Source organism: Streptococcus infantis, assembly GCF_047460825.1.
Classification (GTDB): Bacteria; Bacillota; Bacilli; order Lactobacillales; family Streptococcaceae; genus Streptococcus; species Streptococcus infantis_V.
In genome coordinates this window covers 1-45,018 of record NZ_JASHFO010000015.1, presented here as the reverse complement: position 1 = coordinate 45,018, position 45,018 = coordinate 1, and the positions used below count along the sequence as shown (strand labels likewise).

Annotated in this window: 37 protein-coding genes, 1 tRNA gene and 3 pseudogenes; 34 read left to right on the top strand and 7 right to left on the bottom strand. The window is 38.5% G+C overall.

Annotated elements, in window-relative coordinates:
• Positions 1–196, top strand: a 196-nt coding sequence (locus tag QM911_RS05965) for a transposase (protein WP_414313403.1), incomplete at its 5' end; no start/stop codon positions are given.
• 145 nt (positions 197–341) lie between these two features.
• Here QM911_RS05965 and QM911_RS05960 read toward each other — a convergent pair.
• The 4 genes from QM911_RS05960 to nrdH all read right to left on the bottom strand — a co-directional run bounded on the left by QM911_RS05960 (position 342) and on the right by nrdH (position 4,836).
• Positions 342–1,109: a DeoR/GlpR family DNA-binding transcription regulator gene (locus tag QM911_RS05960; protein ID WP_414313402.1), complete on the bottom strand. Its 768-nt coding sequence runs from the start codon at positions 1,107–1,109 to the stop codon at positions 342–344.
• 127 nt (positions 1,110–1,236) lie between these two features.
• Positions 1,237–2,199: a class 1b ribonucleoside-diphosphate reductase subunit beta gene (gene nrdF, locus QM911_RS05955; protein ID WP_045763388.1), complete on the bottom strand. Its 963-nt coding sequence runs from the start codon at positions 2,197–2,199 to the stop codon at positions 1,237–1,239.
• Positions 2,200–2,382: 183 nt separating this feature from the next.
• On the bottom strand, positions 2,383–4,542 hold the full coding sequence (nrdE, locus tag QM911_RS05950; RefSeq protein ID WP_414313401.1) for a class 1b ribonucleoside-diphosphate reductase subunit alpha: 2,160 nt from the start codon (positions 4,540–4,542) through the stop codon (positions 2,383–2,385).
• A gap of 75 nt (positions 4,543–4,617) precedes the next feature.
• The gene (nrdH, locus tag QM911_RS05945; RefSeq protein ID WP_000259242.1) at positions 4,618–4,836 is read right to left on the bottom strand and encodes a glutaredoxin-like protein NrdH; all 219 of its coding nucleotides are present in this window, start codon (positions 4,834–4,836) and stop codon (positions 4,618–4,620) included.
• Positions 4,837–5,199: 363 nt separating this feature from the next.
• Here nrdH and QM911_RS05940 point away from each other — a divergent pair, with 363 nt between their 5' ends.
• The 4 genes and pseudogenes from QM911_RS05940 to QM911_RS05925 form a co-directional block, all read left to right on the top strand.
• On the top strand, positions 5,200–5,463 hold the full coding sequence (locus QM911_RS05940) for a phosphocarrier protein HPr (protein ID WP_000146952.1): 264 nt from the start codon (positions 5,200–5,202) through the stop codon (positions 5,461–5,463).
• Positions 5,464–5,467: 4 nt separating this feature from the next.
• The gene (ptsP, locus tag QM911_RS05935) at positions 5,468–7,201 is read left to right on the top strand and encodes a phosphoenolpyruvate--protein phosphotransferase (RefSeq protein ID WP_414313405.1); all 1,734 of its coding nucleotides are present in this window, start codon (positions 5,468–5,470) and stop codon (positions 7,199–7,201) included.
• Between the two features lie 124 nt (positions 7,202–7,325).
• On the top strand, positions 7,326–7,964 hold the full coding sequence (gene udk / locus QM911_RS05930) for a uridine kinase (protein ID WP_007555045.1): 639 nt from the start codon (positions 7,326–7,328) through the stop codon (positions 7,962–7,964).
• Between the two features lie 234 nt (positions 7,965–8,198).
• Positions 8,199–9,039: pseudogene (locus QM911_RS05925) on the top strand (IS30 family transposase); the annotation flags it as partial.
• Between the two features lie 403 nt (positions 9,040–9,442).
• Here the strand turns inward: QM911_RS05925 and QM911_RS05920 are convergent.
• Positions 9,443–11,779, bottom strand: coding sequence for a cation-translocating P-type ATPase (locus tag QM911_RS05920; protein ID WP_414313400.1), 2,337 nt, complete (start codon positions 11,777–11,779; stop codon positions 9,443–9,445).
• Positions 11,780–11,910: 131 nt separating this feature from the next.
• Here QM911_RS05920 and QM911_RS05915 point away from each other — a divergent pair, with 131 nt between their 5' ends.
• On the top strand, positions 11,911–12,660 hold the full coding sequence (locus tag QM911_RS05915) for a lysophospholipid acyltransferase family protein (protein ID WP_414313399.1): 750 nt from the start codon (positions 11,911–11,913) through the stop codon (positions 12,658–12,660).
• 117 nt (positions 12,661–12,777) lie between these two features.
• A tRNA-Thr gene (locus QM911_RS05910) sits at positions 12,778–12,850 on the top strand.
• A 250-nt stretch (positions 12,851–13,100) separates the two neighbouring features.
• Here QM911_RS05910 and QM911_RS05905 read toward each other — a convergent pair.
• Positions 13,101–13,466, bottom strand: a pseudogene (locus tag QM911_RS05905) (transposase); the annotation flags it as partial.
• Between QM911_RS05905 and QM911_RS05900 the strand changes: the two are divergent.
• The 26 genes and pseudogenes from QM911_RS05900 to QM911_RS05775 form a co-directional block, all read left to right on the top strand.
• Positions 13,459–13,746 (top strand): annotated as a pseudogene (locus QM911_RS05900) (transposase); the annotation flags it as partial. The pseudogenes QM911_RS05905 and QM911_RS05900 overlap by 8 nt on opposite strands.
• 98 nt (positions 13,747–13,844) lie before the next feature.
• Positions 13,845–15,185, top strand: a complete 1,341-nt coding sequence (gene xseA / locus QM911_RS05895) for an exodeoxyribonuclease VII large subunit (protein ID WP_414313398.1) — start codon at positions 13,845–13,847, stop codon at positions 15,183–15,185.
• The gene (locus QM911_RS05890; protein ID WP_414264037.1) at positions 15,163–15,375 is read left to right on the top strand and encodes an exodeoxyribonuclease VII small subunit; all 213 of its coding nucleotides are present in this window, start codon (positions 15,163–15,165) and stop codon (positions 15,373–15,375) included. The genes xseA and QM911_RS05890 overlap by 23 nt, the downstream gene beginning before the upstream one ends.
• Positions 15,372–16,247 (top strand): polyprenyl synthetase family protein, encoded by an 876-nt coding sequence (locus tag QM911_RS05885; protein ID WP_414313397.1) that lies wholly within the window; start codon positions 15,372–15,374, stop codon positions 16,245–16,247. Before QM911_RS05890 ends, QM911_RS05885 begins: the two co-directional genes overlap by 4 nt.
• Positions 16,240–17,055, top strand: coding sequence for a TlyA family RNA methyltransferase (locus tag QM911_RS05880; protein WP_414313396.1), 816 nt, complete (start codon positions 16,240–16,242; stop codon positions 17,053–17,055). The genes QM911_RS05885 and QM911_RS05880 overlap by 8 nt, the downstream gene beginning before the upstream one ends.
• Positions 17,048–17,479 (top strand): arginine repressor, encoded by a 432-nt coding sequence (locus QM911_RS05875; RefSeq protein ID WP_414313395.1) that lies wholly within the window; start codon positions 17,048–17,050, stop codon positions 17,477–17,479. Before QM911_RS05880 ends, QM911_RS05875 begins: the two co-directional genes overlap by 8 nt.
• 6 nt (positions 17,480–17,485) lie before the next feature.
• Positions 17,486–19,153 (top strand): DNA repair protein RecN, encoded by a 1,668-nt coding sequence (recN, locus tag QM911_RS05870; protein ID WP_414313394.1) that lies wholly within the window; start codon positions 17,486–17,488, stop codon positions 19,151–19,153.
• A complete protein-coding gene (locus QM911_RS05865; protein ID WP_049526276.1) occupies positions 19,154–19,882 on the top strand; it encodes a metallophosphoesterase family protein in 729 nt (242 codons plus the stop codon).
• A 78-nt stretch (positions 19,883–19,960) separates the two neighbouring features.
• Complete coding sequence (lepA, locus tag QM911_RS05860; RefSeq protein ID WP_414313404.1) at positions 19,961–21,784, top strand: translation elongation factor 4; 1,824 nt, start codon at positions 19,961–19,963, stop codon at positions 21,782–21,784.
• Positions 21,785–21,981: 197 nt separating this feature from the next.
• A complete protein-coding gene (locus QM911_RS05855) occupies positions 21,982–22,590 on the top strand; it encodes a hypothetical protein (protein WP_414313393.1) in 609 nt (202 codons plus the stop codon).
• A 199-nt stretch (positions 22,591–22,789) separates the two neighbouring features.
• Positions 22,790–23,266, top strand: coding sequence for a PTS sugar transporter subunit IIA (locus QM911_RS05850; RefSeq protein WP_000521965.1), 477 nt, complete (start codon positions 22,790–22,792; stop codon positions 23,264–23,266).
• A gap of 39 nt (positions 23,267–23,305) precedes the next feature.
• The gene (locus QM911_RS05845) at positions 23,306–23,611 is read left to right on the top strand and encodes a PTS sugar transporter subunit IIB (RefSeq protein ID WP_000590576.1); all 306 of its coding nucleotides are present in this window, start codon (positions 23,306–23,308) and stop codon (positions 23,609–23,611) included.
• A gap of 44 nt (positions 23,612–23,655) precedes the next feature.
• Positions 23,656–25,131: a PTS galactitol transporter subunit IIC gene (locus QM911_RS05840; protein ID WP_247921474.1), complete on the top strand. Its 1,476-nt coding sequence runs from the start codon at positions 23,656–23,658 to the stop codon at positions 25,129–25,131.
• Positions 25,132–25,233: 102 nt separating this feature from the next.
• Entirely contained in the window at positions 25,234–26,127 is an 894-nt protein-coding gene (locus tag QM911_RS05835; RefSeq protein ID WP_414313392.1) for an aldose 1-epimerase family protein, read from the top strand.
• A 257-nt stretch (positions 26,128–26,384) separates the two neighbouring features.
• Complete coding sequence (gene lacA, locus QM911_RS05830) at positions 26,385–26,810, top strand: galactose-6-phosphate isomerase subunit LacA (RefSeq protein ID WP_000029280.1); 426 nt, start codon at positions 26,385–26,387, stop codon at positions 26,808–26,810.
• A gap of 148 nt (positions 26,811–26,958) precedes the next feature.
• On the top strand, positions 26,959–27,474 hold the full coding sequence (lacB, locus tag QM911_RS05825; protein ID WP_049526277.1) for a galactose-6-phosphate isomerase subunit LacB: 516 nt from the start codon (positions 26,959–26,961) through the stop codon (positions 27,472–27,474).
• Positions 27,475–27,484: 10 nt separating this feature from the next.
• Positions 27,485–28,414 (top strand): tagatose-6-phosphate kinase, encoded by a 930-nt coding sequence (locus QM911_RS05820; protein WP_414313391.1) that lies wholly within the window; start codon positions 27,485–27,487, stop codon positions 28,412–28,414.
• 1 nt (position 28,415) lies between these two features.
• On the top strand, positions 28,416–29,396 hold the full coding sequence (gene lacD, locus QM911_RS05815) for a tagatose-bisphosphate aldolase (RefSeq protein WP_414313390.1): 981 nt from the start codon (positions 28,416–28,418) through the stop codon (positions 29,394–29,396).
• A gap of 234 nt (positions 29,397–29,630) precedes the next feature.
• A complete protein-coding gene (locus tag QM911_RS05810) occupies positions 29,631–30,467 on the top strand; it encodes a PRD domain-containing protein (protein WP_049527212.1) in 837 nt (278 codons plus the stop codon).
• A 35-nt stretch (positions 30,468–30,502) separates the two neighbouring features.
• On the top strand, positions 30,503–30,820 hold the full coding sequence (locus tag QM911_RS05805; protein ID WP_049527213.1) for a PTS lactose/cellobiose transporter subunit IIA: 318 nt from the start codon (positions 30,503–30,505) through the stop codon (positions 30,818–30,820).
• Positions 30,820–32,511 carry a lactose-specific PTS transporter subunit EIIC gene (locus tag QM911_RS05800; RefSeq protein ID WP_414313389.1) on the top strand — a complete coding sequence of 564 codons (1,692 nt, stop codon included), beginning with the start codon at positions 30,820–30,822 and terminating at the stop codon, positions 32,509–32,511. Before QM911_RS05805 ends, QM911_RS05800 begins: the two co-directional genes overlap by 1 nt.
• Before the next feature lie 98 nt (positions 32,512–32,609).
• The gene (gene lacG / locus QM911_RS05795; protein ID WP_414313388.1) at positions 32,610–34,016 is read left to right on the top strand and encodes a 6-phospho-beta-galactosidase; all 1,407 of its coding nucleotides are present in this window, start codon (positions 32,610–32,612) and stop codon (positions 34,014–34,016) included.
• A 42-nt stretch (positions 34,017–34,058) separates the two neighbouring features.
• On the top strand, positions 34,059–34,313 hold the full coding sequence (locus tag QM911_RS05790; RefSeq protein WP_414313387.1) for a DUF3884 family protein: 255 nt from the start codon (positions 34,059–34,061) through the stop codon (positions 34,311–34,313).
• Between the two features lie 310 nt (positions 34,314–34,623).
• Positions 34,624–37,716 (top strand): pneumococcal-type histidine triad protein, encoded by a 3,093-nt coding sequence (locus tag QM911_RS05785; protein ID WP_414313386.1) that lies wholly within the window; start codon positions 34,624–34,626, stop codon positions 37,714–37,716.
• Positions 37,717–38,002: 286 nt separating this feature from the next.
• A complete protein-coding gene (locus QM911_RS05780; RefSeq protein WP_414313385.1) occupies positions 38,003–38,932 on the top strand; it encodes a metal ABC transporter solute-binding protein, Zn/Mn family in 930 nt (309 codons plus the stop codon).
• 7 nt (positions 38,933–38,939) lie between these two features.
• Positions 38,940–42,152 (top strand): pneumococcal-type histidine triad protein, encoded by a 3,213-nt coding sequence (locus QM911_RS05775; protein ID WP_414313384.1) that lies wholly within the window; start codon positions 38,940–38,942, stop codon positions 42,150–42,152.
• A 78-nt stretch (positions 42,153–42,230) separates the two neighbouring features.
• Here QM911_RS05775 and pepT read toward each other — a convergent pair whose 3' ends face one another.
• Complete coding sequence (gene pepT, locus QM911_RS05770) at positions 42,231–43,454, bottom strand: peptidase T (RefSeq protein ID WP_414313383.1); 1,224 nt, start codon at positions 43,452–43,454, stop codon at positions 42,231–42,233.
• Between the two features lie 153 nt (positions 43,455–43,607).
• Here pepT and hemH point away from each other — a divergent pair, with 153 nt between their 5' ends.
• Positions 43,608–44,702, top strand: coding sequence for a ferrochelatase (gene hemH, locus QM911_RS05765; protein WP_414313382.1), 1,095 nt, complete (start codon positions 43,608–43,610; stop codon positions 44,700–44,702).
• Positions 44,703–45,018 lie beyond the last annotated feature (316 nt).

Sequence of the window (45,018 nt, the reverse complement as noted above, 5' to 3'; positions counted from 1 at the left end):
TCATCCCAAGAAGATTTTGGATGAACTTTGCGTCAAAGATAAACACTTTTTCTTACCTCTACCACCTTATTCACCAGATTTGAATCCCATTGAGCAAGCTTGGGCTGTCTTGAAAAAGAAAGTGACAAATTTATTAAGGGAAGTTCCAAATATCTTTGAATGTTTAGAGTGCTTTTTTAAAACTAAATCACTATAACATGTATTTTATAAACTAAGTAACTATAAAACTTGTATGTAATCGATATCTTTATTTCTTTCACTAAGGAAATTATTGATTGAAGAATAAAAAACTAGCCATGGAATTAGTAGTAGCTACTAAATTCTATGACTAGTTGTAGAGTTTAAGATTTTGACTTGATAATTTTAGTTTGTTTAGACAGTGATTGGAGTGTTTGGTCACTTAATTTTGAATCAGTGATAATGGTGTCGATATCTGAGATATTGTAAAATGTGAAGAAATCAAATTTATCAAATTTGCTATGGTCAGCTAGGAGATATTTTTTATTGGCGTTTTCTAGTGCTAATTTCTGGGCTTCACCTTCGTCTTCACTAAAAGTAGCGATAGCATGATCCTTTATACCATTACAACTAACGAAGGCTTTTGAAAATTGCAAACTAGCGATATCTTGAAGAGTGAGAGTACCGACAAAAGCTCCTGTAATTGAACGATAATTACCACCGATTAGAATGAGATCAGTTAGCTTACGCTCGTTTAGAATGAGAAATACAGGCAAACTATTGGTAACAACACGAATGTTATCGATAGGAAGCTCACGCGCAAAGAATTCTAATGTGGTACCTGGACCGATAAAAATAGTTTCTCTTTCTTCAACTAAGTTACCTGCAAAGCGAGCAATTTCTTGTTTTTCTGCTGTTTGTAGTCCTTGTTTTTCAACGTTAGAACGCTCATTATTTAATAAGGAACCTGTTCGAAGTTTTTCAGCACCGCCATGAACTCGAACCAGCAAATCCTTTTCCGCTAACTCTTGTAAATATCGTCTAGCTGTCATATCGGAAATATCAAGGCGATTCATAATCTCTTTAACAGTGATAGTTCCTTTTGTATTAACAATTTCTAAAATAGTATCTAATTTTTCTTGCTTCAGCATTGAACCACCCCCAAATCTAATATTATTTTATCATATTTTAAACAGCTAAGCAACTTAAAGAAAACAAAAATAAACAAAAAAAACATCTAGTTTGTAATTAAACTTAGATGTTTTTTTAGGTTAGATATTAATTTAGTCCATAGTTATAGTCATCATCCTGCATAGCTTCAACTTCACCAAGTAGATAGCCATTACCAACTTGAGAGAAGAAGTCGTGGTTTGATGTACCAGTTGAAATCCCGTTCATAACGATCGGGTTGACATCGTCTGCTGAGTCAGGGAAGAGAGGATCTTGCCCCAAGTTCATAAGGGCTTTATTTGCATTGTAGCGAAGGAAGGTTTTAACCTCTTCAGTCCATCCAACTTCGTCATAGAGGCTCTCTGTGTAGCCTTCTTCATTCTCATAAAGAGTATAGAGAAGGTCGTACATCCATTCTTTGAGTTTTTCTTGTTCGTCTTCAGGTAATTCGTTGAAACCAAGCTGGAACTTGTAGCCGATGTAGGTTCCGTGTACAGACTCGTCGCGAATGATCAACTTGATGATCTCAGCCACGTTGGCCAACTTGTTGTTTCCAAGATAGTAGAGTGGTGTGAAGAAACCAGAGTAGAAGAGGAAGGTTTCAAGGAAAACACTAGCTACTTTTTTTTCAAGTGGAGTTCCGTTTAGGTAGATTTCATTGATAATTTCAGCTTTTTTCTGAAGATATGGATTGGTGTTGGTCCATTCGAAAATCTCTTCGATTTCTGACTTGGTATTTAAGGTTGAGAAGATAGAAGAGTAAGACTTAGCATGAACAGATTCCATAAATTGGATATTGTTAAAAACAGCTTCCTCGTGAGGCGTACGAATATCAGCACGAAGGGCTTGAACACCAGTTTCTGATTGCATGGTATCAAGAAGGGTCAAACCTCCAAAAACTTTACCAACAAGGTCTTTTTCCTTGTTAGAAAGCTTCCTCCAGTCGTCTAGGTCATTTGACAAAGGGATACGCGTATCAAGCCAGAACTGCTCAGTCAGCTTTTCCCAGGTTGATTTGTCAATGACATCTTCGATGGCATTCCAGTTAATGGCTTTGTAGTAAGTTTCCATAAGGTGTATTTCTCCAATGTAATAGTAATTATTATGCAGCCTTGCTTAGTTTTATAGGACCTATTTCAATGGTATCATATTTTTTTATTGCGGAGTAAGCAATAAATGTCATGGGGCCAAGAAAAAGTATAACGTAAATTGGCCCCCATTTACTATTTAAACAAGTAGTAAAAATTTTTTCCATTAAATCACACAGCTCTCGCATTGGTTAGCACCGACTTCTCCACCATCATCTGTAAAGGTACGGACGTAGTAGATAGACTTGATACCTTTGTTGAAGGCATAGTTACGAAGGATAGACAAGTCACGTGTCGTTTGTTTGTTTTCTTTCTTCCATTCGTAAAGGCCTGTTGGAATATCACTACGCATAAAGAGTGTGAGTGAAAGTCCTTGGTCCACGTGCTCAGTCGCAGCAGCATAAACATCAATGACCTTACGCATATCCATGTCATAAGCAGAAGTGTAGTAGGGAATTGTTTCTGTTGACAAACCAGCAGCAGGATAGTAGATCTTACCAATTTTCTTCTCTTGACGTTCTTCGATACGTTGCGTGATCGGGTGGATAGAAGCAGATACATCGTTGATATAGCTGATAGACCCATTCGGCGCTACAGCAAGGCGGTTTTGGTGGTAAAGTCCATCTGCTTTAACTTTATCACGAAGTTCAGCCCAGTCAGCAGCAGTAGGGATAAAGATATCTTTGAAGAGTTCTTTAACACGGTCTGATTTCGGAAGAAATTCGTCAGTCAAATACTTATCAAAGTAGCTTCCGTTAGCATAGTCTGATTTGTCAAAGTTGTGGAAGGTAACACCACGTTCACGTGCGATATTGTTTGACTCAACCAAGGTCCAGTAGTTCATAAGCATGAAGTAGATGCTTGTAAATTCAACAGACTCAGGCGATCCGTATTCGATCAATTGTTGAGCAAGATAGCTGTGAAGTCCCATGGCACCAAGACCAAAGGTATGAGCTTGGCTGTTTCCGTGGTCGATAGTAGGAACAGCGACGATGTGTGAACTATCTGTAACGAAAGTAAGGGCACGAACCATAGCACGGATGGAGCGACCAAAGTCAGGTGAAGTCATCATGTTGACCACGTTTGTTGAACCAAGGTTACATGAAACGTCAGTACCCATTTGAAGGAATTCTTGCGCATCATTGATAAGACTTGGTTCTTGGACTTGAAGAATTTCTGAACACAAGTTACTCATGATAATCTTACCATCGACAGGATTTGCACGGTTAGCAGTATCGATGTTTACTACATAAGGATAGCCAGATTCTTGTTGCAATTTAGAAATTTCAGTTTCCAAATCACGCGCTTTGATTTTTGTCTTACGGATGTTTGGATTTGCAACTAGCTCATCGTATTTTTCTGTGATATCGATGTAGTTGAAAGGTACACCATACTCTTTTTCTACAGAATATGGGCTAAATAGGTACATTTCTTCATTCTTACGTGCTAATTCGTAAAATTTATCTGGTACCACAACACCAAGTGAGAGAGTTTTTACACGAACTTTTTCATCAGCATTTTCTTTCTTAGTAGAAAGGAAAGCGATGATATCTGGGTGAAAGACATTGAGGTAAACAACCCCAGCACCTTGACGTTGCCCCAATTGGTTTGAGTAAGAGAAGCTGTCTTCGAAAAGCTTCATAACTGGTACGACACCAGAAGCAGCACCCTCATAGCCTTTAATAGGAGCTCCAGCTTCACGAAGGTTGCTGAGGGAAATTCCCACACCACCACCGATACGTGAAAGTTGAAGAGCAGAGTTGATAGAACGTCCGATAGAGTTCATATCATCTGTTACCTGGATCAAGAAGCAAGATACCAACTCACCACGACGAGCACGACCTGCATTCAAGAAAGAAGGAGTAGCAGGTTGATAACGTTGGTGAATGATTTCATTAGCAATATCAATAGCAATCGCTTCATCACCATCCGCGAAGTAAAGGGCATTAAAGAAGACACGGTCTTCCATGCTTTCAAGGTAGTATTCCCTATCATTAGTCTTCAAAGCATACTGATTATAGAATTTATAGGCAGCCATGAAAGACTTAAATTGGAAGTTCTGATCCTTGATAAATTGATGCAGTTCTTCCAAAAATTCTGGACGGTATTTCTTGATAAATGCTGTCTCAATGTAGTTATGCTCAATGAGGAAGTTGATTTTATCCGCAATTGAATTAAAAACCATTGTATTTGGTACAACATTTTCTTTAAAGAAGGCTTCTAAAGCTTCCTTGTCTTTGTGAAGCATGATTTGTCCATTCACAGGACGGTTAATTTCGTTATTAAGACGGAAGTAAGTCACATCTTCAAGTTGTTTTAATCCCATAAAAAATCCTTTATCTAATTACAAAAGAAAGGCTTCTAAGATAGACATAGAAGCTTTTGTCCTGATTCCTGATTCTTAAGCAAGTTGTTTGAGTTTACCTGGCTGGAAACCAGAGAAAACTTCTGTTGGTGTCTGAATAATAGGAGCTGCACTAAAGCCAAGCTCTTTTACTTGATCAATGTATTCAGGTTGTTCATCAAGATTGATTTCTTTATATTCAACATTATTACTGTCTAAAAAACGCTTGGTCATTTTACATTGAACACAGTTGTTTTTAGAATATACGGTTACCATTTCTGTAACTCCTCTTCAAAAATATAGTACTTTCTTAGTATATCAGAAAAAAAAACTTTGTCAACTTTCTAAAACTAAATCTTGTGTACTTGTTTTACTGATTTTACTAACAAACACAATATATAGTGTAGCATTGAGAAACAACTACAGAAAAAGCAATGATTTCATTATAGGTGTCTCGACAAAAACTACATACTGTGTTTTGCTAAATTTAATAGAAGATTTTCAGCAAGTTATCTGAAAGGAAATTGAAGAAAGTCCATAAAATACTTGAAAAATATCAATGAAGGTGATATAATACTAAATTGTAAGGGTTATCAGATATGTAACTCAACAAGAAAACTATTAAAGGAGAGTCAAACTATGGCTTCTAAAGATTTCCACGTAGTGGCAGAAACAGGTATTCACGCACGTCCAGCAACATTGTTGGTACAAACTGCTAGCAAATTTGCTTCAGATATCACTCTTGAGTACAAAGGTAAATCAGTTAACCTTAAATCTATCATGGGTGTAATGAGCCTTGGTGTTGGTCAAGGTGCTGACGTTACAATCACTGCTGAAGGTGCAGACGCTGATGACGCTATCGCTGCAATCTCAGAAACAATGGAAAAAGAAGGATTGGCATAAGGAAATGACAGAAATGCTTAAAGGAATCGCAGCATCTGACGGTGTTGCAGTTGCAAAAGCATATCTACTCGTTCAACCGGATTTATCATTCGAGACTGTTACAGTCGAAGATACAAATGCAGAAGAGGCTCGTTTGGATGTTGCTCTTGAAGCTTCTCAAAACGAGCTTTCTCTTATCCGCGAGAAGGCTGTAGGTACGCTTGGTGAAGAAGCGGCACAAGTATTTGACGCCCACTTGATGGTTCTTGCTGACCCTGAATTGATCGGTCAAATCAAAGAAACTATCCGTGCTAAGAAAGTGAATGCAGAAGCAGGTCTGAAAGAAGTTACAGACATGTTTATCACAATCTTTGAAGGCATGGAAGACAACCCATACATGCAAGAACGTGCAGCGGATATCCGTGACGTAACAAAACGTGTATTGGCAAATCTTCTTGGTAAAAAATTGCCAAACCCAGCTTCTATCAATGAAGAAGTAATCGTGATTGCTCACGACTTGACTCCATCTGATACAGCTCAATTGGACAAAAACTTTGTAAAAGCTTTTGTAACAAACATTGGTGGTCGTACAAGTCACTCAGCTATCATGGCTCGTACACTTGAAATCGCTGCAGTTTTGGGTACAAATAATATCACTGAAATCGTTAAAGATGGTGACCTACTTGCCGTTAATGGTATTACAGGTGAAGTGATTATCAACCCGACTGAAGAACAAGCGGCTGAATTTAAAGCAGCTGGTGAAGCTTACGCTCAACAAAAAGCTGAATGGGCACTCTTGAAGGATGCTCAAACAGTTACTGCTGATGGTAAACACTTTGAATTGGCTGCCAATATTGGTACTCCAAAAGACGTTGAAGGTGTTAATGACAATGGTGCAGAAGCTGTCGGTCTTTACCGTACAGAGTTCTTGTACATGGATTCTCAAGACTTCCCAACTGAAGACGAGCAGTACGAAGCATACAAGGCTGTTCTTGAAGGAATGAACGGTAAACCAGTTGTTGTCCGTACAATGGATATCGGTGGTGACAAGGAACTTCCTTACTTCGATATGCCACATGAAATGAACCCATTCCTTGGATTCCGTGCTCTTCGTATCTCTATCTCTGAAACAGGAGATGCAATGTTCCGCACTCAAATCCGTGCTCTTCTTCGTGCTTCTGTACACGGTCAATTGCGTATCATGTTCCCGATGGTTGCGCTTTTGAAAGAATTCCGTGCAGCTAAAGCAGTCTTCGATGAAGAAAAAGCTAACCTTCTTGCTGAAGGTGTTGCAGTTGCGGATGACATCCAAGTTGGTATCATGATCGAAATTCCTGCAGCAGCTATGCTTGCAGACCAATTTGCAAAAGAAGTTGACTTCTTCTCAATTGGTACAAATGATTTGATCCAATACACAATGGCGGCAGACCGTATGAACGAACAAGTTTCATACCTTTACCAACCATACAACCCATCAATCCTTCGTTTGATCAATAACGTTATCAAAGCAGCTCACGCTGAAGGTAAATGGGCTGGTATGTGTGGTGAAATGGCTGGTGATCAAACAGCTGTTCCACTTCTTGTCGGAATGGGCTTGGATGAGTTCTCTATGTCAGCAACATCTGTACTTCGTACACGTAGCTTGATGAAGAAACTCGACACTGCTAAAATGCAAGAATACGCTAACCGTGCTCTTACTAAATGTTCAACAATGGAAGAAGTTCTTGAACTTTCTAAAGAATACGTTAACTTCGATTAATCAATTACAAATCCTTGTAGCTTCTAGCTATGAGGATTTTTTCTTCTATTTTGTAGAAAACTCCATCTGTAAAATTTATCAAAAATATGGTAAAATAGACAAGGAAAAAAACAAGGAGGCTACAATGCAAAATAGACCAATCATTATCGGAGTAACAGGTGGATCTGGAGGAGGAAAGACAAGCGTATCTAAAGCAATCTTGTCGCATTTTCCAAATGAAAAAATCTCTATGATTGAGCATGATTCCTACTATAAAGATCAATCTCATCTAACCTTTGAAGAGCGTATTAAGACCAACTATGATCATCCTTTTGCTTTTGATACTGATTTGATGATTGAGCAAATCAAAGAATTGTTGGCAGGTCGTCCAGTTGATATTCCTACCTATGATTATGCTGCCCATACTAGAAGTTCTAAAACTTATCGTCAAGAACCTCAGGATGTCTTTATCGTAGAAGGAATCTTGGTTTTGGAGGACAAACGACTTCGTGATTTGATGGATATCAAGATTTTCGTAGATACAGATGATGATGTTCGTATCATTCGCCGTATTAAACGTGATATGGAAGAACGTGGTCGTAGCCTGGATAGCGTCATTGACCAGTATCTTGGTGTGGTAAAACCCATGTATCATCAATTTATTGAGCCAACAAAGCGTTATGCAGATATCGTTATTCCAGAAGGAGTAACCAACACAGTAGCTATCGATTTGCTGACAACAAAGATTGAAAAGATTTTAGAAGAAGCACGTCTAGCCCAATAATAATTAGATAAAAGGCTGTGGGAAAGTAAATATTTTTCTAAGATTGAACCTTTTTCTCATATCCGTGAATCTTTACAATCATGCTTTTAAATAGAGAAAAAGAAGTTTTTTGTGGTCTAAAAAATTAATCAAAAATAGCATCTAAAGACAATTACTAATAAAAATCGACTCTATAATATGTGTAGTGGATAAATCCCCTATGGATATTATGGAGCCTATTTTATTGTAGAAAAAAAATCTCCCCAAACTATCCATACCGAAATTAAGCGTGGGACAGTCCTACAGTGTATTGGAAAAGGGCGCTTCAAAAAGGTTGATTCTGCCGACTACGCTTAACAAGTCTTATGAAAGCAATCGCAAGTGCTAGGTCAAGAAATTAATCTTGACTAAGGAGCTAAAGGAAAAGATTCTCCACTATCATAATCAAAAATTTTCTCCTGAAATGATGGTCAAGGCTAAGGGAGTTAACGTGGGAATTTCTACCATCTACTACTGAATTTATCATGGGAAATTGGGATTGACCAAACAGAACCTCCTGTATCCTAGAAAAGGAAAATCTGTCAAGAAACAAGCTAGTTCCAACTTTAAACCTGCTGGTCAATCCATCGAACAGCGGCCTGAAGCTATCAATCTTTGCTTGGAGAATGGGCATTATGAGATTGATACGGTTCTACTTACAAGAGCGAAAAACTACTGTTTGCTTGTCTTGACGGATCGAAAGAGTAGACATCAAATCATCCGATTGATTCCAAATAAAAGCGCTGAGTCGGTCAATCAGGCTCTAAAACTCATCTTAAAACAGCATCAAATTCCTTCCATCACGGCAGATAATGGAACGGAATTCAAACGCTTGTCTGATGTGTTTTCTAAGGAACATATCTACTATGCACCCCCTTATGCATCTTGGGAGAGGGGAACTAATGAGAATCACAATAGGCTCATTCGTAGATGCTTACCGAAAGGAACTAAGAAAACGACTCCTAAAGAAGCCGCCTTCATCGAAAATTGGATTAACAACTATCCTAAAAATTGCTTGAACTACAAGTCACCCAGAGAATTTCTTCTTGCTGGTTAACTTGAACTTGAAATTTAGTAAAATCTAATGAATATGCCATAAGAAGATTATACCACATTATGTACTGGATGTATTGATTGTATTTCATTTTAATATACTACGGTTTTTTGATTTTCGCTATGTATAAACTTCCTCTCTCTAAAACGATTTTTACTCCTTATTATAGCATTTCTGTTCGGAGAAATATGATTTCTCTCCTCCTTCATCATCTGACGATATCTATTTTTGCGTCAAACTTCAAATAGTCTATCTTCAAACCATTTGAATCTACTACTTCAATATAGGCAGATTTAAGAATCTCTTGGTTTCACTAGTAGATGATAGCCACATAGATCTTGTACATCAATGTCCGACAGACTCATCGTACAAAGAGAAAACCGCAATCTAGGATTGCAGCCTTTCTTTATTTTCTACTTTGATAACGACTTGTCAGGATGAAAATGATAGCAAAGATGACCATCATAATGCCATAGACAGGTAATGTTTGTTCTGTCAGTGTTGAAATTTCAAGCAATTTTTGAATTCTTGGAAATAGAGCTGTTCCAAGGAAGCCACCAACTGACCAAATAATCAAGAGAACACGCCACAGACTAAATGGCAAACAAGCTCTAACTACAGACATGAAACCAATCGACGCTAGTAGATAATACAGAAGAGTCGAAATTTCAATCGCCGACCAGCCTTGACTGGTTCCAAAAATTTTAATAAAGAGAACGCTAAAGACTACCATCAAGGCACTTGGTAAAGCACGAAGCATGGATTTTCTGAGGAAGTTTTGTTCGACTGGCTTAATATTTCGCTCAAAGGTCAATACGAACGGTGGGAATCCTTCCACAAACTGGTCAATCATGGTAATCTGAATCGGAATGAATGGGAAAATTAAAATCCATTCAGTACGTCCCAACAAAGCACTCGCAATACAGATGACTGCAAGCAGGAAGGAATAGATGGTCTTAATCAAGAAAATAGGAGCAATGTGGGCAATGTTATTGACTACACGACGACCTTCAAAGAGAATCTCAGGAACATCATTAAAGTCTGAGTTCAAGAGAACCAGATTTGCAATCTGACGAGTCGCTGGATCTCCTTCAGCCATAACGATGGAACAGTCTGCCTCACGGAGGGCTAGGATATCGTTGACACCATCTCCTGTCATAGCTGTAGTATGACCTGCTTTTTTCAACGTTTTGATGATCAGTTTCTTTTGATGAGGAGAGACACGTCCAAAAATCGCTGTTTCCTCAGCCATAGCAATCAATTCCTCGTCCGTGATTTTTGAACAATCTACATAGCTGTGGTAGTCTGCAAAACCTGCTTTTTGAGCAATACTTGAAACGGTAACTGGATTATCACCAGAAATAATTTTCAACCCTACTTCCTGAGAACGTAGATAGTCTAAAGTTTCAGCAGCCCCTTCTCGGATAGGATCTAGAATCTCAAGCAGAGCCAAGGCTTGCATATCCGATGGTTTCTGCGGTTTGTGGTGGTCAAGTTTTTCTTGACTTAGAGCCAGAACTAAGACACGAGACCCTCGTTCAAGAGCTTCCCTAGCTTCAGGAACTTCAGCATCCAACAACATCTCAGGTGCACCTAGGAAAACAGTTCCCAGACCTTCCAACTCCATTGCTCCCCATTTACGATCGCTTGAAAATGGAAGACTAGAAATCATCGGATAAGCTACTTGACCTTGAAAACGTTGACGGATAGCTTGAGCTGTAGGATTTTTATCCTCGCTGTTTGCCATATAGCTGGTTAGTATGTCGGCAATAGCATCCTTGTCATAAGCCTGGGTCAGAGGAAGAACAGTCTCAACCTGCATCTTCCCTTGGGTGATGGTACCTGTCTTATCCAAGCAGAGCATATCCACGCGCGCTAAGGTTTCAACAGAGTACATTTCCTGCACCAAGACCTTTTTCAAACCAAGCTTGATAACAGCGGTTAAAAGAGAGGTAATGGTCAAGAGGGCGATTCCCTTAGGTAACATTCCTAAAAGAGCTGTAGAAGAATTCACTACAGAAGACTTCAGTGGTAAACCTTTCAAGACCAAAGCTTCAAGTAAGAGGGCAATTCCAAAAGGAATGATAATTTTCCCGGTAAATCCTGCAAGTTGATCTAGTGATTTCATGATACGAGAATTGATTGGTTTAACTGTCTTAGCTTCAAGCATGAGTTTGGCTGCATAGTTATCTGCTCCTACATGATGAACTTGAGCAAAGACAGAACCACTGGCAAGAAAACTACCTGACAACATTAAGTCTTCTACTTCTTTTTGCACCAAGTCGCTCTCGCCCGTTAACATGGCTTCATTGACTTCTGCAAAACCTTCTAATACAATCGCATCACTTGGAATTTGATCCCCTGCAGACAAGCGAATCACATCATCCAAAACAAGCTCTTCAGGGTCTAAAGCAATCTCTTGTCCATCACGGATAGTGGTAATCTTTTCTTTATTCAAGAGATTGAGTTTATCTACCATATGTTTGGCACGTAGCTCGGTTACAATTCCTGAAAAAGCGTTAAAACAGATAACCGCAAAGAAAACCAGGTTGCTCCAGGCTTGAACAAAAGCGAGCGCTAATGCAATAGCAAAGTTTAAAGCATTGAAGAGAGTAAAGACATTTCGTTTTACAATCTGCCAAGTACTGGTACTAGCTGATGCTTTGAAATCATTGACCTGCCCCTGTTTCTGACGTTCATTAACTTCTGATTGGCTTAAGCCCATAATTTTATTTTTATCCATAATCTCTATCATATCATTTTTTTTAAAATAATTCTAATTTCATATGAAGAGCAATTCCGCCTAAACAAAAAACATTTGCTTGTCCTAGTATGATAAGGTATAATAAAAGAAAGAAAATTGAAGGAGATACCATGTTTTATACTTATCTTCGTGGGCTGGTTATGTTGATTCTCTGGTCTATCAACGGTAATGCTCATTATCATAATACCAATAAAATTCCGAGTCAGGATGAAAACTATATCCTAGTTGCTCCCCATCGTACTTGGTGGGATCCTGTCTACATGGCATTTGCGACCAAACCGAAACAGTTTGTTTTTATGGCTAAAAAGGAACTTTTCACTAATCGGATCTTTGGTTGGTGGATTCGTATGTGTGGTGCCTTTCCTATTGATCGGGAGAATCCTAGCGCTTCGGCTATCAAATACCCTATCAATATTCTTAAAAAGAGCGATCGATCTCTCATCATGTTTCCAAGCGGTAGTCGTCATTCTAACGATGTCAAAGGTGGCGTAGCTCTGATTGCTAAAATGGCCAAGGTTCGCATCATGCCAGTTACTTACACTGGTCCAATGACCTTAAAAGGACTCATCAGTCGTGAACGTGTCGATATGAACTTCGGAAATCCTATCGATATCTCAGACATTAAGAAAATGAATGATGAAGGAATTGAGATGGTTGCTGAACGTATCCAATCAGAATTCCAACGTCTGGATGAGGAAACAAAACAATGGCACAATAACAAAAAACCAAATCCTTTGTGGTGGTTTATTCGCATACCAGCACTGATTCTTGCTGTCTTAGTTGCGATTATTACCATCATCTTTAGCTTTATCGCAAGTTTTATCTGGAATCCAGAAAAAAAACAAAATCAATTAGGTTAGAATAAAATGGCTGAGGGATAATCTCTTAAGCCATTTTAGTTTGACTGACAGCTGATTACTTTTAAATAAAACATTTTATTGACAAAGATTTGATTCTATAGTATACTTTTTAAGTAAGCTGATTTAGCTCAGTAGGCAGAGCGCATCCATGGTAAGGATGAGGTCGCCGGTTCGATCCCGGCAATTAGCATTCTTTAACAGTTCCTTTTTATAGGAACTTTTTTATTGACTTTTTTTCGACCTTATAGTAAAATGAAAATTGCGATGAGTCGATATGTAGCGAGAGCTACTATTGAGCAAAGGAGGTCATAACGCAGGAGCGGACCTTGAGAAATTGTGTGAACCGATTTCTCACATGGAGATGCCTCTCAAAGCTTTCTGGTTTTCCAGAGAGCTTTTTTTATTTGGCTCTTTGTCAACTGTAGTGGGTTGAATAAAAGCTAAGATCTGGAGGGGATAATTGATGTCTTCTCCGTTTTTATATTCAGAGCGATAAAAAATTCGTTTCTTAAAGCTGTCAGAGTTCCTAAGAGCAAAGGCATTACGCTTGATAAGTTTGATGAGATTATTCGTTGCTTCCAATTTTGCGTTTGAGTAGGACAATTGAAGGGCGTTGACAATCTTTTCTTTATCCTTGAGGAAGGTTTTAAAGACAGTCTGAAAAAGAGAATGAACCTATTTTAGATCGTCCTCAATGAGTCCGAAAAATTTCTCTGGTTCCTTATTCTGAAAGTGAAAAGTAAGAGCTGATAGAGATTGCAGTGGTGTTTCATGGCTTCTGAATAGCTCAAGCGCTTTCCAATGATTTACGAAGAGGCGAAGACGAGCGACTTTTTGAGGCTTGGTTCCAGAAATTTCTGGAACCAACATTAAGCACACCATTAGTTATTATCATGGATAATGCAAGATTCCATAGAATGGGTAAGTTAGAGATCTTATGGGAAGAGTATGAGGATAAACTGTTACCTCTTCCTCTCTATTCCCATGAGTACAAAACATGGGCTCATATTAAAAAAACTCAAAAAGGTATTACCAAGTTGCAATACTTTTAACGATGCTCTGTTGTCTTGTTCTTGTTTCAATTGACTATAATTATTGAAAAGAATCCAAGTGAATAAAGATTTTTAAGCATATTTTTGGTATAATAATACCCAGGAAAAACTAGAGAAAAGAAGGAGGGAGAGATGGAAAAGTATTTATCGGTTACAACTTTGACCAAGTATTTAAAAATGAAATTCGATAAAGACCCCTACTTGGAACGGGTATATTTAACTGGTCAAGTCTCTAACTTCCGTAAGCGTCCAACCCATCAGTATTTTTCTCTTAAGGATGATCGTGCAGTTATTCAGGCAACCATTTGGTCAGGTATTTATCAGAAACTAGGTTTTGATTTGGAAGAAGGTATGAAGATCAATGTGGTTGGTCGTGTCCAAGTTTATGAACCGAGTGGGAGTTATTCGATTATCATTGAAAAAGCTGAACCAGATGGTGTCGGTGCCTTAGCTATCCAATTTGAACAACTTAAGAAGAAACTGGCAGAAGAAGGTTTGTTTCAAGAGCGATTTAAACAACCTTTACCACAATTTTCAAAAAAAATAGGTGTGGTGACCAGCCGTAGCGGAGCCGTCATTCAGGATATTATTACGACAGTTAGCAGACGCTTCCCTGGTGTAGAAATTGTCTTATATCCTACTAAAGTTCAAGGCGAGGGTGCTGCAGAGGAGATTGCTCGTAACATTGCGAGAGCCAATGAACGTGAGGATTTAGATGTTCTGATTATTGGCCGTGGGGGAGGTTCTATTGAAGACCTTTGGGCCTTTAACGAAGAAATTGTAGTTCGAGCAATTTTTGAATCTCGTTTACCGATTATTTCGAGTGTAGGTCATGAAACAGATGTTACCTTAGCTGATTTTGTAGCTGATAAGAGAGCGGCAACGCCGACAGCTGCTGCTGAACTCGCTACACCAGTAACTAAGTTAGATTTTTTGACCTATCTTCAGAATCAAGAAAAACGCATGACTACAGCGGTTAAGCATACCTTGTCAAAGAAACAAGAAGCTTTGAGAATCCTCAGTCAATCGGTCATCTTCAGACAACCAGAGCGTTTATATGACGGTTATCTACAACGCTTGGATCAATTACAGCTGCGACTGAAGCAAGGACTGAATGCTGAATTGGTTCGTAATCAACAAAAGGTGCAAGAACAAGTCCACCGTTTGGAACAATTATCACCAATCATCAAAATCCAGCGTTATCAGGATCATATCCAGCAATTAAAGAAACTGCTGCGAAGCCAGATGGCTGTGACCTATGATGCAAAAGTAGCAGAAGTAAAACGCCTATCAGAAGCTCTCCTTATGCTAGATACTAGTCGAATTGTAGCCAGAGGTTATGCAATTGTCAAAAAAGGAGAAGTCGTAGTCGCTTCTGCGAAAGATTTGAAAGAAAATGACCAAGTATCACTGTTGATGCGAGACGGTCAAGTAGAATTAGAGGTAAGAGATGTCAAAACAAAAGAAATTTGAGGAAAATCTAGCAGAACTTGAAACGATTGTTCAAAGCTTAGAAAATGGTGAAATTGCTTTGGAAGATGCTATTGCTGCATTTCAAAAAGGAATGCTCTTATCCAAAGAATTGCAGGCAACACTTGATAAGGCTGAAAAGACCTTGGTCAAGGTGATGCAAGAAGATGGAACAGAAAGTGAACTGGTATGAACAAGCAGGAAAAACTAGCTTTGGTCGAGTCAGCTCTTGAAGACTTTTATGGCAACCAACAATTTGCGTCCAGTTTAAGAGAAGCTGTTCTTTATTCCATACATGCTGGAGGTAAACGGATTCGTCCATATTTACTTTTAGAAGTTTTGGACTCCTTGCAAGTGCCTATCACTCAGGAACATGCTCAAGTTGCAGCGGCACTAGAAATGATTCATACAGGAAGTTTGATCCATGATGATCTTCCTGCTATGGATAATGATGATTTTCGTCGGGGGCGTTTGACCAACCATAAGGTGTATGGTGAAGCTCTAGCTATTTTAGCAGGGGATGCGCTTTTTTTGGATCCCTATGCTTTAATTGCTCAAGCTGATTTACCGAGTCAAACCAAGGTTGATTTAATAGCTAATTTATCACTTGCTTCTGGAAGTATGGGGATGGTAGCTGGTCAAGTGTTAGATATGGAAGGTGAAGGTCAACAGTTAAGTCTAGAAGAACTTCAGACCATTCATGCTAATAAAACGGGTAAGCTCTTAGCATTCCCTTTCCAAGCGGCTGGAATCATTGCTGGATTGGATGAAAATCTTCAGAAGCAGCTTAAAACAGTTGGCGAGTTGATTGGCCTGGCTTTCCAAGTGAGAGATGATGTGCTTGATGTTACAGCAAGTTTTGAGGAAATCGGCAAGACACCCCTGAAAGACTTGCAGGCCGAAAAGTCAACCTATCCTGCTTTGTTGGGATTAGATCAGGCGATAGCGTTTTGCAATCAAACCTTGGATCAAGCTAATGCGAAACTAGAAGAGATTAGTCAGGTTGTGAGCTTTGATAAGGAACCAATTGTGAAAATAGTAGAAAGTTTGAGAATCAATGGCTAAGGAAAGAGTAGATGTATTAGCTTACAAACAAGGTTTATTTGAAACGAGAGAACAAGCTAAACGAGGTGTTATGGCAGGTTTGGTAGTCGCTGTTTTAAATGGCGAACGATTTGATAAACCAGGAGAAAAAATTCCTGACGATACAGAGTTGAAACTCAAGGGCGAGAAACTTAAGTATGTTAGTCGTGGTGGCTTGAAACTTGAGAAGGCGCTGGATATTTTTGACCTATCAGTTGAAGGACAAACGACCATAGATATCGGAGCTTCTACAGGAGGATTTACTGATGTCATGTTGCAAAATGGTGCTAAACTAGTTTTTGCAGTTGATGTTGGTACTAACCAACTGGCATGGAAATTACGTCAAGACCCTCGTGTGGTTAGCATGGAACAGTTTAACTTCCGCTATGCGGAAAAAACTGATTTTGAACAGGAACCAAGTTTCGCAAGTATCGATGTCAGTTTTATTTCCTTAGGCCTTATTTTGCCAGCTTTGCACCGAGTTTTAGCTGATCAAGGGCAGGTTGTTGCTCTAGTTAAGCCTCAATTTGAGGCTGGTCGAGAGCAGATTGGTAAAAATGGAATTATCAGAGATGCCAAAGTTCACCAAAATGTTTTAGAATCAGTTACTAAAATGGCAGTTGAAGAAGGATTTTCAGTCTTAGGATTGGATTATTCTCCTATTCAAGGTGGTCATGGGAATATCGAGTTTTTAGCCTATTTGCGAAAAGAAGATCACGCAATCAATCAGGTTACTTCTGAAATAGAAAAAATAGTGGAGAAAGCACATAGAGAATTTAAAGATGAATAAAAAAGAGAGACTTGAGAAGATTAGAAGATTTGTTACAGATTATCAAATCGGCACACAGGAAGAAATCGTTGAACACTTGAGAGAAGCGGGTATCTCTGCTACTCAAGCAACAGTCTCCCGAGATATTAAAGAATTAGGTATTGTAAAAATTCCATTAAAAGACAATACTTACATTTATGAATTACCAAAATCAATCGTTAGAAGCTTGCAATTGGCAGAAAACAATATCGTTCATGCTGAACGCATGGGAAATATGATCAATTTGCAAGTCATTCCAGGAAATACTGTTTTCGTCAAGAGTCAGTTGATGACTGTTTTTTCTGACCAAATTTTTAGCTGTATTGCTGATGATAATTCCATCTTGATGGTATTGAGAAGTGAAGAAACAGCCAAGGATATTTTTGAGCAAGTTAAAAATTGGTAGGATTATATGTTACTGGAAATTTCGATTAAAAATTTTGCTATCATCGAATCAATTTCTTTGAACTTTGAACAAGGGATGACAGTTTTAACCGGTGAAACAGGTGCGGGTAAATCAATCATTATTGACGCTATGAATATGATGTTAGGAGCTCGAGCTACAACAGAAGTCATTCGTCATGGGGCTCCAAAAGCGGAAATTGAAGGTCTTTTTTCAATTGAAAATAATCGCGTGCTAGAAGAAATTTTTGATGAACAAGGATTAGAATTAAGTGATGAAATCATTATTCGTCGCGAAATTTTACAAAACGGTCGGAGCATCAGTCGTGTCAATGGACAGATGGTTAATCTTTCAGTATTAAGGACGATTGGTCAACAGCTAGTTGATATCCATGGTCAACATGACCAAGAGGAGTTAATGCGCCCACATCGACATATCCAGATGTTGGATGAGTTTGGGGATGCCTCTTTCTTTGAATTAAAAGAAGCCTATCAGTTGAGCTTTGATAACTATCGCCGTATGCGAAAGCAAGTGCTTGACATCAAAAAAAATCAGCAGGAACACAAGGCTCGAATTGGAATGTTGGAATTTCAGATGGCTGAGATTGAAGCAGCTAATTTGAAAGCTGGTGAAGATATTGCCCTTAATCAAGAAAGAGACAAACTTCTTAACCATAAGCATATCGCCGATACTTTAACAAATGCTTATAGTATGCTTGATAATGAAGAATTTTCAAGCCTTGCAAATGTTCGTTCGGCCATGAATGATATGGAAAGTCTTGAAGAGTTCGATCCAGAGTATCGTGAGATTTCAAGCTCCCTTTCTGAATCTTATTATGTTCTAGAGGATATCACCAAGCGCTTGGAATCCATTATTGATAATTTAGATTTTGATGGTAATCGTTTGATGCAGGTTGAAAGCAGACTAGATTTAATTCACACCATTACCCGTAAGTATGGTGGTAGTGTAGATGATGTCCTTGAATACTTTGCCAAGATTACAGACGAATACAATCTTCTAACAGGAAATAATCTATCTTCTGAAGATATGGAAATCGAACTCAAGAAACTTGAAAAAAATCTTGTGGATCTAGCAGGTCAAGTTGCTCAAGCTCGCCATAAAATAGCGAAGGACTTAGAAGCTGAAATCAAGCAAGAATTGCAAGACCTATACATGGAAAAAGCTGAATTTCAAGTTCGTTTTAGTCAAGGAAAATTCAGTCGTGAAGGTAATGAGAGTGTTGAATTTTACATTTCAACCAACCCTGGAGAAGATTTTAAACCATTAGTAAAAGTGGCATCTGGTGGAGAGTTGTCTCGTTTGATGTTAGCTATCAAGTCTGCTTTTTCTCGTAAGGAAGGCAAGACCAGTATCGTCTTTGATGAGGTGGATACGGGAGTCTCAGGGCGTGTAGCTCAAGCCATCGCACAAAAAATTCACAAAATTGGACAGCACGGTCAAGTATTAGCTATTTCTCACCTTCCGCAAGTTATTGCGATTGCAGATTATCAGTTCTTCATCGAAAAGATTAGCAATGAACATTCAACCGTTTCAACAGTTCGCTTGTTAACAGTTGAAGAAAGGATTGAAGAAGTCGCTAAGATGTTGGCTGGAGAGAATGTGACAGAAGCAGCATTGACTCAAGCGAGAGAATTATTACAAAGTAAGGAGAAATAAATGACAGACTATTATGTAATTGGTGATGTCCACGGAAAAGCTGGAATGTTAGAAGACTTACTTAAAACATGGGATGGCAAGACTCAATTACTCTTTCTTGGAGATTTGATTGATAGAGGAGAGGATAGCCGACGTGTTCTTGAAATGGTCAAGGACTTGGTTGATAATAAAGGAGCTATCTGTTTATCAGGAAATCATGAGTATATGTTTTTAACATGGTTGGATAATCCTGAAGAAAGCTATGACCACTATCGTCGTAATGGTGGGGATACAACCATTAATTCCATTTTAGGCCGTCCACTAGATGCACCAGTAGATGGAGTAGCAGATGCTAAGCGTGTTGAAACAGAAGCAGCCGACTTAGTGGAGTTTATCCGTCAGATGCCTTTTGTCATTGAAACAGATAAGTATATCTTTGTTCATGCTGGTATTGATTTGACTTTGGATGATTGGCATGATACTACCGATTATAAGAAGGTATGGCTCAGAAAACCATTTCACGAAGCTGCCAATCATACTGGAAAAACCATTGTCTTTGGACATACACCAGTCTATGGTTTGTTGGATCAAAAACCTGGTACATCTGAACTTTGGATTACAGAAGACGGTAAGATTGGAATGGATGGAGGAGCTGTTTACGGTGGTGTTCTTCACGGTATTGTTTTTACCGACCAAGGTATGACAGAACATTACTTCATTGAAAATGACGGCTTTGTTGCTGAAGATTAGTACTCCTAACAGGGTATGGTCTTGTCAAAATGTTAAAAACAATTTATAATTAATAGATACCCTGAAAGGAAGAGAATGATGAACTTAGAAGAATTAAAAAAACGACAGGAGAAGATTCGTAACTTCTCTATTATCGCCCATATTGACCATGGAAAGTCAACACTAGCAGACCGTATTTTGGAAAAGACAGAGACAGTTTCCAGTCGTGAAATGCAGGCCCAACTTCTTGATAGTATGGATTTAGAGCGTGAGCGTGGAATTACTATCAAGCTTAATGCTATCGAGCTTAATTATACGGCTAAGGATGGTGAGACTTATATCTTCCACTTGATTGACACACCTGGACACGTGGACTTTACCTATGAGGTTTCACGTTCCCTAGCTGCCTGTGAAGGTGCTATTTTGGTCGTTGATGCTGCCCAAGGGATTGAGGCTCAAACTCTAGCAAACGTTTACCTTGCCTTAGATAATGATTTGGAAATCCTTCCAGTTATCAATAAAATTGACCTACCAGCAGCAGATCCAGAGCGCGTGCGTACAGAAATCGAAGATGTCATTGGTCTAGATGCTAGCGAAGCAGTATTGGCTTCAGCCAAGGCGGGTATCGGTATCGAAGAAATTCTCGAACAAATTGTCGAAAAAGTACCAGCCCCAACTGGTGACGTGTCTGGACCATTGAAAGCTTTGATTTTTGACTCAGTATACGATGCCTATCGTGGAGTTATCCTCCAAGTTCGTGTCATGGATGGAGTAGTCAAACCTGGTGATAAGATTCAGCTCATGAGCAATGGTAAGACCTTCGATGTAACTGAAGTCGGAATTTTCACACCTAAAGCAGTTGGGCGTGATTTCCTAGCAACGGGTGACGTTGGTTATATCGCGGCTTCTATCAAGACTGTTCAGGACACACGTGTCGGTGATACAGTAACCTTGGCGACAAATCCAGCGACTGAACCACTTTCAGGATACAAGCAGATGAATCCGATGGTTTTCGCAGGTCTCTATCCAATCGAGTCAAATAAATACAACGACCTTCGTGAAGCTCTTGAAAAATTGCAACTGAATGATGCTAGTCTTCAGTTTGAACCAGAAACATCCCAGGCTCTTGGATTTGGTTTCCGTTGTGGTTTCCTTGGACTACTTCATATGGATGTTATTCAGGAACGTTTGGAACGTGAGTTTAACATCGACCTTATTATGACTGCACCGTCTGTTATCTACAAGGTTAATCAGACTGATGGTGAGTCTATAGATGTGTCTAACCCATCCGAGTTTCCTGATCCTACAAAGATTGCAACTATCGAAGAACCATATGTTAAGGCACAAATCATGGTACCTCAAGAATTCGTCGGAGCAGTAATGGAATTAGCTCAGCGCAAACGTGGTGACTTTGTGACCATGGATTATATCGATGACAATCGTGTCAATGTCATCTATCAAATTCCACTAGCTGAGATTGTCTTTGACTTCTTTGATAAGCTCAAATCTTCAACACGTGGTTATGCAAGTTTTGACTACGAGTTGTCAGAGTATCGTCCATCTAAGCTGGTGAAAATGGATATCCTTCTTAATGGTGATAAGGTGGATGCTCTTAGCTTTATCGTTCACAAGGACTTTGCTTATGAACGTGGGAAACTCATTGTTGATAAACTTAAGAAAATCATTCCTCGTCAACAGTTTGAAGTGCCGATTCAGGCAGCTATCGGGCACAAGATTGTCGCGCGTACAGATATTAAAGCCCTTCGTAAGAACGTTCTTGCCAAGTGTTATGGTGGTGACGTTTCTCGTAAACGTAAACTCCTAGAAAAACAAAAAGCTGGTAAGAAACGTATGAAAGCTATCGGTTCTGTAGAAGTACCACAAGAAGCCTTCCTCAGCGTCTTGAGCATGGATGAAGAATAGTCGCTAGGTGAGAATAGCATTGATTTTAAGAAATCGATCAGTTGATTTAGATTGAAGAAAAGTCCATTTTGGATATTTTTCTTCAATCTTTTTCTTTGATTTGAATCATACGGTTACTTTTGTAAAGTGTCAAAATACAGTATTTTTTTGACACTTTGCTCTTCATACTTTAAAATAGAAGTGAAAGGAGAGTTATCATGAAAAAACTAATAACTTTATCTACACTTTTACTTTGTTGTCTTAGTCTAATTGCTTGTAGCAAATCAGAGAAGACAAATGAGGTAAAGACAGAAGCATCTTCTAGTGTTCAGGAAGCTTCAAGTCAAGAGCCTAGTTCATCGCAAAAACAAACGGAAGAGACGCAAGTAGTAGGTTCAGATGATTATGGCTATGTGAAAATTCCTAAATCATGGGTTCATTTCAAAGAAATTGAAGGTGGAGATGACATTCAGTACTGTGATGGAACGGATGTCAATATTGTAACTCTCAATACCTTTAAACCTGAGCAGTTTGGTATTAGTGAAAGTGAATATGCAGCGCTTGAAACTGTTCAAATTTCAACTAGCATTTATGAATCTAAACAGAAAAGTCAAGACTTCTCCAAGGTATGGGGGTCAAAATCAACTATCGGAGGCTATGAGGCCTACGTAGTAAACTGTATTGCTAAGAACGGTAAATATCTAATTATCTGGGTATTTAAATCTGATGACGGTAAGTTTAGATATGTTTCTCTGGAAGGTGTTCCAGAGGTATTAAAAAATCTCCTTCCAATGGTGGAAGAAAGTTGGACCAATAAAAAGAGTTAACATCGTGAAAACAGGAGTCCTTCCTGTTTTTTTATTATACTTATTAAGAAAATTATAAAAATATGTTTGAAATCATTAAATGTTTAATTCGTAAACAAAAAAAATAAAAATCAAACAAAATACAACAAAAAAACATTGACAACGGTTTCATATAGTGTTATACTTGTACCATAAAAGTTAAATATGAAGGGAGAAGGTCATGGGATTAGATCATTTCTTTGACAAAGACTTAGTCTTTTGCTTAGAAGCAGATAATCAAGAGCAACTTTTCGATCAAGTTGCAACCCTATTGGAAGAAAAGAAAGTTGTTACAGAGACCTATCGATCGGCCTTGATTGAACGTGAAAAATCGTTCCCAACTGGTTTGGATATGGAGTTTTTAGGGAAGGATTTGCCTAACGTAGCTATCCCTCATACTGATACAATTCATAATCTAACTGAAAATGTTGTCGTGGTTCGTCTGGAAAAACCAGTAACGTTCCACAATATGATTGCACCTGATAAGGAAGTAGAAGTATCATTACTCTTCTTTATCATCAACAATTCAAGTTCAAGTCAAACAAATATTCTTGCACAGTTGATGGACTTCTTTACAGGCAATGGTCATCTTGAAGCGCTGTCTAAGATTACGGAACCTGAAGCTTTGTTCCAATATATCTCAGAAGCGACTGCTTAATTTGTTAATATTTTTTATATAAAAACGGAGGAAAACCAAATGATTAAAATTCTTGCTGCTTGTGGTGCAGGTGTTAACTCAAGCCACCAAATTAAAAGTGCTCTTGAAGAAGAACTTTCTAACCGTGGGTACGATGTTCAATGTGATGCTGTTATGGTAAAAGATGTCAATGAAGACTTGATTAAAGGTTATGATATCTTCACACCAATCGCTGCTACTGATTTAGGTTTTGAACCAGGTATCCCAGTTGTTGAAGCAGGACCAATCTTGTTCCGTATTCCAGCAATGAGCGCTCCAGTCTATGACAATATTGAAGCAGCTATCAAAGAACATGGTCTAAGCTAATTATTAATTTGTAAATATTCCATAAAAATAAAGGGAGGAAAATTATGGATTTCATTATTAATCTAGCCAACGATATCTTTAAACCTATCTTGGCTATGGGTGGCCCAATCATCATGCTGATCATTTTGACAGTATTGGCCTTGCTTTTCGGAGTGAAATTCTCCAAAGCACTTGAAGGTGGTATCAAACTTGCCATCGCGCTTACTGGTATCGGTGCTATCATCGGAATGCTTAACGGAGCTTTCTCAGCTTCTCTTGCAAAATTCGTTGAAAATACTGGTATTCAATTGAACATCACCGACGTTGGTTGGGCACCACTTGCTACAATCACTTGGGGTTCTGCCTGGACACTTTACTTCTTGCTCATCATGTTGATCGTCAACGTTGTGATGCTTGCAATGAAGAAAACTGATACACTTGACGTCGATATCTTTGATATCTGGCACTTGTCTATCACAGGTCTTTTGATTAAATGGTACGCTGACAACAATGGAGTTAGCCAAGGAGTTTCACTCTTCATCGCGACTGCAGCAGTTGTTCTTGTTGGGGTTCTTAAAATTATCAACTCTGACTTGATGAAACCAACATTTGATGACCTTCTTAATGCACCAAGTTCATCACCAATGACTTCAACTCACATGAACTACATGATGAACCCAGTTATCATGGTTTTGGATAAGATTTTTGATAAATTCTTCCCAGGTCTTGATAAATATGACTTTGACGCTGCTAAATTGAACAAACGAATCGGTTTCTGGGGATCTAAATTCTTTATCGGTTTCATCCTTGGTATCGTTATCGGTTTGATGGGTACTCCACATCCAGTTGCTGGAGTAGAAGATGCGTCTTCATGGGAACTTGTTATTAAAGGTTGGTTGTCACTTGGTTTGACTGCCGGTGTCTGCTTGGAGCTCTTCTCATTGATCGGTTCATGGTTCATCGCAGCCGTAGAACCACTTTCACAAGGTATTACAAACGTTGCTACTAAACGTCTTCAAGGACGTAAATTCAACATCGGTCTTGACTGGCCATTTATCGCTGGTCGTGCTGAAATCTGGGCTTGTGCCAACGTACTTGCACCAATCATGTTGGTTGAAGCAGTGCTTCTTTCAAATGTCGGAAATGGTATCTTGCCACTTGCTGGTATCATCGCAATGGGTGTAACTCCAGCTCTCTTGGTAGTTACTCGTGGTAAATTGCTCCGTATGATCATCTTCGGAACTCTCTTGTTGCCACTCTTCCTTCTTTCAGGTACACTTATCGCACCATTCGCAACTGAACTTGCTAAAGGTGTAGGTGCCTTCCCAGAAGGTGTGAACCAATCACAATTGATTACTCACTCAACTCTTGAAGGACCAATCGAAAAACTATTTGGTTGGGCAATTGGTAACGCTACAACTGGTGATATCAAAGCAATCCTTGGCGCATTAGTATTCCTAGTATTCTACGTTGGTATCTTTGCATGGTACAGAAAACAAATGATCAAACGTAATGAAGAATACGCAGCAAACGCAAAATAATTCGTCCTAAAAATGTAAATTGTAAAAACTAGGTTGTCAGTTTCCAAATCTGGAGTCGACAGCCTAGTTTTTTTAGGCCTTAAATAAATGGAGGTAATTCTAATGATTGAATTAAAAACAGAACAGCTAAGTGTACAGTTTCAAACTTTTGGTGGTGCTTTATCTTCAATTAAGGATAAAGATGGTGTAGAGTATCTGTGGCAGGGGGATCCAACTTACTGGAGTGGACAAGCACCTGTTTTATTTCCAATCTGTGGATCCGTTAGAAATGATACTGTCTTGTATGATCAAGAAGATGGTAGTCAAGTAAAAGGTAAAATTCCACGTCATGGATTGGTTCGAAAAAAAGAATTTGAATTAGTAGAACAAACAGAGAATGCTGTCACCTTTGCGATCGAAGATGACCAAGAAATGTATGAGAATTATCCCTATCATTTTCGTTTAGAAATAACTTATACTGTTACTGGAAAGACTATTCGAACACAGTATCAAGTTACCAATAAGGAAACAGATAAAAAAATGCCTTACTTTATTGGTGGACATCCAGGTTTTAACTGTCCTTTATTTGATGATGAAGCTTATGAAGACTACTATCTTGAATTTGAAAAGCCAGAAACTTGTACAGTTCCTAAACCATTCCCAGAAACAGGAATGTTAGATTTTCAAGATAGAAGTAGCTGGTTAAAAGACCAAAAAGAATTGGACCTAAACTATGATTTCTTTAGCTATGATGCTGTGACTTTAGATGAGTTAGCCTCTCGCTCTGTTTCCTTACGGTCACGTAAGCATGATAAGGGATTAAAACTGGACTTTGAAGAGTTTCCAAACCTCATCGTTTGGTCAACGCTTAATAAAGGTCCTTTCCTTGCTCTGGAACCTTGGTCAGGTTTGTCAACTTCACTCGAAGAGGGCGATCATCTAGAAGATAAGAAAAATGTTAGAATCTTAAATCCAGGTCAAAGTGATCAAATTGGTTTTGATATAGAAATTTTCTAAAAAATAAACAAAAACAAACATAAACTGTTGACTTTTTTAAACAATAGTAGTATATTATGTTTAGAAAGAACAATTTGTGTTTGTTTTGACAAGTTATTCTTCCAATTTCTCCAAGGAGAAGTTACTAAGAGTGAATAGATGATTCATTCTTAATCTAAAATAGTCAACAAAACTACTAGTAACTATTTGGTGATGGTCATTTTCTTTCCAGAACCAAAAAATTTTTACTGGTCTATTATAAAAAAGGAGTATACAATATGTCTATTGTTATTGGTGCAGATGCTGCAGGTTTGAGATTGAAAGAAGTCGTTAAAGATTTCTTGGAAAAAGAAAACTTCCACGTTGTGGATGTTACAGCTGAAGGTCAAGACTTCGTTGATGTAACTCTTGCAGTTGCTGAAGAAGTTAAAAAAGAAGAACAAAATCTTGGTATTGTCATTGATGCTTATGGTGCAGGTCCATTTATGGTTGCAACTAAAATCAAAGGAATGGTTGCTGCAGAAGTATCTGACGAACGTTCAGCTTATATGACTCGCGGTCATAACAACTCACGAATGATTACTATGGGTGCTCAACTTGTTGGTGACGAATTGGCTAAGAACATCGCTAAAGGCTTTGTAAATGGTAAGTATGATGGCGGTCGTCACCAAATCAGGGTCGACATGTTGAACAAAATGTGCTAATACTCTTCAAAAATCAAGATAATCTGTCGTCAGCTCACTTTAGCTAACCTCAGTTATGCTTGCAGCTCGCTTCCTAAGCTAATCTTGATTTTTTTTGAGTAAAGATAAATGATATTAGATTTATATAATTAATCGGAGGGAATAACTAATGAGAATTGCAATTGGATGTGACCACATCGTAACAAATGAAAAAATGGCGGTTTCAGAATTTTTGAAATCAAAAGGACATGAAGTCATCGACTTTGGTACTTATGATCACGCTCGTACGCACTACCCAATCTTTGGTAAAAAAGTTGGTGAAGCAGTAGTTAGTGGCCAAGCTGATCTTGGTGTATGTATCTGTGGTACTGGTGTAGGTATCAATAACGCTGTTAACAAGGTTCCAGGTGTTCGTTCTGCTTTGGTTCGCGATATGACAACAGCTTTATATGCAAAAGAACAATTGAATGCCAACGTAATCGGATTTGGTGGTAAAATCACTGGTGAATTGCTCATGTGTGATATCATTGATGCTTTCATCAATGCTGAATACAAACCATCTGAAGAAAACAAAAAATTGATCGCTAAAATTCAACACGTTGAAACTCATAACGATCATCAAACGGATGCCAACTTCTTTACAGAGTTTCTTGAAAAATGGGATCGTGGTGAATACCACGACTAAGAGGTGACTTATGATTTTAACAGTCACAATGAACCCATCCATTGATATTTCCTATCCTTTGGATGAATTAAAAATTGACACTGTCAACCGTGTTGTAGATGTTACGAAAACGGCTGGTGGTAAAGGTCTTAATGTTACTCGGGTTCTATCAGAATTTGGTGACTCCGTAGTCGCAACAGGACTTGTCGGTGGTAAACTTGGTGATTTTTTAGTAGAAAATATTGATGATAAAGTAAGCAAACGTTTCTTCTCTATTCAAGGTGAAACTCGTAACTGTATCGCAATTCTACATGGAGAAAACCAAACAGAAATCCTAGAAAAAGGTCCTGAAGTTCAAGAAAAAGAAGGTCAAGATTTCTTGGCTCATTTCAAAGAACTTTTAGAGACTGTAGAGGTAGTGGCTATTTCAGGTAGTCTACCAGCAGGACTTCCAGTGGATTATTATGCTAGTCTGGTTGAACTTGCTAACCAAGCTGGTAAACCTGTTGTCTTGGACTGTTCAGGCGCTGCACTTCAGGCAGTTCTTGAGTCTCCACATAAACCAACAGTTATCAAACCAAATAATGAAGAATTGTCTCAACTTTTAGGAAGAGAAATTTCTAAAGACTTGGATGAATTAAAAGAAGTCCTTCAAGAACCACTATTTGATGGAATCGAGTGGATTATCGTTTCCTTAGGTGCTAACGGAGCATTCGCTAAACACGGTAACACTTTCTATAAAGTAGATATTCCAAGAATCCAAGTTGTAAACCCAGTTGGATCTGGTGATTCTACAGTAGCAGGTATTGCTTCAGGTCTTTTCCATAAAGAAACGGATCAGGAATTACTGACTAAGGCGAATGTCCTTGGTATGCTAAATGCTCAAGAAAAAATGACTGGTCATGTCAATATGGCTAACTATCAAGGTCTATATGACCAATTAATTGTAAAAGAGGTATAAAATGGTTTTAACAGAAAATAAACGCGCTTGTATGCAAAAACTCTCTAATGAGAATGGTATCATCTCAGCTCTTGCTTTTGACCAACGTGGTGCTTTGAAACGCCTTATGGCTCAATACCAAACAGAAGAGCCAACAGTAGCTCAAATGGAAGAACTCAAAGTCTTGGTAGCAGATGAATTGACAAAATACGCTTCATCTATGCTTCTTGACCCAGAATACGGACTTCCAGCTACAAAAGCTCTTGATCCAAAAGCTGGTCTTCTCCTTGCTTATGAAAAAACTGGATACGACACAACAAGCACAAAACGTTTGCCAGACTGCTTGGATGTTTGGTCTGCAAAACGTATCAAAGAACAAGGTGCAAATGCTGTTAAGTTCTTGCTTTACTATGACGTAGATAGCTCTGACGAACTCAACCAACAAAAACAAGCCTACATCGAACGTATTGGTTCTGAGTGTGTGGCTGAAGACATTCCATTCTTCCTTGAAATTCTTGCTTACGACGAAAAGATTGCTGATGCAGGTTCTGCTGAATACGCTAAAGTAAAACCACACAAGGTTATCGGTGCTATGAAAGTCTTCTCAGACCCACGTTTCAACATTGATGTCTTGAAAGTAGAAGTTCCAGTTAACGTGAAATACGTTGAAGGTTTTGGTGATGGAGAAATCGTTCATACACGTGAAGAGGCAGCAGCTTTCTTCAAAGCTCAAGACGAAGCTACTAACCTTCCTTACATCTACTTGAGTGCAGGTGTATCCGCTAAACTCTTCCAAGAAACTCTTGTATTTGCCCACGAATCAGGCGCAAATTTCAACGGAGTTCTTTGTGGACGTGCAACATGGGCTGGATCAGTTGAAGCTTACATCAAAGATGGTGAAGCAGCAGCTCGCGAATGGCTTCGTACAACTGGTTTTGAAAACATTGATGAACTCAATAAAGTACTTCAAACAACAGCTACTTCATGGACTGAACGTGTTTAAATTTCCCCCCTTTTATGTCCTAAAACCTAGCTAAAAAACTTTTAAAAAAAGTTGTATGTAAAGGTTTACAAAAAATCATTCTTGTGATATACTAAAGTCACAAGTTAATACAAAGTGAGTGTTACTAAGTAATATTAGGCATGATCACAGATGACTCAGAGCTATATCTTCTGAGTTCATTTGTGGTCATTTTTTATGCTCACAAAACTTAAATAATAGGGCAAGGAGGTTGCCATGTATCGGATATTAAATCCAATGAATAACAATGTTTCTCTCGTGCGGAATAGCAAGGGAGAGGAGTTGATCGTAATTGGTAAGGGTATTTCGTTCGGTAAGAAGAAGGGAGATTTGATTTCTGAGGATCAGATTGAAAAAGTTTTTCGGATGAAAACAGAAGAGTCGCGAGAAAATTTTATGGCTCTTCTCAAGGACGTACCGCTTGATTTTATTACGGTCACTTATGAGATTATTGATAATCTTTCTAAAAAATATCAATATCCTGTCCAAGAGTATCTATACGTCACTCTGACAGACCATATCTATTGTTCTTATCAGGCTATTAGCCAAGGACGCTATAAGGATAGTAACTTGCCTGACATTTCTGCCAAATATCCTATTGCTTTTCAAATTGCACAAGAAGCTTTTGAAATTTATCGTCAAAAACTGACAGAAAATTTTCCTGAAGACGAAATCATTCGTATCGCTTATCATTTCATCAATGCCGAAGGTGAGAATGAAGTCGAAGTTGTTGAGTCGATTGATAAGAGAAAGGAAATTTTAAAGAGGGTCGAAAGCGTTTTGAAGAGTTATAAAATCCAGCGAACACCTGAAAATAATAATTTCTACGACCGCTTTATGATTCATCTAAATTATTTCTTGGATTATCTGGATCGTAGTCGCGATGATAATCAATCCTTGCTCGATATGGAAGAACATATAAAGAATACCTATCCAGAAGCATTCGAGATTGGTAGCAAAATTTATGAGGTCATTGCTCAGGAAACTGGTCTTGACCTCTACAAGAGTGAACGAGTTTATCTTGTTCTACACATCCAACGTTTATTGTCATAACGCTTTACTAAAAAATATATAAGGAGAATTCTATCATGAATAGAGAAGAAGTAACATTGTTAGGTTTTGAAATCGTTGCCTATGCAGGTGATGCACGTTCAAAATTATTAGAAGCTTTGAAGGCTGCTGAAGCTAGCGATTTTGCTAAAGCAGAAGCTCTTGTTGAAGAAGCAGCAGGTTGCATTGCGGAAGCTCACAAAGCGCAAACATCTATGCTTGCTCAAGAAGCTGCAGGGGAAGAAATTCCATACAGCATCACAATGATGCACGGACAAGATCACCTGATGACAACAATCTTGCTAAAAGATTTGGTGCATCATTTAATTGAACTTTATAAAAGAGGAGCTAAATAATGAATAAGTTAATTGCCTATATCGAGAAAGGGAAGCCTTTCTTTGAAAAACTATCTCGAAATATCTATCTTCGTGCTATTCGTGATGGATTTATCGCAGGAATGCCAGTCATTCTCTTCTCAAGTATTTTTATCTTGATTGCTTTTGTACCAAACTCTTGGGGCTTTAAATGGTCTGATGAAGTAGTAGCACTTTTGATGAAACCGTATAGCTACTCTATGGGGATTCTAGCAGTCTTGGTAGCTGGTACCACTGCTAAATCTTTAACAGACTCCGTCAATCGTAGTATGGAGAAAACCAACCAAATCAACTATATGTCAACGCTATTGGCGGCTATTGTTGGTTTGCTGATGTTAGCAGCTGACCCAATCGAGGGTGGCTTTGCAACTGGTTTCCTTGGAACAAAAGGGTTGCTTTCAGCCTTCCTGGCAGCTTTTGTAACTGTAGCTATCTATAAGGTTTGTGTGAAGAACAACGTTACTATTCGCATGCCTGACGAAGTTCCACCGAATATCTCACAAGTCTTTAAAGACGTTATTCCGTTTACGCTTTCAGTTGTTTCTCTTTATGCTCTTGACTTATTAGCACGTCATTTTGTTGGTTCTAGTGTGGCAGAATCAATCGGTAAATTCTTTGCTCCATTATTCTCTGCAGCTGATGGATACCTTGGTATTACTATTATCTTTGGTGCTTTTGCCTTCTTCTGGTTTGTCGGTATTCACGGCCCATCTATCGTTGAACCTGCCATTGCAGCGATTACTTATGCAAATGCCGAAGTCAACTTGAACCTTCTTCAACAAGGTATGCACGCTGATAAGATCCTTACATCTGGTACACAAATGTTTATCGTCACTATGGGTGGTACAGGAGCAACTCTTGTAGTTCCATTCATGTTTATGTGGTTGTGTAAGTCTAAGCGTAATCGTGCAATCGGACGTGCTTCAGTAGTTCCTACATTCTTCGGTGTAAATGAACCAATCTTGTTTGGTGCACCACTTGTTTTGAACCCAATCTTCTTTATTCCATTTATCTTCGCACCTATTGCAAACGTATGGATCTTTAAGTTCTTTATCGAAACTCTCGGCATGAACTCATTTACTGCCAACCTTCCATGGACTACACCTGGGCCTCTAGGTATTGTTCTTGGTACAAACTTCCAGTTCTTGTCATTTGCTCTTGCAGCATTGTTAATCGTAGTGGATATTGCAATCTACTATCCATTCCTTAAAGTTTATGACGAACAAATTCTTGAAGAAGAACGTTCTGGTAAAGCCAACGATGAATTAAAAGAAAAAGTAGCCGCAAACTTCAATACTGCTAAAGCTGATGCTATCCTTGAAAAAGCTGGAGTAGAATCAGCACAAAATACAATTACAGAAGAAACCAACGTACTCGTTCTTTGTGCGGGTGGAGGAACAAGTGGTCTTCTTGCCAACGCCTTGAACAAAGCAGCAGCTGAGTACAAGGTGCCAGTTAAAGCTGCAGCTGGTGGCTATGGTGCTCACCGTGAAATGTTGCCAGAATTTGACCTTGTTATTCTTGCTCCTCAAGTAGCTTCAAACTATGAGGACATGAAGGCTGAAACAGATAAACTTGGAATCAAATTGGCTAAGACTGAAGGAGCTCAATACATCAAGTTGACTCGTGATGGTAAAGGTGCTCTTGCATTTGTTCAAGAACAATTTCAATAATAATAAATACTGTTGATTGAAGTGAGATGGAGAAGGGTACCTCACTAACTCCTCTCCGCTCGCTTTTCATTTTATCCAATCAAGAAATAGGTGAAAAAATGACAAAAACACTTCCAAAAGATTTTATTTTCGGTGGCGCAACAGCAGCTTATCAAGCAGAAGGAGCTACGCATACAGATGGTAAAGGTCCTGTTGCCTGGGACAAATACCTAGCAGATAACTATTGGTACACAGCTGAACCAGCGAGTGATTTCTACCATAAATATCCAGTGGACTTAAAGTTGGCTGAGGAATATGGGGTAAACGGTATCCGTATTTCTATTGCTTGGTCACGTATTTTTCCAACTGGTTATGGTGAAGTAAATCCAAAAGGGGTAGAATTCTATCATAACTTATTTGCAGAATGTCATAAACGTCATGTAGAACCGTTCGTTACTCTTCATCACTTTGATACACCTGAAGCTCTTCACTCAAATGGAGATTTCTTAAATCGTGAAAACATCGAACACTTTGTAGATTATGCTGCATTCTGTTTTGAAGAATTCCCAGAAGTCAACTACTGGACAACCTTTAATGAAATCGGCCCAATCGGTGATGGTCAATACTTGATAGGTAAATTCCCACCAGGTATTCAATATGATCTTGCCAAAGTATTCCAATCTCACCACAATATGATGGTGTCTCATGCTCGTGCTGTGAAATTGTACAAAGACAAAGGTTATAAAGGTGAAATCGGGGTTGTTCATGCCCTTCCAACCAAGTATCCATTGGATCCTAAAAATCCTGCAGACGTACGTGCTGCTGAGTTGGAAGATATCATCCATAACAAATTTATCTTGGATGCTACTTACCTCGGACACTATTCAGATGCAACCATGGAAGGTGTAAACCATATCTTAGCAGTAAATGGTGGTAGCTTGGATCTTCGTGACGAAGACTTTGCAGCACTTGAAGCAGCTAAAGATTTGAACGACTTCCTTGGAATTAACTACTACATGAGTGACTGGATGGAAGCCTTTGATGGTGAAACTGAAATCATCCACAATGGTAAAGGAGAAAAAGGAAGCTCTAAATACCAAATCAAAGGTGTTGGACGTCGTGTAGCTCCTGACTATGTACCTCGTACTGACTGGGACTGGATCATCTACCCTCAAGGTTTGTATGATCAAATCATGCGTGTTAAGAAAGATTATCCAAACTACAAGAAGATCTACATCACTGAAAACGGACTTGGATACAAAGATGAATTTGTGGACAACACTGTTTACGATGATGGCCGTATTGATTATGTGAAACAACACTTGGAAGTATTGTCTGATGCGATTGCAGATGGTGCAAATGTCAAAGGATACTTCATCTGGTCACTCATGGACGTCTTCTCTTGGTCAAATGGTTATGAAAAACGCTATGGTCTCTTCTATGTGGACTTTGAAACACAAGAACGCTATCCAAAGAAATCAGCTCACTGGTATAAAAAACTAGCTGAAACCCAAGTGATTGAATAGTACAACTAGTTATTAGGTATAGAATTTAAGCGAGGAAAGTTTATGCTCAAAGATTTTATCAAATCAATCTATGAAAAAGTTTATATTATTAACTTTGATCATTGCTCTCATGTACCATCCTTGATCAAGGAGCAACTTGCAAGTCTTGGAAAATGGTATGTCTCGACGGGTAAGGAGTGGATTTGTCATTCAGACTATGAATTTGAAGAATTTCAAAAGCTGTTTTTAAATTTTGTCAACGCAGAAGATAAGGATAACATTTGCTTTGAATCGGATTTTATGCCATTTCAACACTAATATAGTAAAAAGAGGAATCTATCTCATACTAGGGGATATTCCTCTTTTTTATCTAGATTTTACCTGAAAGACAAAAAAATTCTTGACAGATTTATGTGATAGGAGTAAACTATTAACTAGTTAAATAACCGGTTAAGTATATAAAGAGGTAACTCACTCGCTCAAATCTTGTTTGATAAATAGAAAATAGAAGGAGGAGTTTTAAAAGTGATTTCGTTTTTCAGTTATGTGCTTAACCAGTTAAGGAAGTTCTTTAGGAAAAAGTGTAGTTCTTTATTTAACGAATAAATGAAATAGGAAGTGTGTTTAGATGAAAATCAATAAAAAATATGTTCTTGGTTCGGTAGCTCTTTTAGCATTAAGCCTTTCAAGTTATGAACTGGGGCGTTTCCAAGCGGTACAGACTAGCAAAGAGCCTAATCGTGTGGCTTATATAGAAGGAAATCAGGCTAGTACTAAGACTGAAAATCTGACACCAGATGAAGTTAGTCAGCGAGAGGGGATCAATGCTGAGCAGATTGTCGTTAAGATTACCGATCAAGGTTACGTGACTTCACATGGGGACCATTATCATTACTTTAATGGCAAGGTTCCTTATGATGCTATCATCAGTGAAGAACTGCTGATGAAAGATCCGAATTATCAGTTGAAGGATTCAGACATTGTCAATGAAATCAAGGGTGGCTATGTGATTAAGGTAGACGGGAAATACTATGTTTACCTTAAAGATGCGGCTCATGCGGACAATATTCGTACAAAAGAAGAGATTAAACGTCAGAAGCAGGAACATAGTCATAATCATGGAGGCGGTTCTAACGATCAGGCGGTAGTTGCAGCCAGAGCTCAAGGCCGTTATACAACGGATGATGGTTATATCTTTAATGCCTCTGATATCATTGAGGACACGGGTGATGCTTATATTGTTCCTCATGGCGATCACTTCCACTATATTCCGAAGAGTGATTTGTCTGCCAGTGAATTAGCTGCAGCCCAAGCCTTCTTATCTGGAAAAGGCGGTCAATTAAGTACGGTTGAATATCGTTCTAGCAGGGGAGAAACAAGATCTAGTGTTAGAACGAGTCAATCTGAGACACTTCAAAATCCTGCAACAGATTCTGAAAGTCAAAGTGAGGATTTAGCTAGTCTCCTTCAAGAATTGTACGCTTTGCCACTTAGCAAACGTCATGTGGAGTCTGATGGATTAGTATTTGACCCAGCACAGATTACAAAACGTACTGCAAATGGTGTGGCAGTTCCTCACGGGGATCATTTCCATTTCATTCCGTATTCGCAAATGTCTGCTTTGGAAGAAAAATTGGCTCGAAATCTGCCAATTGGAGGTCAGCCAATTCAAAGTCATGCTGATAATCCGAGACCAAGCAGTTCTGAGAAACCAAGTTCAACACCAAGTTCAACCATTAAACCAAACTTTAATCTCAATACGCCGGCACCGAATCGAGGAACTGGAGGAGCCTATACAACGGATGATGGGTATGTCTTTAGTCCGACAGATGTGATTGAAGATACAGGAGACGCTTTTGTTGTACCGCACGGCAATCATTTCCACTATATCCCTAAGAGTGATTTGTCAGCAGGAGAATTAGCTGCAGCCCAAGCTTATTGGAATGGTAAACAGGGTTCTCATTCTTCTACAAGTTCAAGTAAACCAAGTAGTAACAATGTTAAACCAGCTCAACCAAGTCTGACAGAGACTCCTAATCTGACTGTTACCCCAACTTATCATCAAAATCAAGGGGAAGACATTTCAACACTTTTAAGTGAATTGTATGCAAAACCTTTATCAGAACGCCATGTGGAATCGGATGGTCTAGTCTTTGATCCGGCACAAATTATCAAACGTACAGCTAACGGTGTCGCAGTGCCTCACGGAGACCATTATCACTTTATCCCTTATTCACAAATGTCTGATTTAGAGCAGAAGATTGCAAGAATGATTCCGTTAAAAGGGCAAAATGGATTAAACGAAATTATTACAGATATTAAACCTTTAGCATCAAAAGAAGTAGTTCATAAGTTTTTAGGACAACCAATCAAAGCTTATGGAAAAGGTTTAGATGGCAAACCTTATGATACGAGCGATGGATATATATTTACCAAAGATTCAATCGATTCTGTTGATAAATCAGGTGTTATTGCCAAACACGGAGATCATTTCCATTATATGGGATATGGTGAATTAGAACAATTCGAATTGGATGAAGTTGCCAAATGGATTCAAGAAACTGGTAAAAATCCAGATGACATCGTTTCTTTAGTTCACTCAGATGAGAAGGAAAGACCAAAGTTTGATTATAAAAAAGTAACTAATAAAATTTCTAGAAATAGTAAAGTTGGTTATATAATTAATGAAGGTGGTAAAGATTATTTTTATTCACGTGAAGAACTCGATCTTACTCAAATAGCTTTTTCTGAGCAGGAACTAATGCTTAAAGATAAAGATAATTATCGTTATGATATTGTAGAAACAGAAATTAAACCAAGATTAGCTGTTGATGTATCTAGCTTGCCTATGCATGCAGCCAATACTACGTATGATACTGGAACTTCTTTCATTATTCCGCATATTGATCACATTCACGTCGTACCTTATTCTTGGTTAAATAGTGAGCAAATAGCAACTATAAAATATGTAATGCAACATCCTGATGTGCGTCCTGAAGTTTGGTCAAAACCAGGTCATGATGATGCTGGATCTGTTATTGCTAATGTAACTCCTCTTGAAAAACGTCCTGGAATGCAGAACTGGCAAATTATCCATTCTGCTGAAGAAGTTCAGAAAGCTCTTGCAGAAGGTCGATTTGCAACTCCAGATGGTTATATTTTTGATCCGAAAGATGTGTTGGCAAAGGGAACCTATATTTGGGCAGATAAATCTTTCAGTATTCCAAGAGCTGGAGGTGGTTCATTGAGAAGTATCACTAAATCCGACTTATCAGAAGTAGAATGGAAACAAGCGCAAGACTTAATTGCTAAAAGAATGAAAGAAAAAGAATCCCAAAATGGGACGTTTACGAATAATAATGAAGAATTAAAACCTGATTCAAACAATCTTAAAAATATTGATAAAAATAAGACTGTTGTAGATAAAACTGAGGAGCAACCGAAGAATAATATAGGTGTAAATGAGACTGGTACAACCAACGAAATTCCTTCAGAAAACAAGGTTGAAGATAAAGAAAATTCCAAAGAAGAAAGTGACGATGATTTACCAGACTACGGATTGGATAAAGTAACTTTAAATGAACATATAGAAAAGTTAGCAAAAATTGCACAAATCGATCCTAAGTTTCTAATTTTTCAGCCAGAAGGTGTTCAGTTTTACAATAAAAATGGTGAATTAGTGATGTATGACATTAAGACACTAAAACAAGTAAAACCTTAAAATATTTTTATTAATTATAATCTACTCGAAAGGATATTGTTCGATTTTTGATTGAATAATGTCCTTTTCTTTATTAAAAAGCTGAAATTTGCTGTCTTAAAAATTGAATCAAGAAGTTCTAAAACAATTAAAAGTCAAATGATAAAAATAAGCAGTGAGAGCTGATAATGAAATCTAGTTCTCACTTTTTTCATGAAAATGTAGAAAAAATATTGACATTTTAAATTTTTAGGAGTAAAATGTTTACTAGTTAATTAAACGGTTAAATACTAGTTAAGGAGTTGTTATGAAAAAAAGAAGTATCCTATGGCTTATGCTTGCCTTCTTTGTTCTTGTCTTAGGAGCTTGTGGACAAAAGACAGGTCAAGACAAGAGTGATGAAACTAAGGGGATGAAAATTGTGACCAGTTTTTATCCTATCTATGCCATGGTCAAGGAAGTATCTGGTGACTTGAATGATGTTCGAATGATTCAGTCAAGTAGCGGAATTCACTCCTTTGAACCTTCTGCAAATGATATTGCAGCCATCTATGATGCCGATGTTTTTGTTTATCATTCTCACACATTAGAGTCATGGGCGGGAAGTTTGGATCCAAGCCTACAAAAGTCCAAGGTAAAGGTGTTGGAAGCATCTGAAGGTATGACCTTGGAGCGCGTGCCTGGCTTAGAAGATATGCAGGCAGGAGATGGGATTGATGAGAAAACCTTGTATGATCCTCATACTTGGTTAGATCCTGAAAAAGTTGCTGAAGAAGCACAGATAATTGCTGATAAGTTATCAGAATTAGACAGTGCTAACAAGGATACCTATCAGAAAAACGCACAAAGTTTTAGTGCTAAAGCTCATGATTTGACAAAGAAATACCAACCCATCTTTGAAAAGGCTAATCAAAAGACTTTTGTAACCCAACACACAGCTTTTTCATATTTGGCAAAACGATTTGGACTAAATCAGCTTGGGATTGCAGGAATATCTCCTGATCAAGAACCAAGTCCAAGACAATTGACTGAAATCCAGGAATTTGTAAAGACTTATAAGGTCAAAACCATCTTTACAGAGAGCAATGCATCATCTAAGGTAGCGGACACACTTGTCAAATCAACAGGTGTGGGTCTTAAAACCCTCAATCCTTTAGAGGCAGACCCACAAAATGACAAATCCTACTTAGAAAATCTAGAAGAAAATTTGGCTATCTTAGCTGAAGAATTGAAATGAGGAGATTATGAAGATTAATAAAAAATATCTAGCGGGATCTGCAGTGGTCCTTGCCTTAAGTGTCTGTGCTTATGCTTTAAATCAACATCAAGCACCTGAGAAAAAAGATGACAACCGTGTATCCTACGTTGATGGTAAAGAGTCTGAAGCTAAAAAGAATGAAACTTTGACACCAGACCAAGTTAGCAAGAAGGAAGGCATAGAAGCTGAACAGATTGTTACCAAAATCACTGATCAAGGTTATGTGACTTCCCACGGTGACCATTTCCATTATTACAATGGTAAGGTGCCTTATGATGCTATCTTTAGTGAAGAACTGGTCATGAAAGATCCGAACTACCAGTTGCGTGATCAGGATATTGTCAATGAGATTAAAGGTGGCTATATCATCAAAGTGGATGGCAAATACTATGTCTATCTAAAAGATGCAAGCCATGCTGATAATGTTCGTACCAAAGAGCAAATCGAGCAACAAAAACAAGAACATACATCAGATAGTGGCAGTGCAAGTAAGGAAGTTCTTGTTGCCAGAGCACAAGGTAGATATACAACAGATGATGGTTATGTCTTTAATGCTGCAGATATTATTGAAGATACAGGTGATGCCTATATTGTTCCTCATGGTGGGCATTATCACTACGTTCCAAAGAGTGCTCTATCTTCAAGTGAATTAGCAGCAGCTCAAGCCTATCTAGCTGGAAGAGGAAGTCAACCAAGCCTGACGGATTATAAACCCAATCCAAGTGTTACACCAAGTTCTCAAGCCGATAGCCCAGCAACAAGCATCCCAGTAGATAAAGAGGATAGCCTCCAAAGTCTTCTCGCTCAGTTATATGCTTTACCAGTTAGTCAACGCTATCAAGAATCTGATGGTTTGGTATTTGACCCAGCTAAAATTACTAGTCGTACACCATCAGGAGTTGCGATTCCACACGGTAATCACTACCATTTCATTCCTTATAGTAGTATGTCTGCTTTGGAGCAAAAAATTGCTCGTTTGATACCACTTGGAGGTGTTCTAACACCAACAAAGCCGTTAGAAAATCAAAATAAACCAATAGTTCAGCGTGACCATGAAAATGTAACTCATAACAACCATCATGAGGATGAACATGATCATGGATTTGCAGCTGAGCGAGTGATCAGTGAGGATAAGCAAGGTTTTGTAGTTTCACATGGAGATCATGCCCACTATTTCTTTAAAAAAGATTTATCAGCAGAACAGATTAAGGCAGCGCAAGAGCATCTGCATGGGCATGTCCAAACAGAAGTTCCAAAAGATAATCATAATACTCATAAAGAGAATGAAGCGAAACACGAGCATCATGAAGATGAACATGATCATGGATTTGCAGCTGAGCGAGTAATCAGTGAGGACGAACAAGGTTTTGTGGTTTCACATGGAGACCATGCTCACTATTTCTTTAAAAAAGATTTGTCAGCAGATCAGATTAAGGCAGCGCAAGAGCATTTGCATGGGCACCATCAGGCAGAGCCTGTAAAACCTCTTGCTAAGACTGTAGAAAGTTTCTCTCGAGACGCCAGTGATGAAGAAAAGATAGCTTATATCTCTAAAACTTATGGTGTTCCGCTTGAAGCGATCCGAATTTCAAATGGATTCTTTGTATTTGGAAATCCAGACCAGGCTTATGACCCAACTCACATTCACCCTTATGCAGTTCGAAAGGAACACGTTCGTATTCCTCTCCAAACAGGTGATGCAGAGCTTGATTTTCTAAACGAACTCTATACAACTGCTTTACGTGATGGCGTTTCTCCTTATAGTTTGCAGGTTGAAAATGGTAGCTTCGTCATTCCTCACGGTGATCATAATCACTACATCAAAGTACAAACTAAAGGCTATGAAGTGGCTTTGAAACATAAGATTCCTGCCTTGCAATCTAACTACCAACCAGGAGCCTTTGATGAAGCTACTGTTCAAAATAAGGTTGATCAACTTCTAGCAGAAAGTCGTGAAGTCTATAAAGATAAACCAATTTTACAAAGACAAATTGAGCTTGCCTTGGGTCAATTCTCTGAAAATATGAAGAAACTCTCAACCAACTCAACAGCTGGTTATCTGGTTGCTTTAGATCTCTTTGACAAGCAGTATATCCACGTTGATTCTAGTGTAAAACCAACAGAAATCAGTCCATTAGACAAGAAATATCAAGCTTTAGTAGATAAGATTAATACCTTGGATACGGATGCTTATGGACTTCCTAAAAAGGATCTTTTGGCTCAACTCCAAGAAAATAAATTGGCTCAAGATGAGGCTGGTTTAGATGCAGTTGAAGCTAAACTACAAGCTCTGCAAGATTTTAATGATCGAACTGGTGTTACGACAGTCGAATACATTAAGTATTTCTACCAACATCTGTCAGATGGTCGTTTAAATGACACTCTTAGAAATAAAGTTGCTAACTTAACTTGGACTCTTTATCAGTCACAATCTTTCCTTAAGGCAACTGACTTGAACAAACTCTTCCCTGAAATCTATCAAACAAAATTAGAGGTAGAAGAAGCAGTGAAGAATGAATCAGTTGCTCATAAACCTTCTGAAACGATCCTAGACACTGAAAAAGTGGATGGTCATAGTGCTAAAACGGCAGTCTATGAATTTTTGAAAGGTTTGTATGATGATATTAAGCCTGAGGAACAAAGCAATCATGTTCGAAAAGGTCAAGTAGAAGAACTTTTAACAAAAGCCGAAGAATTAGTAGCTCAAGTCAAAGAAGAGGGAGTTAAAGCTTCACTTGCTGACGAAGTTAAAAATCTGAAAGCTGCTCTAGATAAAGATGACGCAGATCTTGATGAATTAAATACGCAAGTCCAAGATCTTCTGAAGCGTATTTCACAAACTATTCAGAATGAACGTGAGAATGTCAAACAAGACCCAGAGGTTTTAGTTCTCTACCAAAAACTTTATAATGGTGTCATTGCCCTTCATACTTATTTAGAAATGAATAATGGTTCTGATGCTGACTTTGAAAAGGTGGATGCCTTGTTTGATAAGCTAAGTGCAGCAAGCAAAGACAAGCAAGCTCTTCTAGCTCTTGCTCAAGAAATTGTCTCATTAAACCAGGAATTTCAATCCAAAGTCAAGCCAGCTGAAGCTAACACCGAAACAGCCAATAAAGAAACAAACGATAAACAAGCTGAGTCAACCTTAACTCCTGGAACTACATCTCCAGAAACAAGAGAAAAAGTAGCAGAATAACAAAAAGTTCAGTCAGCTACCGTGTCAAAAGTAGACTGCTGATAAAAAAAGAGGTCGGGAATTTTTTCCCCGACCTCTTTAGTCTTTATAAGCTACAATTCCAATAATGGTATCAACTGCACGTTCCATTGTTTGTAGACTGACGTATTCAAAACGGCCATGCATATTTTCACCACCAGCAAAGATATTTGGCGTAGGAATTCCCATAAAGGAAATTTTAGAACCGTCCGTTCCTCCACGGATAGGCTCGATAATTGGTGTAATATCAAGACTTTCCATGACTGCTTTAGCGATGGTGATTGGAGTCATATCCTTTTCAATGACTTCCTTCATGTTGTAATACTGGTCTGTCAAAGTCAAGGTTACCCGATCGCTACCAAGTTCTTGATTCATCTTATCAGCAATAGCTTGCATGGCAGCTTTACGCGCTTCGAAGCTTTCTTTTTCAAAATCGCGAATGATGTAGCTAGCACGCGCTTCCTCAACAGTTCCTGTTACATCCATGAGATGGTAGAAACCTTGGTAACCATCTGTTAATTCTGGGCGGTCACCAGCTGGGAGTTGATTGTGGAAGTCGATAGCTAACTGAAGCGCATTGACCATTTGTCCTTTTGCTGTACCTGGGTGAACATTACGTCCTTGGAAGTGAAGTTCTGCACCGGCAGCGGAGAAGGTTTCGTATTGCAATTCCCCAAGAGGTCCGCCATCAACTGTATAAGCAAAGTCAACATTGAAGCCCTCTGCATCAAATTTATTGGCACCAACACCGATTTCTTCATCAGGTCCGAAGCCAACACGGATTTCACAGTGTTTTATCTCAGGATGAGCAGTCAAGTATTCGATAGCTGTCATGATTTCCGCGATACCAGATTTGTCATCAGCACCGAGCAAAGTAGTTCCATCAGTAGTGATCAAGGTTTGCCCAGGGTATTTCTCTAGGCTCTTGAAATCTGCTGGATCAAGCTTGAAATCAGAATTACCAAGCTCGATAACTCCGCCATCATAGTTTTCAATAACTTGCGGATTGACACCTTCAGCATTAAAATCAGCTGTATCCATGTGGGAGATAAAACCGATCTTACGAGTCAAACTTGGGTCGTTGGCTGGTAAGGTTCCGATAGCAAAACCGTTTGGTAGGTAGTAAACATTTTGCAAACCAACACGTTTCATCTCAGGGATGAGGACATTAGTTGCGAAGTCTACTTGACTTTGGGTACTTGGTGTAGTGGTTGAATGTTCGTCAGAACGAGTATTGACTTTGACATAAGTCAAAAAACGCTCCAACAATGTTGGATATTTCATAAAAACTCCTTTTTCCTTCTTTTAAAACCATTGTATCATAGAAAGAAGAGAAAAACAAAAGTCAGAAAGGAGGTAACATTCTTATGTTAGCGTTTACTTATGGCTGTTTTAGTGATACAATAAAAAAGATAAAAATATCACAAGGATGCAGAGATGAAAAAAGCGATTTTAATGATGACATTTGGTTCCCCAGAAGAGATTACCTTTGAAGGAGTAGCCGACTTTTTTACCAACATTCGTCGTGGAGTTCGACCTCAAGATCACGAGATTCAAACACTTTATGATAATTATGTTCGAATTGGAGGAACTCCACTTCAAAAAATTACCCGTGAAGAAGTTGCCTTGGTAGATGCTAGATTGGGAAATGAATATAGTGTCTATTTTGCCAATAAATTTTCAAAACCCTTTATTCCAGATGTGATTCGGCAAATGGAAGCAGATGGAATTGAAAAGTGTATTTGTTTGATTTTGGAGCCACACTATTCCTTTTACTCTGTCATGGGGTACGAAAAGTTTCTGGAAAGTAAACAAATTCAGTTTTTAGTTATTAAGGACTGGTATCAGGAAGAAGCGCTCTTAAACTATTGGGCAGATGAAATTGCTAAGATTTTAAAAGAAAAGGTGAAACAGGATAGCTTTAAAGTCATCTTTTCTGCCCACAGTGTGCCCATTTTTGCCTTGGATTTTGGTGATCCCTATATCGACCAGATTTTTGAAAATAGTAAGTTAATTGCTGAGAAATTAGACTTAAATCCAGACCAATATACCAACACTTGGCAGAGTGAAAGTGATATTGGTATTCCTTGGATTAAGCCAGATGTCCTGGAATATCTTAGAGAACAGGAAGAACATCCAGAGCATTATATTTTTGTACCTATTAGTTTTATTAGTGAGCATATTGAAGTCTTGTTTGACAACGATGTAGAATGTCAAGACTTGTGTCAGGAATTGGAGGTGAACTACCATCGTCCACCAATGCCAAATACAGATTCTCGTTTGATTGATGCCTTGGTCAATATTTTCCGAGCTAACGAACATAAAGAATTTAGAGAGTTCCTCCCAGAAGAAGAGACTTTTGATGAATTAGTCCCTTCGGATGAAACTAAGAATATTTTAGATGAATCACAAGACTTACAAATGCCAGAATTTGTCAAAAAATTAATTGAGAAAAAAGGTCGTGAAAATGTCAAGATGCCTTATTTAATCAAAAAAATGCTTGAAAAAGCTGGCAAATTACCCAAAGACTAAGTGAAAATAGAAAAGAACTGGTAATACTCTTCGAAAATCAAATTCAAACTGCGTCAACGTCGCCTTGCCGTACTCAAGTACAGCCTGCGGCTAGTTTCCTAGTTTGCTCTTTGATTTTTATTGAGTATAAGGTTTGTTTCAGATTTCTGCTAAGGCAGGATATAGCATAGAAGGTGAAAGAAAAGGCGGTGGGACAGACAGCCATGACGACATAGCCGTCACCCACAGAAACACGAAAATAAAGACAAGAGCCCTCATTTAGAAGTATAATCTAAGTGAGGGCTTTGTGGTTGATAATTTCTTGAATATCACTTTC

What these genes read in the sequence shown, in the direction of transcription:
- QM911_RS05845 (WP_000590576.1), top strand. Translation starts at nt 23,306, where the DNA reads ATGATTAAAATTCTTGCTGCTTGTGGTGCAGGTGTTAACTCAAGCCAC.
- xseA (WP_414313398.1), top strand. Translation starts at nt 13,845, where the DNA reads ATGGAAAAGTATTTATCGGTTACAACTTTGACCAAGTATTTAAAAATG.
- ptsP (WP_414313405.1), top strand. Translation starts at nt 5,468, where the DNA reads ATGACAGAAATGCTTAAAGGAATCGCAGCATCTGACGGTGTTGCAGTT.
- QM911_RS05865 (WP_049526276.1), top strand. Translation starts at nt 19,154, where the DNA reads ATGACAGACTATTATGTAATTGGTGATGTCCACGGAAAAGCTGGAATG.
- QM911_RS05940 (WP_000146952.1), top strand. Translation starts at nt 5,200, where the DNA reads ATGGCTTCTAAAGATTTCCACGTAGTGGCAGAAACAGGTATTCACGCA.
- hemH (WP_414313382.1), top strand. Translation starts at nt 43,608, where the DNA reads ATGAAAAAAGCGATTTTAATGATGACATTTGGTTCCCCAGAAGAGATT.
- udk (WP_007555045.1), top strand. Translation starts at nt 7,326, where the DNA reads ATGCAAAATAGACCAATCATTATCGGAGTAACAGGTGGATCTGGAGGA.
- QM911_RS05785 (WP_414313386.1), top strand. Translation starts at nt 34,624, where the DNA reads ATGAAAATCAATAAAAAATATGTTCTTGGTTCGGTAGCTCTTTTAGCA.
- QM911_RS05920 (WP_414313400.1), bottom strand. Translation starts at nt 11,779, where the DNA reads ATGGATAAAAATAAAATTATGGGCTTAAGCCAATCAGAAGTTAATGAA.
- QM911_RS05850 (WP_000521965.1), top strand. Translation starts at nt 22,790, where the DNA reads ATGGGATTAGATCATTTCTTTGACAAAGACTTAGTCTTTTGCTTAGAA.
- pepT (WP_414313383.1), bottom strand. Translation starts at nt 43,454, where the DNA reads ATGAAATATCCAACATTGTTGGAGCGTTTTTTGACTTATGTCAAAGTC.
- lacB (WP_049526277.1), top strand. Translation starts at nt 26,959, where the DNA reads ATGAGAATTGCAATTGGATGTGACCACATCGTAACAAATGAAAAAATG.
- recN (WP_414313394.1), top strand. Translation starts at nt 17,486, where the DNA reads ATGTTACTGGAAATTTCGATTAAAAATTTTGCTATCATCGAATCAATT.
- QM911_RS05820 (WP_414313391.1), top strand. Translation starts at nt 27,485, where the DNA reads ATGATTTTAACAGTCACAATGAACCCATCCATTGATATTTCCTATCCT.
- QM911_RS05875 (WP_414313395.1), top strand. Translation starts at nt 17,048, where the DNA reads ATGAATAAAAAAGAGAGACTTGAGAAGATTAGAAGATTTGTTACAGAT.
- QM911_RS05780 (WP_414313385.1), top strand. Translation starts at nt 38,003, where the DNA reads ATGAAAAAAAGAAGTATCCTATGGCTTATGCTTGCCTTCTTTGTTCTT.
- QM911_RS05855 (WP_414313393.1), top strand. Translation starts at nt 21,982, where the DNA reads ATGAAAAAACTAATAACTTTATCTACACTTTTACTTTGTTGTCTTAGT.
- QM911_RS05805 (WP_049527213.1), top strand. Translation starts at nt 30,503, where the DNA reads ATGAATAGAGAAGAAGTAACATTGTTAGGTTTTGAAATCGTTGCCTAT.
- QM911_RS05775 (WP_414313384.1), top strand. Translation starts at nt 38,940, where the DNA reads ATGAAGATTAATAAAAAATATCTAGCGGGATCTGCAGTGGTCCTTGCC.
- lepA (WP_414313404.1), top strand. Translation starts at nt 19,961, where the DNA reads ATGAACTTAGAAGAATTAAAAAAACGACAGGAGAAGATTCGTAACTTC.
- QM911_RS05960 (WP_414313402.1), bottom strand. Translation starts at nt 1,109, where the DNA reads ATGCTGAAGCAAGAAAAATTAGATACTATTTTAGAAATTGTTAATACA.
- QM911_RS05790 (WP_414313387.1), top strand. Translation starts at nt 34,059, where the DNA reads ATGCTCAAAGATTTTATCAAATCAATCTATGAAAAAGTTTATATTATT.
- QM911_RS05890 (WP_414264037.1), top strand. Translation starts at nt 15,163, where the DNA reads ATGTCAAAACAAAAGAAATTTGAGGAAAATCTAGCAGAACTTGAAACG.
- nrdE (WP_414313401.1), bottom strand. Translation starts at nt 4,542, where the DNA reads ATGGGATTAAAACAACTTGAAGATGTGACTTACTTCCGTCTTAATAAC.
- QM911_RS05835 (WP_414313392.1), top strand. Translation starts at nt 25,234, where the DNA reads ATGATTGAATTAAAAACAGAACAGCTAAGTGTACAGTTTCAAACTTTT.
- lacA (WP_000029280.1), top strand. Translation starts at nt 26,385, where the DNA reads ATGTCTATTGTTATTGGTGCAGATGCTGCAGGTTTGAGATTGAAAGAA.
- nrdH (WP_000259242.1), bottom strand. Translation starts at nt 4,836, where the DNA reads ATGGTAACCGTATATTCTAAAAACAACTGTGTTCAATGTAAAATGACC.
- QM911_RS05880 (WP_414313396.1), top strand. Translation starts at nt 16,240, where the DNA reads ATGGCTAAGGAAAGAGTAGATGTATTAGCTTACAAACAAGGTTTATTT.
- QM911_RS05810 (WP_049527212.1), top strand. Translation starts at nt 29,631, where the DNA reads ATGTATCGGATATTAAATCCAATGAATAACAATGTTTCTCTCGTGCGG.
- lacD (WP_414313390.1), top strand. Translation starts at nt 28,416, where the DNA reads ATGGTTTTAACAGAAAATAAACGCGCTTGTATGCAAAAACTCTCTAAT.
- QM911_RS05840 (WP_247921474.1), top strand. Translation starts at nt 23,656, where the DNA reads ATGGATTTCATTATTAATCTAGCCAACGATATCTTTAAACCTATCTTG.
- QM911_RS05800 (WP_414313389.1), top strand. Translation starts at nt 30,820, where the DNA reads ATGAATAAGTTAATTGCCTATATCGAGAAAGGGAAGCCTTTCTTTGAA.
- nrdF (WP_045763388.1), bottom strand. Translation starts at nt 2,199, where the DNA reads ATGGAAACTTACTACAAAGCCATTAACTGGAATGCCATCGAAGATGTC.
- QM911_RS05885 (WP_414313397.1), top strand. Translation starts at nt 15,372, where the DNA reads ATGAACAAGCAGGAAAAACTAGCTTTGGTCGAGTCAGCTCTTGAAGAC.
- QM911_RS05915 (WP_414313399.1), top strand. Translation starts at nt 11,911, where the DNA reads ATGTTTTATACTTATCTTCGTGGGCTGGTTATGTTGATTCTCTGGTCT.
- lacG (WP_414313388.1), top strand. Translation starts at nt 32,610, where the DNA reads ATGACAAAAACACTTCCAAAAGATTTTATTTTCGGTGGCGCAACAGCA.